General features: G+C 72.8%; 38 protein-coding genes (1 of these 38 running past the window's edge). 9 read left to right on the top strand and 29 right to left on the bottom strand.

What is annotated here, in order from left to right; genetic code table 11:
* Nucleotides 1-2,261 carry the final stretch of a hypothetical protein gene (locus ACFV18_RS19880; protein WP_380484920.1) on the top strand. Its footprint begins 2,287 nt before the window's first position, so 2,261 of the gene's 4,548 nt are visible here — the last part of the coding sequence; its start codon lies beyond the left edge, outside the window; the stop codon is at nucleotides 2,259-2,261.
* Between the two features lie 180 nt (nucleotides 2,262-2,441).
* Here ACFV18_RS19880 and ACFV18_RS19875 read toward each other — a convergent pair whose 3' ends face one another.
* The 4 genes from ACFV18_RS19875 to ACFV18_RS19860 all read right to left on the bottom strand — a co-directional run bounded on the left by ACFV18_RS19875 (nucleotide 2,442) and on the right by ACFV18_RS19860 (nucleotide 8,326).
* On the bottom strand, nucleotides 2,442-3,095 hold the full coding sequence (locus tag ACFV18_RS19875) for a hypothetical protein (protein WP_380484918.1): 654 nt from the start codon (nucleotides 3,093-3,095) through the stop codon (nucleotides 2,442-2,444).
* A 56-nt stretch (nucleotides 3,096-3,151) separates the two neighbouring features.
* Nucleotides 3,152-5,983 (bottom strand): acyltransferase family protein, encoded by a 2,832-nt coding sequence (locus ACFV18_RS19870; protein ID WP_380484916.1) that lies wholly within the window; start codon nucleotides 5,981-5,983, stop codon nucleotides 3,152-3,154.
* Between the two features lie 14 nt (nucleotides 5,984-5,997).
* On the bottom strand, nucleotides 5,998-7,662 hold the full coding sequence (locus ACFV18_RS19865; RefSeq protein ID WP_380484914.1) for a glycosyltransferase family 2 protein: 1,665 nt from the start codon (nucleotides 7,660-7,662) through the stop codon (nucleotides 5,998-6,000).
* A 301-nt stretch (nucleotides 7,663-7,963) separates the two neighbouring features.
* Entirely contained in the window at nucleotides 7,964-8,326 is a 363-nt protein-coding gene (locus ACFV18_RS19860) for an ArsR/SmtB family transcription factor (protein WP_380484912.1), read from the bottom strand.
* Nucleotides 8,327-8,434: 108 nt separating this feature from the next.
* On the opposite strand from ACFV18_RS19860, the gene ACFV18_RS19855 reads away from it, so the two are divergent.
* Complete coding sequence (locus tag ACFV18_RS19855) at nucleotides 8,435-9,529, top strand: NADH:flavin oxidoreductase/NADH oxidase (protein ID WP_380484910.1); 1,095 nt, start codon at nucleotides 8,435-8,437, stop codon at nucleotides 9,527-9,529.
* A 729-nt stretch (nucleotides 9,530-10,258) separates the two neighbouring features.
* On the opposite strand, the gene ACFV18_RS19850 is transcribed toward ACFV18_RS19855, so the two are convergent.
* Entirely contained in the window at nucleotides 10,259-10,957 is a 699-nt protein-coding gene (locus ACFV18_RS19850; RefSeq protein ID WP_380484907.1) for a FadR/GntR family transcriptional regulator, read from the bottom strand.
* A 182-nt stretch (nucleotides 10,958-11,139) separates the two neighbouring features.
* On the opposite strand from ACFV18_RS19850, the gene ACFV18_RS19845 reads away from it, so the two are divergent.
* Together ACFV18_RS19845 and ACFV18_RS19840 are read left to right on the top strand one after the other, a co-directional pair.
* Entirely contained in the window at nucleotides 11,140-11,664 is a 525-nt protein-coding gene (locus ACFV18_RS19845) for a gluconokinase (protein WP_380484905.1), read from the top strand.
* Nucleotides 11,665-11,728: 64 nt separating this feature from the next.
* Nucleotides 11,729-13,129, top strand: a complete 1,401-nt coding sequence (locus ACFV18_RS19840; protein WP_380484903.1) for a gluconate:H+ symporter — start codon at nucleotides 11,729-11,731, stop codon at nucleotides 13,127-13,129.
* A 78-nt stretch (nucleotides 13,130-13,207) separates the two neighbouring features.
* On the opposite strand, the gene ACFV18_RS19835 is transcribed toward ACFV18_RS19840, so the two are convergent.
* From ACFV18_RS19835 to ACFV18_RS19800, 8 genes are all read right to left on the bottom strand, one after another.
* Nucleotides 13,208-14,791 carry a glycerol-3-phosphate dehydrogenase/oxidase gene (locus tag ACFV18_RS19835; RefSeq protein ID WP_380484901.1) on the bottom strand — a complete coding sequence of 528 codons (1,584 nt, stop codon included), beginning with the start codon at nucleotides 14,789-14,791 and terminating at the stop codon, nucleotides 13,208-13,210.
* A 105-nt stretch (nucleotides 14,792-14,896) separates the two neighbouring features.
* On the bottom strand, nucleotides 14,897-16,420 hold the full coding sequence (gene glpK, locus ACFV18_RS19830; protein WP_380484899.1) for a glycerol kinase GlpK: 1,524 nt from the start codon (nucleotides 16,418-16,420) through the stop codon (nucleotides 14,897-14,899).
* Nucleotides 16,421-16,673: 253 nt separating this feature from the next.
* Nucleotides 16,674-17,438: an IclR family transcriptional regulator gene (locus tag ACFV18_RS19825; protein WP_189277139.1), complete on the bottom strand. Its 765-nt coding sequence runs from the start codon at nucleotides 17,436-17,438 to the stop codon at nucleotides 16,674-16,676.
* A 272-nt stretch (nucleotides 17,439-17,710) separates the two neighbouring features.
* Nucleotides 17,711-18,883, bottom strand: coding sequence for a serpin family protein (locus tag ACFV18_RS19820; RefSeq protein ID WP_380484896.1), 1,173 nt, complete (start codon nucleotides 18,881-18,883; stop codon nucleotides 17,711-17,713).
* A 122-nt stretch (nucleotides 18,884-19,005) separates the two neighbouring features.
* Nucleotides 19,006-19,767 carry a hypothetical protein gene (locus ACFV18_RS19815; RefSeq protein ID WP_380484894.1) on the bottom strand — a complete coding sequence of 254 codons (762 nt, stop codon included), beginning with the start codon at nucleotides 19,765-19,767 and terminating at the stop codon, nucleotides 19,006-19,008.
* Nucleotides 19,767-20,393, bottom strand: a complete 627-nt coding sequence (locus tag ACFV18_RS19810) for an RNA polymerase sigma factor (protein ID WP_380484892.1) — start codon at nucleotides 20,391-20,393, stop codon at nucleotides 19,767-19,769. Before ACFV18_RS19810 ends, ACFV18_RS19815 begins: the two co-directional genes overlap by 1 nt.
* 300 nt (nucleotides 20,394-20,693) lie before the next feature.
* Complete coding sequence (gene mmuM / locus ACFV18_RS19805) at nucleotides 20,694-21,653, bottom strand: homocysteine S-methyltransferase (protein ID WP_380484890.1); 960 nt, start codon at nucleotides 21,651-21,653, stop codon at nucleotides 20,694-20,696.
* A 53-nt stretch (nucleotides 21,654-21,706) separates the two neighbouring features.
* Nucleotides 21,707-22,207 (bottom strand): carboxymuconolactone decarboxylase family protein, encoded by a 501-nt coding sequence (locus ACFV18_RS19800; RefSeq protein WP_380484889.1) that lies wholly within the window; start codon nucleotides 22,205-22,207, stop codon nucleotides 21,707-21,709.
* Nucleotides 22,208-22,550: 343 nt separating this feature from the next.
* Here ACFV18_RS19800 and ACFV18_RS19795 point away from each other — a divergent pair, with 343 nt between their 5' ends.
* Entirely contained in the window at nucleotides 22,551-23,090 is a 540-nt protein-coding gene (locus tag ACFV18_RS19795) for an EF-hand domain-containing protein (protein ID WP_380484887.1), read from the top strand.
* Between the two features lie 107 nt (nucleotides 23,091-23,197).
* Here the strand turns inward: ACFV18_RS19795 and ACFV18_RS19790 are convergent, their stop codons facing one another.
* The 6 genes from ACFV18_RS19790 to ACFV18_RS19765 form a co-directional block, all read right to left on the bottom strand.
* On the bottom strand, nucleotides 23,198-23,650 hold the full coding sequence (locus ACFV18_RS19790) for a DUF6917 domain-containing protein (RefSeq protein WP_380484884.1): 453 nt from the start codon (nucleotides 23,648-23,650) through the stop codon (nucleotides 23,198-23,200).
* Nucleotides 23,647-24,585, bottom strand: a complete 939-nt coding sequence (locus ACFV18_RS19785; RefSeq protein WP_380484882.1) for a Gfo/Idh/MocA family protein — start codon at nucleotides 24,583-24,585, stop codon at nucleotides 23,647-23,649. The genes ACFV18_RS19790 and ACFV18_RS19785 overlap by 4 nt, the downstream gene beginning before the upstream one ends.
* Complete coding sequence (locus tag ACFV18_RS19780; RefSeq protein WP_380484880.1) at nucleotides 24,582-25,727, bottom strand: Ldh family oxidoreductase; 1,146 nt, start codon at nucleotides 25,725-25,727, stop codon at nucleotides 24,582-24,584. Before ACFV18_RS19780 ends, ACFV18_RS19785 begins: the two co-directional genes overlap by 4 nt.
* Nucleotides 25,728-25,947: 220 nt before the next feature.
* Nucleotides 25,948-27,378: a M20/M25/M40 family metallo-hydrolase gene (locus ACFV18_RS19775; RefSeq protein WP_380484878.1), complete on the bottom strand. Its 1,431-nt coding sequence runs from the start codon at nucleotides 27,376-27,378 to the stop codon at nucleotides 25,948-25,950.
* Nucleotides 27,368-28,378, bottom strand: coding sequence for a sugar phosphate isomerase/epimerase family protein (locus tag ACFV18_RS19770; protein ID WP_380484876.1), 1,011 nt, complete (start codon nucleotides 28,376-28,378; stop codon nucleotides 27,368-27,370). Before ACFV18_RS19770 ends, ACFV18_RS19775 begins: the two co-directional genes overlap by 11 nt.
* Nucleotides 28,375-29,463 (bottom strand): hypothetical protein, encoded by a 1,089-nt coding sequence (locus tag ACFV18_RS19765; RefSeq protein WP_380484874.1) that lies wholly within the window; start codon nucleotides 29,461-29,463, stop codon nucleotides 28,375-28,377. The genes ACFV18_RS19770 and ACFV18_RS19765 overlap by 4 nt, the downstream gene beginning before the upstream one ends.
* 477 nt (nucleotides 29,464-29,940) lie before the next feature.
* Here ACFV18_RS19765 and ACFV18_RS19760 point away from each other — a divergent pair, with 477 nt between their 5' ends.
* Together ACFV18_RS19760 and ACFV18_RS19755 are read left to right on the top strand one after the other, a co-directional pair.
* The gene (locus tag ACFV18_RS19760) at nucleotides 29,941-31,113 is read left to right on the top strand and encodes a DegT/DnrJ/EryC1/StrS family aminotransferase (RefSeq protein WP_380484872.1); all 1,173 of its coding nucleotides are present in this window, start codon (nucleotides 29,941-29,943) and stop codon (nucleotides 31,111-31,113) included.
* A complete protein-coding gene (locus ACFV18_RS19755; RefSeq protein ID WP_380484870.1) occupies nucleotides 31,110-32,261 on the top strand; it encodes a DegT/DnrJ/EryC1/StrS family aminotransferase in 1,152 nt (383 codons plus the stop codon). Before ACFV18_RS19760 ends, ACFV18_RS19755 begins: the two co-directional genes overlap by 4 nt.
* Nucleotides 32,262-32,473: 212 nt before the next feature.
* Here ACFV18_RS19755 and ACFV18_RS19750 read toward each other — a convergent pair whose 3' ends face one another.
* From ACFV18_RS19750 to ACFV18_RS19720, 7 genes are all read right to left on the bottom strand, one after another.
* The gene (locus ACFV18_RS19750) at nucleotides 32,474-34,123 is read right to left on the bottom strand and encodes a class I adenylate-forming enzyme family protein (protein WP_380484869.1); all 1,650 of its coding nucleotides are present in this window, start codon (nucleotides 34,121-34,123) and stop codon (nucleotides 32,474-32,476) included.
* A 7,236-nt stretch (nucleotides 34,124-41,359) separates the two neighbouring features.
* Entirely contained in the window at nucleotides 41,360-42,874 is a 1,515-nt protein-coding gene (locus tag ACFV18_RS19745) for a CoA transferase (RefSeq protein ID WP_380484867.1), read from the bottom strand.
* Nucleotides 42,875-43,102: 228 nt separating this feature from the next.
* Nucleotides 43,103-43,813, bottom strand: a complete 711-nt coding sequence (locus tag ACFV18_RS19740) for a class I SAM-dependent methyltransferase (protein WP_380484865.1) — start codon at nucleotides 43,811-43,813, stop codon at nucleotides 43,103-43,105.
* 107 nt (nucleotides 43,814-43,920) lie between these two features.
* On the bottom strand, nucleotides 43,921-45,597 hold the full coding sequence (locus ACFV18_RS19735) for a protoporphyrinogen/coproporphyrinogen oxidase (protein ID WP_380484862.1): 1,677 nt from the start codon (nucleotides 45,595-45,597) through the stop codon (nucleotides 43,921-43,923).
* A gap of 369 nt (nucleotides 45,598-45,966) precedes the next feature.
* Complete coding sequence (locus tag ACFV18_RS19730) at nucleotides 45,967-47,703, bottom strand: class I adenylate-forming enzyme family protein (RefSeq protein ID WP_380484860.1); 1,737 nt, start codon at nucleotides 47,701-47,703, stop codon at nucleotides 45,967-45,969.
* Entirely contained in the window at nucleotides 47,700-48,731 is a 1,032-nt protein-coding gene (locus tag ACFV18_RS19725; protein WP_380484858.1) for a UbiA family prenyltransferase, read from the bottom strand. The genes ACFV18_RS19730 and ACFV18_RS19725 overlap by 4 nt, the downstream gene beginning before the upstream one ends.
* A 248-nt stretch (nucleotides 48,732-48,979) precedes the next feature.
* Nucleotides 48,980-49,291, bottom strand: a complete 312-nt coding sequence (locus tag ACFV18_RS19720) for a hypothetical protein (protein WP_380484857.1) — start codon at nucleotides 49,289-49,291, stop codon at nucleotides 48,980-48,982.
* 257 nt (nucleotides 49,292-49,548) lie between these two features.
* Here ACFV18_RS19720 and ACFV18_RS19715 point away from each other — a divergent pair, with 257 nt between their 5' ends.
* Nucleotides 49,549-50,100: an NUDIX domain-containing protein gene (locus ACFV18_RS19715; protein ID WP_380484856.1), complete on the top strand. Its 552-nt coding sequence runs from the start codon at nucleotides 49,549-49,551 to the stop codon at nucleotides 50,098-50,100.
* Between the two features lie 392 nt (nucleotides 50,101-50,492).
* Here the strand turns inward: ACFV18_RS19715 and ACFV18_RS19710 are convergent, their stop codons facing one another.
* Nucleotides 50,493-52,295, bottom strand: a complete 1,803-nt coding sequence (locus tag ACFV18_RS19710) for a phytoene desaturase family protein (RefSeq protein WP_380484854.1) — start codon at nucleotides 52,293-52,295, stop codon at nucleotides 50,493-50,495.
* Nucleotides 52,296-52,778: 483 nt separating this feature from the next.
* Between ACFV18_RS19710 and ACFV18_RS19705 the strand changes: the two genes are divergently transcribed.
* Complete coding sequence (locus ACFV18_RS19705) at nucleotides 52,779-54,749, top strand: acetoacetate--CoA ligase (protein ID WP_380485119.1); 1,971 nt, start codon at nucleotides 52,779-52,781, stop codon at nucleotides 54,747-54,749.
* Between the two features lie 108 nt (nucleotides 54,750-54,857).
* Here ACFV18_RS19705 and ptsP read toward each other — a convergent pair whose 3' ends face one another.
* Together ptsP and ACFV18_RS19695 are read right to left on the bottom strand one after the other, a co-directional pair.
* Nucleotides 54,858-56,528, bottom strand: a complete 1,671-nt coding sequence (gene ptsP / locus ACFV18_RS19700) for a phosphoenolpyruvate--protein phosphotransferase (RefSeq protein WP_380484852.1) — start codon at nucleotides 56,526-56,528, stop codon at nucleotides 54,858-54,860.
* A 28-nt stretch (nucleotides 56,529-56,556) separates the two neighbouring features.
* Complete coding sequence (locus tag ACFV18_RS19695; protein WP_380484850.1) at nucleotides 56,557-57,006, bottom strand: PTS glucose transporter subunit IIA; 450 nt, start codon at nucleotides 57,004-57,006, stop codon at nucleotides 56,557-56,559.
* Nucleotides 57,007-57,671 lie beyond the last annotated feature (665 nt).

Below are 57,671 nucleotides of genomic sequence, written 5' to 3'. Positions count from 1 at the left end.
GCGAACCCGGCTTCTTCCTGGTGCCGCCGAACCCGGCCATGCACAACGAAACCGCCGCCGACGACGAACGCCGCGAACTGCGCGCCCGCGCCACCGCCCGCGAGGAACACATCCGCGAACTCGCCGCCCGCCTCGGCGGCGACCGCGCCCTCGCCGCCCGCCTCGCCTCCTGGCACGCCAGCTGCCCGCCCGGCACCCTCGCCGAACTCGCCGAAGCCGCCGCCGCGGCAGCCGAACACGCCGAACACGCCGCCGCCGAACTCGCCACCCTGCGCGCCGACCACGCCGAAGCCGACACCGACCACCAGGCCGCCGCCGCCCGCCACGAGGAATGCCGGGAAACCGCCCAGCGCACCCGCCGCCGCGCCGACGCCCTCGCCGGCCTCGCCTTCCGCCTGCGCGAACGCGCCAACTGGACCCGCCGGCAACGCGAACTCGCCGACGACGCCACCGAATGCGAACGCCGCCAGGCCCTGTGCACCGAACGCGCCCGCACCTGCGACGAGGACCGCCGCGCCGCCCAGCGCGCCGCCGACGACGCCCGCCGCACCGCCCGCACCCTGCGCGGCGAACGCGCCGAAATCGCCGCCGCCGACACCAGCGCCGAACCCGACGACACCGCCACCCCCACCTCGCTGCCCGCCCTCCGCGAGGCCTACCGGGCCGCCGCCCAGCTCTACGAAAAGGTCGGCGTCGGCGCCGACCTGCGCGCCGAACAGGCCCGCGCCGAAGGCGACGAAGCCGCCGCCGCCGCCGAACTCGACCGCCTCAGCAACAAGGTCAAGGCCCGCGCCGAAGAACTCCTCGCCAGCCCCGACGGCGCCGACGGCCCCGCCCGGCAGGCCGCCGCCGCCCGCGCCGAAGAACTCGTCACCATCATCGAAGCCCGCTCCGGCGCCGCCGCCGAAGAAGTCGGCCGCCTGCGCGGCGACGCCGAACGCTCCGCCCCGGTGAACGGCGAAGCGCACACCGAACTCCCCGAGGACCTCCTCCCCGCCGACCCCGAACACGCCCAGGCCCTGCTGCGCACCGCCACCGCGCTGCTCGCCGAACGCCGCGAACGAGTCGACGCCGCGCGTACCGAACACGCCGACCTGCAGCGCACCCTCGACCAGGCCCAGGCCGCCGCCACCGACTTCGAGGAACTCGCCGGACAGCTCCGCGACGCGCTGCGCGACAACGGCGACGAGACCGAGACCGCCGACGCCTACCTCGGCGGCCTCGCCGCGGCCCGCGCCGCCGCCGCCGACACCCGGCGCGCCATGCGCACCGCCGCCACCGAACTCACCGGCGCCGAACTCGCCGTCCGCGACGCCTCCGACGCCCTCGTCCGGCACGCCAACGCCGCCCGCTACGAGGCCGTCCGCACCCCCGCCCGCCAGCAGATCCGCGAGCTGCCCGCCGCTGCCCTGCCCGACCACGCCGCCGCCTGGGCCGCCGCGTTCGCCCCCCGGCTGCGCGTCCTCACCGACGAACTCACCCAGCTGGAACGCAACCGCGCCTCCATCGTCGACCGCCTGCGCGGCCTGGTCGAATCCTCCCTGGCCACCCTGCGCGCCGCCCAGCGGCTCTCCCGCCTCCCCGAAGGCCTCGGCGAATGGTCGGGCCAGGAATTCCTCCGCATCCGCTTCGAGGACCCCGATCACGCCGTCCTGGTCGAACGGCTCGGCGAGGTCATCGACGAAGCCACCCAGTCCGCCGTCAAGAAGAACTCCGACCTGCGCCGCGACGGCATGTCCCTGCTGCTGCGCGGCGTCGCCGCCGCGATCGGCCCCAAGGGCGTCTCGGTCGAAATCCTCAAGCCGGACGCGGTCCTCCGCGCCGAACGGGTCTCCGTCGGCCAGATGTCGGACGTCTTCTCCGGCGGCCAGCTGCTCACCGCCGCCATCGCCCTCTACTGCACGATGGCCGCCCTCCGCGCCAACGACCGCGGCCAGTCCCAGCTCCGCCACGCCGGCACGCTCTTCCTCGACAACCCGATCGGCCGCGCCAACGCGACCTATCTCCTGGAACTCCAGCGCGCCGTCGCCGACGCGCTCGGCGTCCAACTCATCTACACCACCGGCCTGTTCGACACCACGGCCCTCGCGGAGTTCCCCCTCGTCATCCGCCTGCGCAACGACGCGGACCTCCGGGCCGGCCTCAAGTACATCTCGGTGGAAGAACACCTCCGCCCGGGCCTCCCGGCCCCGCAGGACCCGGACGGCCCGACGATTCACGGGGAGATCACGGCGACCAGGATGTTCCGCAAGCCCGAATAAAGCACGCGGGCGCGAAGCCAGGGGCGCGGGGAACTGCGCGAAGGGGAACGCACCACGTCCGCAAGATCGCGACGCAGGCAATGACTTGCCATTGATCGCGACCTTGCGGACTGGTTGGCGCTTGTCGCGCAGTTCCCCGCGCCCCTGGGGTTGCTCTCCCTGGGCTTGCGCCTCCTGCCCCTACGCGTCTTGCACCGGTTGGCCGGCCTTGAGGGTGACCGGGATGCGGCCGGCAACGGCCACGAGTGCGGATTGGAGGGCGGGCGACTTCGCGGAGGTCTCGTCGGTCTCGACCAGCAGGCCGGTCGCGTGCGGGGCCATGGACGCGCTGAAGATCTTCGCGGGGAGCTTCGCCGTCATGACGGCTTCCATCGCCCGATCGATCTCCGCCTTCGTGAACGGGCAGTCCTCCACCCGGACCCGTGCGGTGTCGATGCCCGGATGGGCCCGCTTCGCGGCGTCGACCAGCGCCCGGCCCCGCGCCACGTCCGTCACGTACAGCGCGACAGTGTTCTTCTCGTTCTCCAACTCCAGTGACCCGTAAAGGTCCTGGAACGCGCCGCGGCCCTGTTCGCCGAGCGCCGACGCGAGATCCGACAGCCCGGGCCGCGACATTGGCGTGCCGCTCGGTTCGGGCGAGGGTGAGGCGGGCGCCGGCGCGATCGGTGCGACCGGCGCCACGCCGATCGCGGACTGCCGCGTGGAGCCGCAGGCCGTGATCGCGAGCAGCCCGGCCGCCGCAAGGCCGAGTCCGAGTCCAAGTCCCCGTCGATTCCGTGCAGTTGTCATCGGTTCCCCTCGGTTCGACGGGCGCGAGCACTTCTCGCGCCCCACTGGAAATCCCCCGATCCGACGCACGCGGACCGGGGGAGGTTCCAGTGAACGGACCGTCAGTTCCGGGTGGAGACGGTGACCGAGGCGACCTTCATCGGGTGGCCGGGTTCGGTCGCCGAGGTTGGCGAACTGCCGTGTGCGGCGGGCAGGTTGCCGCCGATGGCGACGTTCAGGATCAGGGAGATCCCGTGGTGCACGGCCTGGTCCCACGCGGCCGGGGCGACCTGGTCGGAGGTGACGGCGAAGTACTCCTGGCCGTCGCGCAGCCAGCGCACCTTCTCGGTGGCGGCTGTGCGGTCCACCTCCACCGTCCAGGTGTGGAACGCGCCCCAGCAGTCCGAGCAGGACTGTTCGCCGGAGCCGAGGCCGTTGGGCTCCTTGCAGGGGCCGCCGGGTGTGGTGCCGCAGTGGAGTGTGCCGAACACCCCTCGCCCGCCGACGGATTCGAGGACGTCGAGTTCGCCGACGCCCGGCCAGCCGGTGTACCCGTCACGGAGTTTCCCGCCGAGTGCCCAGAACGCCGGCCAATACCCGGACGCGGCAGGCCCCTTGACGTCCGGCAGGGCCAACTTGGCTTCCACGCGCAGGACTCCGCCCGCAGGTGCGGTGAAGTCCGCGCGCCTGGACTCGATCCGGCCCGAGGACCAGTGGCCGGTGGCGTCCCGGGTGGGAACGATCTCCAGTGCGCCGTGGCCGTCCAGCCGGACATTCGCGGTGGAGTCGGTCATGGTTTCGATCTCGCCGGTGCCCCACTGGACGGCGGGGCAGCCGGGGTAGCAGGTGCCCAGGTCGTACTGCCAGTTCGCGGGGTCGGGCTTCGCGCCGGCCGGGCCGTCGAACTCCTCGTGCAGCAGGGTGGTCCAGCCGGTGCCGAACACGCCCGCGTCGGTGAGGAGTTGGTCGAGCCGGGAGGTGAGGACGACGGCCGCCGCGTTGGTCAGGTGGGAGTCGTCGCGGTACAGCAGGACGTGCTCCAGGACGGCGGGGCACATCCGCCCCTCGCCGGGGCAGAGCACCGAGTTGACGCCGATGGTGCGGACGCCGGGGACGCGGCCGGCGGCGATCTCCTCGGCCAGCGGGTCGGCCCACAGGCCGTCGCTGCGGGCGAAGTCGCAGGCGGAGGTGGTGTCGGGGTGCCCGGAGACGCAGGCGGGGACGTCGCGGCCGGGGATCGGGGTGTCCTGGAGGTAGACGATCGGGACGCCCAACTCCCTTAGCGGGGTGAGGGTCTGCTCCCAGCCGCGCAGCAGCGTCTCCCGGTCGGAGGTGTAGCGGTTCAGCGTGGAGACGATGATCAGCTTGGGTTTCGGCCCGTCCTTGAGCCGGCTCAGCGCGTTCGCCCGCCAGGTGTCGCACTCGTGGTAGGTGCGCCCCAACTGCGGGTTGGTGACGGTGAGTTCGGGCAGTGGGCAGCCCTGCTTGACGAGCTCCTCGACGGACATGTGGTGCTGGGCGGCGATGCCGAGCAGCGCGGAGAACCACTGGCCGGCGTGCGAGTCGCCGAGCAGCACGATCCGGTCGTCGGCGGTGCCGAAGCGGCAGGGTGGGCTGGTGGTGTCGGCCGGGTTGACCTCGCAGGCGCCGTCCGGCGGGAAGTCCTGCCGGGCCTGGACGGGGTTGGGCACCGTCGGGGCGTGCGCGGGCGGGGCGGCGGCGAGCAGGGTGCGGCCGTCGCGGGCGCCCGGGGGCAGACCGGACGGGTCCGGGGGAGTGGCGGGGCCGAGCATCCGGATCGTTCCGGTGCCGACGATCAGCGCCAGCACCACCGGCAGCACCACCGCGGTGAGGCCCAACGACAGTCCGCGACGCGGGATTTCACCGAGCACCCGGCTGCGGCGCAGTGGCTGCTCCAGCCAGTTGAGGGCGGCGAGCGCGGGCAGCGCGGCGGCCGCGGTGAGGGCGAGCTTGACGCCCCAGTGCAGGGTGCCCCACTGGGCTTCGGCGAGCACCAGCACCGGCCAGTGCCACAGGTACAGGTTGTAGGAGAGCCGGCCGATCGCGCGCGGCGCGCCGAGCGACAGCAGCCGTCCCACCAGGTGCGGCCCGGTGCCGGCCAGGACGATCGCGGAAGTGCCGATGGTGGGCACCAGCGCGGCCCAGCCGGGGTAGGGGGTGCGGGCGCCGAAGAGCAGCACGGCGGCGAGCACCGCGGCCATGCCGCCCAGGCCCAGCAACTCCCGTACCGGGCGCGGTATTCGGCGGATCGGCAGCAGCGCGAGGACCGCGCCGGCCGCGAACTGCCAGGCCCGGGTGGGCGTGGAGAGGTACGCGCCGGCGCTCCAGTGCAGGGAGAGCCAGAACGAGCCGGCGCCGAGCAGCAGCGTCAGGCCGAGCAACGTGCGCCGCTTCCAGACCCGGCGGGCGGCGAGGGCCATCAGCGGGGCCCACAGCAGGTAGAACTGCTCCTCGACGGCGAGCGACCAGAAGTGCAGCAGCACGCTCGGGTCGCGGCCGGCCGCCAGGTAGTCGGTCTGTTCGGCGATGAAGCGCCAGTTGGCGACGGACAGCGCGGAGGCGAGGACGTCGCGCTCCAGGTCGGCGCGGCGCAGCGGCGCGGTGAGCAGGGCGCCGAGGACGGCGACCACGGCGAGCACCACGGCGGCGGAGGGCAGCAGGCGGCGGGCGCGCCGGGAGTAGAACTCGGCGAGCCGGACCTTGCCGGTGGCGGCGCTCTCGCCGCGCAGCAGGCCGGTGATGAGGTAGCCGGAGATGACGAAGAACACGTCGACGCCGACGAAGCCGCCGGCCAGGCCGGGGACGGCCGCGTGGAAGGCGAGCACGGCGAGCACGGCGACGGCCCGCAGTCCTTCGATGTCGGGTCTGAACTTCGGCCGCTCGACGGGGGGTTGCCCGAGAACGACGGTGAGCGGGGCGGTGCTGGTGGACACGGGAGGTGGACCTTTCAGCCCAGCCAGGGCAGCATCGGCGCCACCCAGCCGGAGGCGAGCAGGGCGATCAGGGCGAGCGTGCTCGTGACGGCGAGGGCCTCGGGCCAGCGCCGGGGCCGCATCGCCGGGCGGGCCCCGGATTCGGTGTTCTCGGTGGGGTGCGGCCGCAGCTCGGCGTACAGGTCGCGCACCAGCGGGAGGCCGGCGTGCAGCTGTACGGCGAGGTAGAGGCCCAGGCCCCAGGTGTAGTGCCAGCCGTACCTGGCGGTGGCGAGGCTCACGCCGACGGCGGTGGCGATCAGGGTGCCGGCCGTCCACAGCAGGGAGACCAGCAGGACCTTGCGGGCCATGCCGCCGGAGCCGCCGGGCCTGGCCACGCCGGTGGGCACCCAGGCGGCGCTGCGGCCGCGCAGGGTGTGCCAGTAGGCGGTGGCGGCGGCGAAGCTCATCAGGACGTTGGCGCGCAGCACCTCGGTGCGCCAGCGGGTGCGGCTGACCCGGGGCAGCAGCACGTGCCACAGCCACAGCAGGGAGAGCATCGGCAGCACGTACCAGGCGCGGACCTCGCCGGGGAAGGCGAACAGCATGATCAGCGGCGGCAGCGGCGCGGTGAGCACGTTCACGGCGGCGGCCAGGTAGCCGACGATGCCCTCGTCGAAGCAGCGGCGCATCCGCCAGGTCATGGCCTTGCGGGCGGGCCGGTCGCCGATCAGGTGCAGGTTGCCCATCGCCCAGCGGTACTGCTGGTTGACGAAGCTGGTGGTGGACTCGGGCGAGGTGCCCTTGGCGACCAGCACCGGCACGTACCGGGTGGTGAATCCCTGCTGGTGCAGGGCGAGTCCGGTGTACATGTCCTCGCTGTGGTCGAGGCGGGCGAAGCCGCCGGCGGCGTCGATCGCGGAGCGCCGGTAGACGGCGTTGGAGCCGCAGCAGATCGCCGCGTCGGAGGCGTCCCGGCTGGGCTGCACCCAGCGGAAGAACCACTCCTGGGCCGCTCCGGCGGCGCGCTGCACCCAGCCCATCTCGGCGTCGGTGTCGAAGCACTGCGGGCTCTGCACGATGCCGACCGCCGGATCGCCGAAGTACGGCAGCAGGTGTTGCAGCAGGTCGGCGCGCGGCGCGAAGTCGGCGTCCAGGATGGCGATGTACTCGCCGCTGCTGAGGGTGAGCGCGTGGTTGAGGTTGCCGGCCTTCTTGAACTCGCCGCGGTTCGGCCGGACCACGTAGTGGTAGCCGAACTTGGCTGCCAGCGAGGCGACTTCGGGCCGGTCGGCGTCGTCCAGCACCCAGACGTCGAGGGTGCCGGGGTGGTTCATCCGGGCGACCGCGCGGTAGGCATTGGCGAGGATGTCGAGCGGCTCGCCGCAGGTCGGCAGGTACAGGTCTACGGTCGGCGGGTCGGCGGGCTGCCAGGCGGCGACCAGCAGTTCGTGGCCGGCCCGGGTGAAGCGGCGGCGGCGGAGCCCGTTGAGACAGGTCAGGGCGAGAGCCACCAGGTTGATGCCGAGCACGGCCAGGAACGGCCAGAGCGCGGGATTGCGGAGCGAGAAGCTGAACATCGTGGCCGCGCTGAACACGAAGGCGAGCGCGGAGAGCAGCGGGACCCAGCGGCGCTGAGGTCCGAAATACCAGTAGAGCTCCTGATCGGAGGGTGGTGACGGAAGGTGATTGACAGTCATAAGGCCCCCCACGGCCGGTCATTGACACCTGTCGTCGGTCAGATTACCTGATTGGTATAGACCAAATGACCACGTGGGATGAACGCTGGAGCAACTCTGGTGAAGCCCGTGTGACCAGGCATGACCGTGTCAGAAAATGCCCCGGGCCGCCCGGCGGGCGGGGCTTCCGAGGCGGTTGACGGGCAGGGTGACGGGACGGTTCCGGGTGAAAGGTGGCGAAGGGGCGCCAGGGCTCAGGGCGAGGACTCGCCAGGGAAATTGACGGACCGTCAGGCTCGTGGCCGGCGATGCGCGCGAACGGTCAGTGGGCGGTCGGCTTCGAGATGGTGAGGCAGGGCTCGGCGGCGGCCAGCACCGCGTCCAGCAGACCGGGGAAGCGCTCGCCGAGATCGGCGGTGCGCAAGGTGTTCATCTTGGAAGTGCCGCGCCGGTGCTGACGAATCAGTCCGGCTTCGCGCAGGACGCGGAAGTGGTGCGTCAGCGTCGACTTGGTGACCGGCAGCTCGAAGGCCAGGCAGTTCAGCTCGTCGCCGCCCGCCCCCGCGAGCTCGGCGACGATCCGCAGCCGGGTCGGGTCGGCGAGCGCGTGCAGCACGGCCTCCAGCCGCAGCTCGGCGACGGTCGGCTCGGGCAGCAGCCCCGGACAGTCCTGGTCGATGGTCACCCTGCCATAGTACGAGAACTCTCGTAGTTTGACAGATCTCGTAGTACGGCAGCTATCGTACGAAGCGAGAGACCGTCGCTGTCGGGACCACAGGAAGGACGGGCCGTCGTGAGCGCCCTGTTCGAGCCGATCACCCTCCGTTCGCTGACCATCCCCAACCGGATCTGGCTCAGCCCGATGTGCATGTACTCGGCCGCCGCCGAAGGCCCCGAGGCCGGCGTCGCCACCGACTTCCACCTCGCCCACCTCGGCTCCCGCGCCGCCGGCGGCGCCGGCCTGGTCATGGTCGAGGCCACCGGCGTCCGCCCCGACGCCCGGATCTCCCCGTGGGACCTCGGCCTGTGGAACGACCGCCAGCAGGACGCCCTCGCCCGGATCACCGCCCTGATCCGCGCACACGGCTCGGTACCCGCGATCCAGCTGGCCCACGCCGGCCGCAAGGCCTCCACCGCGAAGGCCGGCGCGGGCGGCGGCCCGCTCGCCGTCGAGGACGGCGGCTTCCCGGTCGTCGGCGCCTCGCCGATCCCGTTCGACGACGGTTACCCCGCACCCGCCGAGCTGACGGAGGCCCAGATCGCCGAACTGATCGAGGACTTCGCGTCCGCCGCCCGCCGCGCCCTGGCCGCCGGCTTCCAGGTGGTCGAGGTGCACGGCGCCCACGGCTACCTGATCCACCAGTTCCTCTCCCCGCTCACCAACCACCGCACCGACGGCTACGGCGGCGACTTCGCCGGCCGCACCCGCCTCGCCCGCGAAATCGCCACCGCGGTGCGGGCCGTGTGGCCCGCGGACCTGCCCGTGCTGTTCCGCGTCTCCGCGACGGACTGGGTCACCGACGAGCCGAGCTGGACGGTCGAGGAGAGCGCCCTGCTCGCCAAGGAACTCCAGGCCATCGGCATCGACCTGATCGACGTCTCCTCCGGCGGCCTCGTTCCGAACGCGAAGATCGTCGTCGGGCCCGGCTACCAGGTGCCGTTCGCCGCGCAGATCCGCGAGCAGGCCGGCGTTCCGGTCAGCGCGGTCGGGATGATCTCGGAGCCTGCCCAGGCCGAAACCGTCCTGGCGGACGGCAGCGCGGACGTGGTCATGCTCGGCCGCGAGCTGCTCCGCGACCCGTACTGGCCGCTGCACGCGGCGAAGGCGCTGGGCGCGCAGCGCAACTGGCCGGCGCAGTACGGCTACGCCGTGGGCTCCAGGGGCTGAGACCGCGGAGGGCGCGAACCCGGGGGCGCCTGGGGGGGACCTCCCGGCCCGCCAGGGCTGGGGGAGAACGGCGCGGCCAGCCGAGCACGGTCGGCCAGATCGCGATGCAGGACGATGACTTGCACTGTCTCGCGATCCGGCGGCCGGGTGCCTTCCGCTGCGCGCAGTTCCCCGAGCCCCTCGTTTCGCACCCGTCAGCGAGGTCGCGGGACAGTGCAACTCACCATCCTGCGCGGCGATCTGGCTGCTGGTGCATGGCTGGCCGCGCAGTTCCTCGCGCCCCTGGGTTCCCTCCTGCGCGTGAACCCGTCATCGGGCCGGCCGAGTTGGGTGTGCGGCGGCGGCTTGCCGCAACCTGGCGGGAGACCACGATGTCTATCAGGCACCAGGCCAGGACGAAGACGCCCATTGCCATCGTCGCCAGCGCGGGCACGATGAGGGCGGTGTGCGACCAGGACGCCAGGACGGCGACTATCACCGTCACCACAGTGAACGCGAATGCCAGGCCCGCCCGGACCGCGGCCGCCCGCACCTCGTCCGGCAGCCGATTGCGCCGACGACGCGCCATCGCCACCCCCTGTCGGATGCGCACCCGTCCGGTGCTCCCCAGACTGCCCCAATAAGGGTGAAGGTATGCCGCCACTCGGCTGATTTCCACTCAATCCGGGCGTGTCGCGCCGACGGACCGTCAACCCCCTGTCGGGAATCGTATTCAGGCCCGCAAGAGGGTCAGTCCGGCAGGGTCGCGTCCAGTTCCTCCAGCGCGCCGACCACGATGGTGCGCATCGCGCGTTCGGCCAGTTCCGGCTCGCCCGCGCAGATCGCCTCCGCGACCTCCCGGTGCAGTTGCACCGCGTACTCGCGCGGCCGGTGCGGCATCAGCCGGTGTTCGGTGCGGCCGGTCAGCACCGCGCCGACGGTGTCCTTCAGGTGTGCGAACATCTCGTTCCCGGAGGCCCGCAGCACCGCCGCGTGGAAGGCGATGTCGTGCGCGAGGAAGGACTCCAGGTCCGCCGCCCGGGCGGTGACGGTCAGTTCGACGGCCAGTGCGCTGAGTTCGCGCCGGTCGTCGTCGCTGGCGTGGCGGGCCGCCAGCGACGCCGCGGCCGGCTCCACCGCGACCCGCAGTGAGCCGAGCGAGCGCAGCTGCGCGGAGCGGCCCGCGCCGGCCAGGCGCCAGCGGATGACCAGCGGGTCGAACACGTCCCAGTCGGCCTGCGGCCGCACCGTGATCCCGACCCGGCGGCGCGGCTCGACCAGCCGCATCGACTCCAGGACGCGCACCGCCTCCCGCACCACCGTGCGGGACACCCCGTGCTGCTCCTCCAGCTCCTCGGTGCGCAGCACGGTGCCGGCGGGCAGCTCGCCGGAGGCGATCGCCGGACCGAGGTGGGCAAGCAGACGGCCGGGCAGGCCCTGGATCTCCATCGGGCCAGCCTATCGGCGAGGTCACGGCCGACCCGGGGGTGGGGGAGTGCCGAACTGCTCCCACCTGCGGCGATGCCTAGAGGCGATGCATATACGTATGACGATTGGGTTTCGGTGGCTTGAATAAGTCATACCTTTGGGCTTACCTTGCCGGGGACCAGGCAAGGACAGGAGCACCACCCATGGCTCTCAGCGTCGAGAACCAGCAGCCGCCCGTCATCGTGGTGATGGGCGTCTCCGGAGTCGGGAAGACCACCGTCGCCCGACTGCTCGCCCACCGCCTCGGCCTCCCGTACGCCGAGGCCGACGACTTCCACCCCGCCGCCAACATCGCCAAGATGAGCGCCGGGATCCCGCTGGACGACCAGGACCGGCAGCCCTGGCTGCGCGCCCTCGGCGCCTGGCTCGGCGAGCGGGCCGAGGCCGGCACCGGCGGCGTCGTCACCTGCTCCGCCCTCAAGCGCAGCTACCGCGACACCCTGCGGGCCGCCTGCCCCGAGGCGTTCTTCCTGCACCTGACCGGCAGCCACGAGCTGGTCGGCGACCGACTGGCCCACCGCACCGGCCACTTCATGCCGACCTCGCTGCTGGACTCCCAGTACGCCACCCTCGAACCGCTCCAGGCGGACGAGAACGGCACCGTGCTGGACGTCGACGCCGACCCCGACACCCTCGTCGAACGCGCCGTCGCCACCCTGCCGAACTGATCCCCGCCAGACCCGTCACACCCCGCCGCCGCCCACCGGACCCCCGGGCGGTGCCGGCCCGTCAATGGAGACTCGCGTGACCCCCACCCTGCTGGCCGCCGCCGCGCCGGCGCTCCCCCACACGTCCAGCAACGGCCAGTTGCTGCTCGCGGTGCTGCTCAGCATCGGCGCCATCGTGCTGCTGATCACCAAGTTCAAGCTGCACCCGTTCCTGGCGCTCACCCTCGGCTCGGGCCTGCTCGCCGCCGTCGCCGGCGCGCCGTTCGACAAGCTGCTGAGCAGCTTCTCCACCGGCTTCGGCTCCACCGTCGCCTCGGTCGGCCTCCTGATCGGCCTCGGCGCGATGCTCGGCAAGCTGCTCGCCGACTCCGGCGGCGCCAACATCATCGCCGACACGGTGCTCGCCCGGACCGGCCCGAAGATGCTGCCCTGGGCGATGGCGCTGATCGCCGCCGTGCTCGGCCTGCCGCTGTTCTTCGAGGTCGGCGTCGTCCTGCTGATCCCGATCGTGCTGCTGGTCGCCCGCCGCGGCAACGTCCCGCTGATGCGGATCGGCATCCCCGCGCTGGCCGGCCTGTCCGTGCTGCACGGCCTGGTCCCCCCGCACCCGGGCCCGCTGGTCGCCGTTGACGCCCTCAAGGCCGACCTCGGCGTCACCCTCGCGCTCGGCCTGCTGATCGCCGTCCCCACTCTGATCGTGGCCGGCCCGCTGTTCTCCCGGTTCGCCCAGCGCTGGGTCGGCCCGCTGGAGATCCCCGCCGACACCACGCCCGCCGAGACCGTCAAGCACGAGAAGACCCCGCGGTTCGGTGCCGTCCTCGCCACCATCCTGCTGCCGGTCGCGCTGATGCTCGGCAAGGCCCTCGCCGACGTGGTGATCGACGACCCGAAGAACACCGCTCAGCGGTTCTTCGACTTCATCGGCTCCCCGCTGATCGCGCTGCTCGCCGCCACCCTGCTCGCCATGGTCACCCTCGGCAGGGCCGCCGGGTTCGACAAGGCCCGGATCTCCGAGACGGTCGGCAGCTCGCTCGGCCCGATCGCCGGCATCGTGTTCATCGTCGGCGCGGGCGGCGGCTTCAAGCAGACCCTGATCGACGTCGGCGTCGGCCAGGCGGTCAGCGAGTGGTCCGGCAAGTGGCACATCTCCGCGCTGCTGCTCGGCTGGCTGATCGCCGTGCTGATCCGCCTCGCCACCGGCTCCGCCACGGTCGCCACCATCACCGCCGCCGGCATCGTGGGCCCACTGGCCGCCGACATGTCGACCACCCACGCCGCGCTCATGGTGCTCGCCATCGGCGCCGGGTCGCTGTTCCTGTCGCACGTCAACGACGCCGGCTTCTGGCTGGTGAAGGAGTACTTCGGGATGAGCGTCGGCCAGACGCTGAAGTCCTGGTCGGTGATGGAGACGGTGATCTCGGTGGTCGCGATCGCCCTGATCCTGCCGCTCAGCCTCATCATCTAGCGCGCAGCACCCCACAGACCGCGACGCCCTCCGGATCCCGCTTCTCTCCCGGAGGGCGTCGTCGCGTTCCGGCGCGTACTACCGCGCCAGCAGCTCCGCCGTGCGCTTGCGGACCTCCTCGGTGTCCAGCCCGCGCACCGTCAGCGTGGTACGCCGCCGAAGCGCGTCGTCCACCGTGTACGCCCACTCCTGCTCGGCCGCGTACACCACCTGCGCCCACACGTCCGGCCCGTCCGGGTGCACCCGCTCGCCCAGTTCGGGGCGTTCGGCGATCAGCCGGGCGATCTCGAACGACAGCGTGCCGTAGTGGGTGGCCAGGTGGCGGGCCACCAGCGGGTCCATCCGGGAGCCCGGCTCGCGGTCCATCAGCAGCCGGTGCGCGACCGCCTGCGGGGCGCCGATGCCCGGCAGCGGCACCGTGGCGGGGAACGGCGAGATGTCCTCGGCCAGGCCCACGCCCCGGGAGTTCTTCAGCTTCTCCAGCACCACCCGGCCGATGTGCCGGTAGGTGGTCCACTTGCCGCCCGCCACCGACAGCATCCCGCCCCGGCCCTCGGTGACCACCGTCTCCCGCTTGGCCGCCGCCGTCGCCCCCGGACCGCCCGGCAGCACCCGCAGGCCCGCGAAGGCGTACGTGATGTCCTCGCGCCGCAGGTGCTCCTCGCGCACCGCGTGCCCCGCCTCGGACAGGATCTGGTCGATGTCCGCGTCGGTGGCCCGCACGTCCAGCGGGTCGCCGGTGTACTCCTCGTCGGTGGTGCCCAGCAGGACGTGGTCCTCCCACGGGATGGCGAAGGACACCCGGTACTGGTCGATCGGAATGGTCAGCGCGGCCCGCCACGGCGCCTGCCGGCGCAGCACCACGTGCGCGCCCTTCGACAACCGGATCGACGGCTCGGCGCCCGGGAACTCCATCCGCCGCAGGTGGTCCACCCACGGGCCGGTGGCGTTCAGCACCAGGCGCGCGTCGATGCCGAACTCGGTGCCGTCGAGGCGGTCGCGGACCTCCGCGCCGCTCACCCGGCCGCGGGTGAAGCGCAGACCCGTCACCTCGGCGTGGTTGAGCACCACCGCACCCGCGTCCACCGCCGCCCGCACCGTCATCACGGCCATCCGGGCATCGTTCATCTGGTGGTCGCCGTACACCGCGACCCGCCGCAGGCCCTCGGTGCGCAGCCCCGGCACCGCGCGGGCCGCCGCCTTCGGCGAGACCACCCGGCCCAGGCCGTCGCGGAACGCGGACAGCGCCGAGTACAGGAACACTCCCGCGCCCAGCTTGGGCGCCGAGTGCGGGCCGCCCTCGTAGACCGGGACGAAGAAGGTCAGCGGGTTGACCAGGTGCGGGGCCACGTCGGTGGCCAGCGCCCGGCGCTCCTTGTGGTTCTCCGCGACCAGCTTGACCGCGCCGGTCTGCAGGTAGCGCAGCCCGCCGTGGACCAGCTTCGAGGACGCGGAGGACGTGGCGTTCGCGAAGTCCCCGGCGTCCACCATGGCCACCTTCAGCCCGGCCTGGGCGGCCGTCCAGGCGGTGGCGGTGCCGAGGATGCCGCCGCCGATGACCAGCAGGTCGTAGCGGGCCCGGCCGAGCAGCTCGCGGGTGGCGGCGCGGGAGGCGACGCGGCCGGCGGCGCGCTCGGCGCCCAGGGTCGGGATGCTTGCCATGGTGTGTGCGGCGGGCCCGGTTCGCGGCCGGTTCCGCGTCTCCTTCCGATCGGGAACGGTGGCTCTGACACGGGTCAGAGTGGCGGGCTGTGGCGGGCGGTGGCGTCAGAGCTGCGGCTGCTCCTCGTCCTGCTCGATCCAGCCCATGGTGCGCTCCACCGCCTTCAGCCAGTTGCGGTGCTCGCGCTCGCGGGTCGCGTCGTCCATCCGGGGCGTCCACTCGGCGGCCCGGTGCCAGTTGGCGCGCAGCGTGTCCAGCCCGTCCCAGAAGCCGACCGCCAGGCCGGCCGCGTAGGCCGCGCCGAGCGCGGTGGTCTCGGCGACGTACGGGCGCTCCACCGGGACGTTCAGCACGTCCGCGATGTTCTGCATCAACAGGTTGTTGGACGTCATGCCGCCGTCCACCTTCAGCGCGGTCAGCGTGACACCGGAGTCCTTCTCCATGGCGTCCACCACCTCGCGGGTCTGCCAGGCGGTCGCCTCCAGCACCGCCCGCGCCAGGTGGCCCTTGGTGACGTACCTGGTCAGGCCGGTGATCACACCGCGCGCGTCGGAACGCCAGTAAGGGGCGAACAGGCCGGAGAACGCGGGCACGAAGTACGCGCCGCCGTTGTCCTCGACGGTGCCCGCCAGGGTCTCGATCTCGGCCGCCGTGGAGATGATGCCGAGCTGGTCGCGCAGCCACTGCACCAGCGAACCGGTGACCGCGATCGATCCCTCCAGGGCGTACACCGGCGGCTGGTCGCCGATCCGGTAGCCGACCGTGGTGAGCAGCCCGTGGTAGGAGTTGACGATCCGCTCGCCGGTGTTCAGCAGCAGGAACGTTCCGGTGCCGTACGTGGACTTCGCCTCGCCCACGTCGAAACAGGTCTGGCCGAACAGCGCGGCCTGCTGGTCGCCGAGCGCCGCCGCCACCGGCACACCCGCCAGCACCCCGACCGCCTCGCCGTACACCTCGGCGGAGGAACGGATCTGCGGCAGCATCGCCATCGGCACCCCGATCGACTCGGCGATCCGCTCGTCCCACTCCAGCGTGTGCAGGTTCATCAGCAGGGTGCGGGAGGCGTTGGTGACGTCCGTGACGTGCCGGCCGCCGTTGACGCCGCCGGTCAGGTTCCAGATCACCCAGGTGTCCATGGTGCCGAACAGGATGTCGCCGGCCTCGGCGCGCTCGCGCAGCCCCTCCACGTTGTCCAGCAGCCAGCGGATCTTCGGCCCCGCGAAGTAGCTGGCCAGCGGCAGGCCCGTCTCCCGGCGGAACCGGTCCTGCCCGACATTGCGGCCCAACTCCCGGCAGAGCGCCTCGGTGCGGGTGTCCTGCCAGACGATCGCGTGGTGCACCGGCTCACCGGTGTGCCGGTCCCACAGCACCGTGGTCTCACGCTGGTTGGTGATGCCGACCGCCCGGATGTCCTCCCGGGTCAGCCCCGCCTTCTCCAGCGCGCCCCGCACCACCGCCTGCACCCGCGTCCAGATCTCCGCCGCGTCGTGCTCCACCCAGCCCGGCTGCGGGAACAACTGCGCGTGCTCCTGCTGCTCGACGGCGACGATCCGGCCGTCCGCCCCGAACAGGATGCACCGGCTGGACGTGGTGCCCTGGTCGATCGCGGCGATGTAGCTGGCAGTCATGCGGTTCCTCGGCTCGGCTCAGGGACGTCAACGGGGGACGGGGCTGACCCTTCGTCAGTCCCCGTGCGCGCGGGTCCGGCAAACCACGCGGGCGGCGCGGAACGCCCGGACCCTCCAGCCGTCGTTCGACAATGTCGACCGACGTTTGGAAGCCAACAGCAGCCGGACGCCCGACGTCAAGGCGTGGTGACCCGCGACGCCCCGACGGCCACGCACCGCCGCCGGACGATCACCCGCTGCCCACCGGACACCCTCAGAACCGGTGCGCCCCGAGGTCACGGGAGATCGCCCGCGCCGCCGTCCGCACCGACGCCACCAGCGACGGGCGCACCGCCCCGCCCTCGCACACCGTCTCCACCGCGCCGCTCACGCACACCGCGCCCACCGGGTTGCGCCGCCGGTCCTGGATCAGCGCCGCCACCGAGGCCACGCCCTCCCAGGTCTCCTCCACCGCGTCCGCCCAGCCCCGCTCCCGCACCAGCGCGCACTGCGCGTCCAGCGCCGCCGGCTCGGTCACCGTCCGCGGCGTGAACGCCTCCCACGGCCCGTCGCCCAACTCGCCGCGCGCCACCGGGTCGTACGCCAGCAACACCTTGCCCAGCGCCGTCGCATGCAGCGGCTGCATCGAACCGACCTCCAGCACCTGCCGCGAATCGTCCGGCCGGAACACGTGATGCACCACCAGCACCCCCCGCTGGTGCAGCACCCCCAGGTACACCGTCTCGCCCGCAGCCCGCGCCAGATCGTCCGCCCACACCAGCGCCCGGGCCCGCAACTCGTGCACGTCCAGGTAGCTCTGGCCGAGCCGCAACAGCTCCGCCCCCAACTGGTACTTGCCGCTGTCCGGGTCCTGCTCGACGAACCCCTCCTGCTGCAGCGTCCGCAGAATGCCGTGCGCCGTCCCCTTCGCCAGCCCGAGCCCCGTCGCCACCTCCGACAGCCCGAGCCGCCGCTCCCCGCCCGCCAACAGGCGCAGGATCGCGGCCGCCCGCGACAGCGACTGGATCGCACCGGACACCGGCCCACCTCCACTGACCACCGGTCGGCAATGCCGACCCCACCAACCGTGCTCCGACGGTACTACCCCGGCGACCCCGGCAGCTCACACCGGTGCGGTACGGCTGGTGCGGTACGGCTGGTGTGGTGCTGTGCTGCGCGGGCGGTGTGGTGCGGTGCGGTGCGGACGGTGCGGGTGCGGTGCTGCACGGTGCGGTGCGGACGGTGCGGGTGCGGTGCTGCACGGTGCGGTGCGGACGGTGCGGGTGCGGTGCTGCACGGTGCGGTGCGGGCTCAGGCCTTCGTGGCGGGATCCGCCACCCAGCCCGCCATCAGCACCAGGCCCGACGCGCGGTGCACCGCCAGGAACGCGAACGGCCGGTCGAAACGCGCCACCGCACGCCGCACCCGGAACCGGCGGGAGACCAGCGCGGCGGCCCTGGTCATCGCCAGTGCCGTCACCGCTCCCGCCTCGAAGCCCTCCGCCGAGAACTCCGCCATCGCCACCTGCCGGGCCTGCGACACCTTCAAGGCGATACTGCGGCTGATTCCCCGGAACCAGTCGCCGTCCCGGGCGGCCGTCCGCAGCCCGAACACCTCCGCACTCGCCAGCAGGTCGTGCTCGGCCCGCACCGAGAACGCCACCGTGGTCAACGTGCCGAGGTTGTGCGGCGACGTCGAGTCGACCGTCGTCAACTTCAGCCCCGGCCACGGTTCCCCGTCCGACAGGCCGTCCATCGGCATCCGCCGCGACGCGCCCGACACCAGCTCGAACCCGGCCGCCACCACCGCCCCCGGCGCCGCGCCCTCCCCGCCGAGCACCAGGTGGACGTCCATCTCGCCGTCCCCGACCACCCGGACCTCCGTCACCGGTCCGGTCGAGGTCTCCGCCACCGCGATCCGCTCGTACAGCTCGGCGCCGGAGGCCTCCAGCCCCACCAACTCCCGCTGCGCCCAAGGGCCTTCGGTCAAGCGCTGCCGAACCGTCCGAAACGGCGCCGCCCACTTGGTCCGCACCGTCACCGCCGACGCCAGCAGCAGCTCCACTCCCGCGACGTCCACCGGCATCCGCTGCAACAGGCCGCCGGTCTGCTCCGCCGCCCACCGGTCCAGCGCGGCCCGATCACCGTCCGGGCTGCCCGTCAACCGGCCCCACAGCGACGCGCCCACCTGCTTCACCCAGGCGGGCTCCACCTCGACGCCGTCCGCCGTCCACACCCCGAGTGCCGCCGCGCAGCCCGGCACCCGTCGCACCAGCTCCAGCAACTCCGACGCCGCCGCCGGGGCCTGCTCGGCCGGCACCCCCAAAGCCTCCGCCAGCTCCTCGCGCACCGGCTCGCCCGCCCCGGCCGCCAGCGCCGCGAGCAGCGGCCACACCCCCACCGCCGTCCACACCTGCCCGGAGCCGAACGCCAACTCACGCCCCCAGCGCGCCCCGAGACCGTTCACCACACCGACCGCCCGCACCGCGACCCCTCTCCGTCCGTGGACCACCCGACCCATCCTCCCCGCCTCCGGGCCGGTCCGTCGCGCGGAAACACGGCGGGGGAGACAGCGGACAGCCGCTGCCTCCCCCGACCGCGTGACGGTTACTGCGGGTTGTTGTCCGCGATGGAGTCGGCCGGCAGGGCGGGCGCGCAGTCCGGGCCCGGGATGTCGGTCAGGCCGCCCATGATGACGCTGGCGCCGTGGGACGGGTCGGTCTTCGCCAGCGGGAAGACGATCTGCACCTGCTTGTCCGCGGGGATCCGAGCGGGGTTGAGGATCAGGACGAGCTTGCCGTTCTCCCGGCCGAGGGTCCAGCTCTGGTCACTCGGCCCGGACGCGGGGCTCAGGGAGGGGACCGGGGCGTCCGCGGAGGGGGACGGGGCGCCCGCGGAGGCGGACGGCGAGCTCGAGGGCGCGGAGCTGGCCGAAGTGGACGGCAGAGGCGCCGGGGCCTGGCAGTTGGGGTCGCCGGCGTAGACGCGGGCGCGGATGCCGAGCCGATCGAGCTCGCGCTGCACCTTGGCGAGGTCGAGCTTCCCCGCCGGGTTGACGACGGTGAGCTTCACGGTGCCGTTGTCGGCGGACTGCAGGGTGTACGCCGCCGCGCTCTGGGTCGGCAGCGCGGTCAGGACGACACCGGTCGCGGCGGCGACCAGGGCGGCCGGCAGCGCGATCCGCACGCCGAGACGCCGACGCTTCACGTTCAGGTCCTGCTGCTCGTTGTCGCGGCGGGACATGTTCAGCAAGCTGTTCATCAGGTGTTCCTCACGCTGGTGTTCGCGGCCGGCGGGAAAGTCGCGTTCGGCGGGCGCCGGCAGCATCCGACGCAGCGTCTGCAGGTCGTCGTCCTGGTACCCGGTCATCACGCGTTCCCCTTCTTCGGCCCGACCGCTTCGGTGCGGTCATCTGTTACCTGCCGTCCTGTGGCCGCAGGTTCCACCCGCAGGCCAAGATTTTTTTGTGCGAGCCGGTCCAAGCGGCGGCGGGCCCGGGACAGCCGGGAACGGACCGTGCCGACCGGCACCCCCAGCGCGTGCGCGGCCGCCGCATAGTCCAGCCCCGCCCACACGCACAGCGCCAGCACCTCCCGGTCGGTGCGGGAGAGATGTTCGAGAACCTCCCGCACCGCGGCGATGCGCTCCTGGTCCTCCAGCCGCCCGACCAACTCGTCGGCGAAGTCGGGCAACAGCTCCGGCTCGGGCATCCGCTCCATCAACGCACGGTGCCGGCGCGCCACCCTGCGACGGCGGTGCACCACGAACGTCGCGATTCCCAGCAGCCACGGCAGCAGACTCCCGCCGGTCGGCTCGGCCTTCTCCCGCAGCCGCCACGCCTCGAGGAACACCAGCGAGGCGCAGTCCTCCGCCCCCGACCAGTCGCCGGTCAGCCGAAAGCAGTGGTTGTACACCGCCTTGCCGTGCTCACGGAACAGCACCCCGAAGGCGCCCTCGTCACCTGCCCGTATCCGGGCCCGAAATCCTGGATCCATACCTTTCTCCGCCGCCCACGGGCACGCGAGTTCCACGTGAGCTGCACCACACCGGGACCGGGCGTTGCATGCTGCCGGGGCCCCCGCGCCAACTGGCCGCCGATCAACCGCAGTTGTCACCGGCGGCCGCCACCTCCACGACCCGGCCGGGCGCGTTGGCCGGCGGCGCGAGCGCCTCGGCCGGTGGCTCGCCACCCCTGGTCGGGTCGTGTGCGGAGTCTGTCAGAAGATCCGGCACGCTCTCCCGCGAGCCGCCCCTTGCGTGCCTGGGGGTGGAATTCGGAACGCCCGCGCAGTGTGTCAGCCGGCGGTCTGCTCGGCGATCGCGGCCGCCATCTCCGCGATCCGGTCCGCGCCCACCCGGCAGCAGCCGCCGACGAGTCGGGCGCCCGCCGCGACCCAGCCCGGTGCGTCGGCGGGATCGAACGAGGCCGGGCCCGCCCAGTCGTGGGCCGTCGCGTTCCAGCCCTCGCCGCTGTTCGGGTACGCTACCGCCGGTCGGCCCGTCAGTTCCACCGCCAGCCGCACCGCTGACGAAACCTCTTGCGGCGCACAGCAGTTGACGCCCACCGCCACCACCTCCGGCACGTCCGCCAGCAACGCGAACGCCTCCGCGAGCGGCTCGCCGCCCCGGGTCAGGCCGTCCGCCGCACCGAACGAGAACCACGCGGGAAGCCCCAACTCCCGGACGCATTCCGCGAGTACGCGCGCCTCCAGCAGGTCCGGCACCGTCTCCACCGCCAGCGCGTCCGGCCCGGCCGCCGCCAGTACCTCCAGGCGCGGACGGTGGAAGGCGGTCAACTCCGCAGCGGACAGGCCGTAGTGGCCCCGGTACTCCGAGCCGTCCGCCAACACCGCCCCGTACGGGCCCACCGACGCCGCCACCCAGCGCGGCCGTCCGTCACCCAGCTCCGCCGACGCCTCCTCGGCCGCCTGCCGCGCCAACTCCACGCTCAACGCCAGCAGTCGGTCCGCCTTCGCCGTGCTCACGCCGCGCGCCGCGAAACCCGCCCGGCTCGCCTGGTAGCTCGCCGTGGTGGCGACCTGCGCCCCGGCCTCGAAGAACGCGCGGTGCGCCGCCACCAACTGCCGCGGATCGTCCAGCAGCAACCGCGCCGACCACAGCGCGTCCGACAAATCGCAGCCCTGCGACGCGAGTTGGGCGGACAGCCCGCCGTCCAGCACCACCGGCCCGGCCGCCAGTGCCGCGGCGAACCCGCCGTCGGCCGTCGCGCCGGGGCCGTTGCGCACCGCTGTCATCCCTCCAGCCTGCCGCACCACTCGCCAAGGGGCGAACCCGCGGCAGCGAGGCCTCAGCCCTCGGCTGCCGGAATCGGCCGGGAGGCGACCGCGATCCGGTTGTACGCGTTCACCACCGTGGCCGCCCAGGCCACGAACGCCGCCTCGGGGTCGGACAGCACGTTGCGCGCCGCCCGTTGCGCCCGTGCGCCCGCCGCGTGGTCGGGAAGCAGGGTGACCGCCTCCGCAAGGGCCAGCGCAGCGCGCTCACGGGGCGTGAACAGCGGGCCGGACTCCCGCCAGGCCGCCAGCAGGCCGAGCCGCTCCTCCGATTCGCCGGCCTTCCGGGCGGCCGTGGTGTGCAGGTCCACGCAGTACGTGCAGCCGTTCAGCTGCGAGCAGCGCAGCCGCACCAGTTCGAGCAGCAGCGGCTCCAGCCCGGCCGCCGCCGCGGCCTGCTCGACGGCGCCGTGCAGCGCGTGCACGGCGGCGAAGGCCTGCGGGGCGAGTTCGATCAGCGGGAGCGGCGGGAGCGTCCCGGTCGCGGCGGTCCTTGTCGCGGAGGTGTCGGTCACGGAGCGAGACTACGGCCCCCGCGCGGGCCCGCCGCCGCCGAATCGGGCCTCGATCACCCGCCCGGGAGACGAGCCTTGAAACCGTTGACCGCGTCCCCAAATCGTGGCGGAGGCCATGGAGTTCCACGCCATGCGGCCTGACGGTCAGTCAACATGTGCGACATGTCACCCGGTTGGCGGTGTGACGGCGAAGCGGAGCGCAGCGCGCCGGTAGTGTGACATTCCGTGGCCGACCGCACCGATTGTGTGATGGCCGCTCCTTCGAAACCCAGCGGGCGACACCCGTCGGCCCTGTCCCTGGACCGGCCGCCGCCGCCCGCACCAGACTCACGTGGAGACACCGATGACCACCTCCGTGCAGCTCGACCGTGCCCAGAAGCGCTTCGACCTCTGGGACGTGAACGGCGACGGCCAGATCGACCGCTCCGACTGGGACGCCGAGGCCCAGCGCATCCTGCAGGCCTTCGGCGAGGTCCCGACCTCCCCGGCGGGCCGCCAGCTGACCGAGGCCTACCTCGGCATGTGGAGCTTCTTCGCCGACAAGGCCGGCATCGACGAGCAGGCCGGTGCGCTCACCCCCGAGCAGTTCAACCACATCGCCGAGGAGCACATCCTGGAGAACGGCGGCGCCGGCTTCGGCCGCGTCGTCAAGCCGACCATCCAGGCCATGGTCGAGCTGGTCGACGTGGATGGCGACGGCCAGGTCAACCCGGCCGAGTTCAAGACCTGGCTGGACGCCATCGGTGTCGAGAACATCGAGCCGGCCGAGGCGTTCCGCCAGATCGACGCCAACGGCGACGGCCAGCTGTCCGTGGAGGAGCTGGTCCAGGCCGTCCGCGCCTACCACATGGGCGAGTTGGACGTTCCGCTGCTGGGCCGCTGAGCCCCACCGCGCGGCCGGCGACGGCCTGACGCACTCGGGCCCGGAACGGGGAGGCGCCCCCCGGTCCGGGCCTTCGGCATGCCGCAAGACAGTCCCTGTTCGCCTGCTCAGGACTCCGTGGCCGCCGGGACGAACCGCACCGGCAACTCCGGCCGCAGATCCAGCTTCTCGCCGGTCAGCAGGTGATCGGCCGCGATCAGCACGTTGTAGTGGTTGGGAAAGTGGCAGGCGTCGAAGCCCAGCACCGTCCCCACCCGGTGTGCCCCGACGAACACCTCGTCGCCCCGGTCCAGCACCCCCGCCGCCGCGATCTCCGCGAAGCCGAGGAACCCGACCCGGTCGATCCGCGCACCCGCCGCCGTGTCCCGCTGATCGGTCGTCACCAACTCGTGCACCTCGCCGACCCGCACGCACCGGCTGGCGAACGGCTCCAGGCTCATCCCGCGATCCGTCCGACTGTGCAGCAGCACCTTCACCAGCGTGCCCGTCACCGTCCGCTTCGGCCCGTTCTCCGGTACCGCGGACGCCAGTTGGGCCCGATCGTCGCGCTGCCGGATCACCTGCGCGCCCCCGCCCGCTCGGCCCGGTACGCCGCCTCGACCACGCGCAGCGCGTCCACCCCGTCCGGCCCCCGGAAGCCGGTACCGCGTGCGTCGCCGTCGTCCGTCAGGAGTCTCTTGAACGCGGTGACGATGCCGACGTATTCGTGCCACAGCGACTGCTTGAACCCGTCGTGCCCGGCCAGCAGGTCCGCCCGCAGCACCGAACCGTCCGCCAACTCCACGGTGACGTCCTTCAGTTCACCCGGGTAGGACCAGTCCAGCTCGATCCGGCCGCGCACCCCGCGCGCACCCGCCAGCTCCAGCAGCGCGTGCCGGTCCACCCCGCCCTCGTCCCGCACCACCTCCGCGGCCTCCACCCGCATCGGCCCGGCCAGCAGCCGCAGCAGGTCGTACGCGTTCGGGCCGTTGTCGGCGACGCAGCCGCCGCCGCAGCGCTCCGGGTCCAAGTACCAGCGGTCCCGGCCGACATGCTCCTCGATCCGCTCGAAGTACCGCGCCGTCACCGACCGCACCGGCGCCGCACCCTCCAGCGTCCGGCACAGCTCCCGCACCGCCGCGTTGTACCGCCGGTGGAACGCCGTGAACAGCGGCACCCGGCGCTCGACCGCCAGCGAGGCCAAGTCCGCACCCTCCGTGGCCCGCAGCGCCAACGGCTTCTCCACGCACACCGGCAGACCCGCCCGCAGCGCATCCCGGCAGATCGTCAGGTGCAGGTCGTTCGGGACGGTCACCACCACGGCGTCCAGCCCGCCTGCGGCCAGCAGCGCCCGGTGGTCCGTGAAACACCCCACCCGGCCCTCGAACTCGCGCAGCAGCTCCGCGTCCCGGTCGCACACCGCTGCCAGCCGCACGCCCGGGACCTGCTCCAGCGCGGCCAGATAGAACCGCGAGATCACCCCGAGACCGATCACGCCCACCCGCAGGCCGCTCACTCCGCCACCTCCACGGTCACGTCCACCGGGCGCACGCCGAACTGGGCGGCCACAGCGGCGAGTTCGACCAGCAGCGGGGCTGCCAGCGGCACGCCGTCGCGGTGTGCGGCAGCGGTCCGCCGGGCCTCGTGCCAGCCCGGATAGACGACCGGACCGGCCTGGCCGGCGGCGGGCGGACAGGCCAGCACCGTGGAGAACAAGGTCCGTGCGTCCGAGGCCACTTGCTCCGGATCGCGGAGCGCCGCCGGGGCGATCGCCAGCGCGAACAGGCCGATGTCGTCGTCCCGGCCGGTCGGACCGCCGTCCCCGTCCAGCGCCGCCGGCTCCGGGCCGAGACCCGCGCCGGGCAGCATCGCCGCCAGCACCTCCACCATCAGCCCCAGCCCGAACCCCTTGAACTCGGCACCCGAACCCGACCCCAGCCACAGCAGATGCGCCTCGCCCCGGTCGAACGCAGCCGGGTCCGTCACCGGACGCCCGTCCTCGTCGGCCAGCCACCCCTCCGGGATCGCCCGCCCGGCCCGCGCCGCTGCCCGCACCCGTCCCGTCGGAACCGCCGTCGCACTCATGTCCAGGACGTACGGCGGAAGTTCACCCGCCGGTGCGGCCACACTCCACGGATTGGTGCCGAGCAGGGCGACCGCGCCACCCGGCGGACGGGCGATCCGCTGCCGCCCGCAGTTCGACGCCAGCAGCCCGATCATGCCGCGCCCGGTCACCCGCGCCGCATGGTGCCCCGCACACCCGAAGTGCGTCGCCCGCCGCACCGAGACCAGCCCGATGCCGAGCCGCTCCGCCCGGTCCGCCGCCAACTCCATTGCCGCGCCCGCCTGCCAGAGCCCGAGCGCGTTCCTCGCATCCACCAGCACCGCCGCCCCCCGGTCGGCCACCACCTCCGGCTCGGCCAGCGGATCGGCCCGCCCCTCCGCCAGCAACGGCAGATACAGCCGGGACAGATTCACCAGCCCGTGCGAGTCCATCCCCGCCACGTCCCCGTAGCACAGCGCCTCCGCTGCCAACCTGGCGCGTGCGGGCGGCAGTTGGTTGGCGAGGAAGACGTCGGTGGTGAACCGGAGCAGCTCGGCGTACGGGACGCGGACGGTACTGGCGGCGGAAGTCGGCGAGGACGCCACGGTGGTCATGGGCAACAGCCTCCGGACAGACGGTGAGGGTGAAGTCGTGGATGGGGGAGTGGAGTTGGTGGCCTCGACTGGCCTGCTTGAGCGCGGGTCGGTCGGTGGTCGGAGGTCGGTGGTCGGTGGTCGGTGGTCGGAGGTCGGTGGTCGGTGGTCGGTGGTCGGTGGTCGGTGGTCAGCGGTTCGGTGGTCGGCGATCGGCGGTCAGCGGTTCGGTGGTCGGCGGTCAGCGGTCGGCGTGGGGTCGGCGGAGTGGTCGGTGACGGGCGAAGGCCACCAGCAGGCGGGCCACCGCCGAAGCGAAGCCGTCGAGTTGGGCGAGGTCGGCGAACTCGCCCGTCGCGTGCGCCCGGTTGGCGCCGAGGTCGCCGGGGCCGAGCACCACGGTGAACGCGTCCGGCAGGCCCGCCGTCCAGATCGCGTCGCAGGTGAACGCCGGTTCACCGTCCGGGAGTCGGGGGATTCCGGCCTGCCGCGTCAGCAGGTCCTCGAAGGCGGGATGCCGGCTGTCCAGGACGGGCAGGCCGCGCTTGAGCCAGTCCAGTCGGGTGATCCGCGCGCAGTCGGCGGCGGTCCGGGCGAACTCCGGGAGTCCAGCGAACTCCCGTCCGAATGCGGCCAGTCCGGCATCGATCGCCGCCCGCACGGCCGTCTCCGCCCGGAGTCCCGAACCGGCGTCCCGGTAGGGGAGGTTGAGCAGCAGCTCGCCGGTTCCGTACACCCGGTTGTGCAGCGGACCGGTGCTCAGTCCGGCCACACACACCGGGTCGCGCGGAGCGGCGACGGCGCCCAACTCCCGCGCCAGGTACTGCGCGAGGAAGCCGAGCAGTACGCTCGCATTGTGCCCCTCGCCCGGGCAGTCGTCGATCGCGTCCTCGCCACCCACCCGCAACCGGGCGGTGACGGCAGCCGTGGCCCGGGGCAGATACCGCAGGCCGGTCGGTTCGCAGAACACGTTCAGCGCGCCCACGTACCCGGCCTCCACCAGCGGACGGGTGCCGAACACGCCCATCGCGCCGCCCTCTTCGCCCGACACGGCCTGTACCAGCACCCCGACCGAACTGCCCAGCCGTGGCTCCACCGCGACCGCCGCCCGAATCCCCGCCAGCAACGCCACCGCCGGACCCTTGGCGTCGATCGCGCCCCGCCCCGTGAACCGGCGCCCGTCGAACCCGACCGGCTCCAGTCCGGCCACCGTGTCCAGGTGCACGTTGAACATCACCGTCGCCGCCCGGGGCAACTCCGGTCCGAGCCGCAGGACGAGGCTCGGCTGGGACGCCAAGAAGCTGTCGTCGCCCGCTCGTTGGCGCACGGTCAGCGGCACGTCCGGACGGTCGAGGTCCGCCGCTCGCGGCGCGCCGCGATACACCTCGGCCAGGCCGACCGTCCCCGCCGCCCGGGCGTACACCGTGAGCGCCTCGGGGAGCAGCGGGCGCGGCGCGCCGGGGCCGGTCTCCAGCGGGCCGGCGGTCGGCAGGCGGAGAAGGTCGAGCAGCAACTCCCGGTCGTCGGCGTCGAGTCGGGCGCCCGTCTTTGCTGTGCCGGTGCCGGTGCCGGTGCCGGTGCCGGTGCCGGTGCTGGTGCTGGTGCTGGTGCCGGAGTCGGTTTCGGTGTCGGTGCTGGTGTCGGTGGTGCGGGCTGCGGTGTCACCGCTCACGCGACACCGCCGCGGTGTGCTCCAGCCCGCCGGGCACCGGGCGCCAGCCGACCGCGGACGGCAGGACCTCGCGTTCCACCAGCGCACTCAACGCCCGCCCGGCCGCGACGAATCCGCTTACGGCGGTGCCGTCCGCCGCCAGGCCCTGGTGCGGGCGGGTGGCGAGATGCGGCTCCAGCGACCATCCGCCGCTCCAGCCCCGGTCCACCAGGAAGCGCAGGCTCTCCGCGAGCCGCGCTGCCCCGTCGCCTGGCAGCACGTACTCGGCGCTGTCGCCGCCGCCCACCGCGTCCTTGATGTGCACGTGCGCGACGTGGTCGGCGAGCTGACGGAGCATCAGGTATCCGTCGTAGCCGTGCGCGACTCCGTTGCCGGCATCGAACAGCAGGCGCAGCGCCGGGCTGTCCACAGCGGCCACCAGGTCGATTTGGCGTTCGGCGGAGGTGCCGGCCCAGCCGCTGCAGTTCTCGTGCAGCAGGGTCAGGCCTTCCTGGCCCGCCAGTTCGGCCAGGCGGGTCAGTCGCTCCAGCACCAGCCGGCGCCAATCAGCGTCCGGCAGGCCCGCGTTGGGGTAGGACATGACCCGGATCCGGTCGGTGCCCAGCAGTGCGGCGCGGGCGGCGAGTGCGGCGAGTTCCGCCAGGTCGCGGCCGAAGTCGTCGGTGATCCGGCAGCTCCAGTTGCCGATCCGGGAGGCCAGGCCGGTCACCCGGACGCCCCGGGCGGCGAGCGTCTCGGCGATCCGGCCGACCCGGTCGAGCGGCAACTCGGCGATCCAACTGCCGTCCACGGTCCGCAACTCGAGGTCGTGCCACCCGAGTTCGTCCAGCGCGTCGAGCTGGCCGGGCAGGTCGGGGGCGGCCTCGTCGCCGATGCCGCCGAAGCTGATCGTGGGGGCGGCGACCGGACGGGGCAGCGACCGGCCGAGCGACGCGCCGGACGTGGTGGTGGTGTCGGCGGCGGTGTCGGTGTCGGCGGTGCGCGGTGCGGCGGCAGTCATCGGGCGGCCGCCGCGCGGTGCTGCGCGTCAGGCGTTTGAGCGTCAGGCGTCTGCGCGTCACGGATCTGTGCCTCGCGCGCCTGCGCGGCGATCGTCTTGGCCTGGTCGAGCAGCCGCACCACCTGGGAGTTGACCGCCAGGTCGGGGTGCGGGTGGCGGGCGCCGCCGGCCGCGCCGCCCGCCGCGAAGTAGGCGTAGACGTGGTGCAGGAAGGTGCTCAGCGAGTCGTCGTGGAGCAGTTCGGTGCTCTCGCCGTCGTGGTCGATGACGGTCAGCCGGGCGTAGGCGTCGGCCTCGCTGCCGGGGAAGTGGCCGATCAGGGTGCCGTGGGCGAGTTCCAGGGTGACTCGGCGCTCCCGGACGGGGGAGGTCAGGTCGGAGCGGATCCGGGTCCACGCTCCGCTCTCGTGCTGGAGGTTGAGCCAGGCGGTGCCGAGCCGGGGCAGGACCCGCCCGCCGACCACCATGTCGGTGCCGCCCGCACCGGTGACCCGGCCCGGCCCGGCCAGTGAGAGGCAGAGGCCGAGCGAGTGCGGCAGTTCGATGTCGAACGCGGTGGGGTGGCCGTCGCCGGCCAGCGAGCGGGAGAAGCGCGGCTTGCGCTGTACCACGTGGATGGTCCGCAGCGGGCCGTACGCCCCGCTCGCCAGGGCGGCGCGCAGCCGGTCGGTCAGTCGGCTGCCCAGCCACTGGGCGACCACCACCAGGTCCAGCCCGTGGCGCTCGCTCAGCGCGAGCAGTTCGTCCAGCCCGGCCGCGTCGGCGGCGAACGGCTTCTCCAGCAGGATGCGCCGGTAGCCGAGGCGGCCCAGGGTGTCCAGCGCGGCGACCCGTTCGGTCGGCGGGGTGCAGAGGTGGACGACGGTGTCGGCGGGATCGGCCAGCCGGGGCGCCTCCGCGAGGCTGACGGGCCGCAGATCGGCCGCTTGCCCGGGGCGGCGGTGCGGGTCCACCGCGAGTATCGGTGCGGGGGCGAACAGGGGCGCGGATTCGGCGGCGGTGCGCAACCGGCGCAGCACCGGCAGATGGAGTCCGCTGCCCGCCCGCCCCATTCCGACCAGTAAGGTCCCGAGTCCGTTCGACATGGCGGAGCCGTCCTTCCGTCCGATTCGCGGGGATCGCGTCGCCGGGTATTCAACCAGTCACTTCCTGCCGTGCCCGAGTGACCGTCAACTCGCCTAGCTGGCAGGCCATTCGAACGAGTGAAGTCGCCGTTCCCGCGCGGTGGACGGCGGTGGGGACGGCATAGATTCAGCGGGGTGCATCCGGCTGCCGTGCGGGTGAGTCGCCTTTGCCCGAAAGCCGGTTCCGAAAACCAACCGGAAAACGCTTTCCCGTTCCCTGTGGCGGTGTTCGGAAAGCGTTTTCCGGTTGCGTCCGGCCTGTCCGAAGTCGGCACCTGGACCGCCTTGCCGCGGCGCCGTACCCGTTATCGCCCGACCAGCCCGACCAGCCCAGCCCGCCCGACCAGCCCGGGCAGGCCGACCAGCCCAGCCCGCCCGACCAGCCCGCCACCTATCACCCCACCCGTCCGTCACCGCCCCACAACCGATGAGAGTTCCATGGGTGCCTCCTCCGGCGTCTCCTTCTTCCAGCAGGCCGAGACCTTCGAATCCCTCTGGCCCATCACGCGGCGCCACCTCGACGAACTGATGGACCGCGGCAAGTACTCGCACGGCCCCAAGGTCGCCGAACTCGAAACCGCCCTCGCCGCCTGGACCGGCGCCCGCCACGTCGTCGGCGTCAACAGCGGCACCGACGCGCTGGTCCTGCTGCTGCGTGCGGCCGGCCTGCAGCCGGGCGACGAGGTGATCGTCCCGACGTACAGCTTCGTCGCCTCCGCCAGCGCCGTGGTGCTGGCCGGCGGCCGCCCCGTCTTCGCCGACATCGACCCGCACAGCTACAGCCTTGATCCGGCCAGTGCGGAAGCCGTTCGCACCGAGCGCACCCGCATGATCATGCCGGTCCACCTGTTCCACCAACTCGCCGACCTGAGCGCCCTGCTGGACTTCGCCGACCGCCACCGACTGACCCTGGTCGAGGACAGCGCCGAGGCCTTCGGCATGCGCTGGAACGGCGTCCACGCCGGGCTGCACGGCACCGGCGGCGTGCTGTCGTTCTTCCCCACCAAAACCCTCGGCGCGATCGGCGACGCGGGGGCCGTCCTCACCGGCGACCCCGCCATCGCCGACGCCGTCGCCGCGATGCGCCACCACGGCCGCACCGGCCACACCGTGGACGACTTCCCCACCATCAACCGGCCCACCGAACTCCTCGGCACCAACAGCAAGATGGACGACATCCAGGCGGCGGTTCTGCTCGCCAAGCTCAGCCGCGCCGACCAGGACATCGCTCGCCGCGCCGACCTCGCCGCCCGCTACACCGAGCGCCTGGCCGGCACCCCCGGCCTGACCCTGCCCACCGTCGTCCCGCGCGAGGCCGCCACCAACCCCGTCTGGTACGTCTACCTGATCGAGTCCGACCACCGCGACGAACTCGCCGCCCACCTTGCCCAGCACGGCGTCCAGACCGAGACCTACTACCCGACGCCGCTGCACCTGCAACCCTGCTTCGCCGAACTCGGCCACCGGCGCGGCGAGTTCCCGCACGCCGAGGTCGCCTGCGAACGCGCCCTCGCGCTGCCGCTCTACCCCGACCTCGCCGACCACGACCTGGACCTGGTCAGCGACCTGGTCCGCGGCTTCCAGCACCGAAGGCACGGAACCCCCCGATGACCACCACCGCACCCCCGCCGATCCCGTTCTTCCCGCCCGACCTCTTCGAGGACGACCGCGACCTCCTGCTGGACGTCGTCCACGAGGTCGCCACCGACCCCGCCCAGCGCTTCATCCTCGGCGAACGCACAGCCCGCTTCGAGGAGTTGCTGCGTGCCGACCTTGGCGTCGCCGACGTCATCGCCTGCGGCAGCGGCACCACCGCGCTCACCCTCATCCTGCGTGCCATGGGCATCGCCGCCGGTGACGAGGTGATCGTCCCCGCATTCGGCTGCGCCCCGCTCGCCAACACCGTCCTCGGCGTCGGCGCCACCCCCGTGTTCGCCGACATCGACCCGCACACCCTGGTCATCGACCCGGACGCCGCCGAGGCCCTGATCACCACCCGCACCAAGGCGTTGATGCCCGCCCACATGTTCTCCGTGATGGCCGACATGCCGCGCCTGCGCGCCCTCGCCGACCGGCACGGCCTCCGCCTGATCGAGGACTCCGCCGTCGCCCAGGGGGCGGTCCTGGACGGCCGACCCGCCGGCACCTGGGGCGACGCCGGCCTGTTCTCCTTCGTCCAGGTGAAGTCCTTCGGCGGCCCCGGCGAGGGCGGCGTCGTGATCACCGACGACCCTCAACTCGCCCGCGTCGCAAGGATACTGCGCAACCACGGCCAGGACGGCGTGCACCGCTTCCGCCACCACCTGATCGGCATGAACAGCCGATTCGACGAAGTCCTCGCCGCGTTCCAACTGCGCCGCCACCCCGGCCTGGCCCGCCGCCTGGCCCGCCGCGCCGAGATCGCCGCCCACTACACCGAACAGTTCACCCCACTCGCCGAGCACGGCATCACCCCGCCGCCACCCGGCACCAACGGCCGCTGCTACTACGTCTATTCACTGCTCGCCGAGCACCGTGACCAGCTCAAGAAGCACCTCGCCACCCACGGCATCGACAGCCACATCTACTACCCGAGCCCACTGCCCCATCAGCCCGCGTTCGCCTCCGCCGCCCCCGCCGGCGGCCACTGGCCGAACGCCGAACGCGCCGCCCGCCAGTGCCTGTCCATCCCGGTCCACCCCCACCTGACGGACGCCCAGGTGGACCGGATCACGGCCGCCGTGCTGTCCTTCGCCGACGCGCCCGCACCCGTCGCCTGAGCCGCACCGCAAGCGCCGGGGACGGATCACGGCCGGCGTGCTGTCCTTCACCGGCGCGCCCGCACCCGTCGCCTGAGCCGCACCGCAAGCGCCGGGGACGGATCACGGCCGCCGTGCTGTCCTTCACCGACGCGCCCGCACCCGTCGCCTGAGCCGCACCGCAAGTGCCGGGGCCCACCACACCACCGTGGTGGGCCCCGGCCGCATTCGTCTCAGCTCACCGCAACTACCGCCCCCTGGCCCCGAGTTGCCGCGGCCGCCAACTCCGTGAGCGCCAAGCGGTCCGGCTTCCCGGACGCACCCAACGGCAACTTGTCCAGCAGGACCAGCCGCTCCGGCCACTTGTACTTCTCCAGCCCGCACAACTGGCCCAGATAGTCCGTCAGTTCAACCAGCGCCAACCCGCCCGCCGGCTCGCGCGGCACCGCACAGACGCACATCCGCTCGCCGAGATCCGGATCAGGCACCGGCACGCACACCGCCTCCAGCAGCCCGGGGTGGCCCTCCAGCAGGCGCTCCACCTCCGACAGGCCGATCGACACCCCACCCCGGTTCACCATCTGCTTGGTCCGCGCCACCACCCGCAGCGACCCGTCCGCCTCCAGCACCCCCAGGTCGCCGGACCGCACCCACCCGCCGTCCACCCGCAGCCGGGCGTCCAACTCCGGTTCCCCGACGTGGCACAGCGGACTCATCGGCCCCCGCGCCTGCACCTCGCCCGCCACCCCCGTCGGCACCGGCCGCCCGTCCGGCCCGCACACCCGGAACTCCGCCACCGCCGGATCCGGACGTCCCACCCGGAGCACATCGACGTCCGAACTCGTCCATCGGGTATGGCAGTTCATCCCGTCACTGGCGCCGTACACGTTCACCACCGGGCACCCGAACCGCCGCAACGCCGCCCCCAACACAGCCGACGACAGCATCGCCGAACTCGACACCACCGCCTGCAAGGAGGACAAGTCCTCACCCCCCACCGGAAGTTGATCCGCCAGGCGACGAAGCATCGTCGGCACTGCCGCCAGGTGCGTCGGCCGCCAACGCCCCACCGCCGCCAGCGCATCCGCCGGATCGAATCGCTCCCGCAACACCACCGTCGCCCCGCACCGCACCAAGGACACCACCGCCAACGAGCCGTACGCCGTCGCCGGATGCACCAACAGCAACACCCGCGGCGGCGCCCCGTCCACCGTCTCCAACACCCGCTCCACATACCGCCCGCGGCCCCCCGCCAGCGCATTGTGCGAGTACGCGATCAACTTCGGCGCGGCCTCCGACCCCGACGACACCAGAATCCGGGCCGGCGCCTCCGCATCCACGCCCACCGGCTCCCACTCCGCCTGCTCCGGCCACGGCTCCGCACCCAGCACCACCACCTCGTGCAGGCACGGCAGTTCGGGCCGCAACCCGTCCACCAGCGCCTTCCACTCCGGCACCGTCACCACCGCATCCGCCCGCGACGTCCCCAACAACGCCAGCAGATCCCGCCGCCCATGCCCCGGCACACACGGCAACACCACCGCCCCCAACGCCGCCACCGCCAGATCCACCGCCACCGCCCGCCAATCCGCCGGCACCTTCGTCGCCACCACCGACCCCGGCCCCACCCCCCTCGCAGCCAACCCCGCCGCCAACCCCCGCACCCGCCCCGCCAGTTCGGCGAACGTCACCTCACCCCCGTCATCCACCACAGCCACCCGCCCCCCATCAACCCCCACCCGCTCCACAAACAGCTCATACAACCCCCGCCCCGGACACCACCCCCGAGCCACCCACTCCTCCCGCAACCCCCGCCCCACCTGATCCGGAAACTCCACCCCAGCCACCGACACCCACATACCGCCCACAACCACCACTCCCATCACTGATCGATCCCACACTGAAAACCCTCCCTCCACCCAGCAGCCCACCCGGCAGCCCACCCGGCAGCCCACCCCGCGCCATGCCCGCGCGCCGCCCACCACGGGAGCACCGCTCCGGCCGCCGGAACCACGCGACCGGATCCCGTCCCGCCGACCCTCTTCGCCCGAGCGAGCACCGCCGACCGACGGGACGTGAGCAGCTCCGCAGCCCCAGTCGTGCCGGCCGGTCACCTGTGCTCGCAGTGCCCGGCGCGCAGGCTCTGTCGTGGCCGGATGCGCGGCATGCAGCGTCACTGGTTGGCCAGGATGCGGACGACGCTGAGGCGTCGCGCTGCCCACGGCCACCCTGCGACGGCCTGGCCGGTACAGGCGGTCCCGACATGCGGGGGTGAGCCTGCACCTGCCGACCCGTCCCACCGGAACAACGGCCTCCACCCACCAGGCCTGCCGCATCGCCGCGACGCCGCCCAACCGCGTTCCTTGAACCGCCGCGCCATCCCTCCACGTCAGCAAACAGACCCCGGCACCCCGGCGAGCACCTTCGCCTGTCGGCCGCCCGGCGCCGACGTCCGTATGGCCGATTGCCAAGTCCACGCGACCGGATCCCGTGCTGCCGGCCCACTTCGCCCGGGTAGGTGTCGCGTCCGACTCTTGGAGCCTGGCCTGCACCGCAGCCCCGGTCGCGTCCACCCGTCACCGAGGCCTTCGCGCCGCTGTGCCGCCCGGCTGCGGTGCCGGGCGGCAAGTTCCGCCCCGTCGGCCGTGGCCGGATTTCGCTACGCGCAGCGCCAACGACCTGCCAGCGCACGGGGGTTGGCGATGTGCCGCGCCGCCCGCATCCGCCTTGCGGCAGCCCGGCCGGTGCGGACGCTCCTGGCGCGCCGGGGCGAGCCCGCAGCTGCCAATCCGTCCCGCCGAGACGACGACCTCCCCCTGCCGGGCCGGCCGAATCGCCGCAACTGCACCCGACCACGCTCCTCGGCACGCCGCGCCGTCCCTCCACGTCACCACGGCCAGGGCACCACCTCTCTGAGCGCCCCCGCCCGCCGTCGGCCGGTCGGCGCGGGCTCGATACCTGTCCGCAGTCAGGTGCTTGTGTCCCGGGCCTGCAACGTCGGTCCACTTCCTCTGAACAGGCCCTGCCGAGTGCCGGAGCCTCCGCAGCTCCGCAATCCCGCCCACGCCCGCCTGTCACCGAGATACTCGCTGTCTCGGACCACTCTGGTGCGGTGCCGGGCAGACAACCGCAGCGTGTCGGCCGTGACCGAACTGCGCGGCGTGCAACGCCACCAGCCCTCCAGCGCGCGGGTGTTGGCGACGCGACGCGCCGCCCGCAGACGCCCTGCGGCAGCCCGGCTGGTCCAGGCGCTCCCGCAACACCGGGGCGAGCCCGCAACCACCGACCCGTCCCGCCGAGACAACGGTTTCCACCCGCCGAGCCCGCTGCATCGCCGCAATGCCGACCAGCCACGCTCGCCGGATCGCCGCGCCATCCCTTCACACCAGCAAACCGATGCCGACACTTCGGCTCGCGCCCCCGCCTGTCGTCGGCCGCTCTGTGCGGGGTAGTTGGTCGGGATCGCGCGCGTCGATCGCCGGGTCCACATGACTGGATCCCGTACCGTTGGCCGACTCCTGGAGCTTGGGTAGCTCGCGGGCCCCAGTCGCGCCTGCCGGTCACCAACGCGTTCGTGTCATCGCGTTGCTCGGCTGCGGTGCCGGGTACTGCGCTCCGGCGCTCTGGTCGTGGCCGATGTACACGGCGCTCAGCTCCACCGGCCTTACCGGGAAGAGGCGTTGGTGACATCTGGTACCACCCGGCCGGTGCAGGCGTTCCGGGCGCGCCGGGGCGAGCCCGCAGTCGCCGACCCGTTCCGTCGAGACACCGGCATCCACCCACCGAGTCAGCCGCATCGCCGCAACGCCGTCCGCGCACACGTGTCGGAAGGCCGCGCCGTCCCTTCACGTCAGCACGCAGAGAACGGAATCTGCGCGAGCGCCCCCACCCGTCATCTGCCGCCCGGCGCCGAGCCGTTGCGGGGCAGCGAGTGTGTGGTCGGCTGCCAGGTGCGCGCGACCGTGATCTGCAACGTCGGACCGTTCCACCTGTTTGGACCTGGCCGGCTTCCGGGGCGTTCACAGCTCCGTGGCCCCCATCCTGCCTGCCTGCCACCGAGGCGTTCGCGGCATCACGCGGCCCAGCCGCGGTGCCGGGTACACATGCACGAGGTGAAGCGCCACCAGCTGTACGGTGCACGGGCGTTGGTGACGCGCCGCGCCGCCCACAGGCGCCCTGCGGAGTTCCGGCCGGTGCAGGTGCTCTCAGCGTGCGGGCGTGAATCCGCAAGCGTCGACCCACCCCACGCAGACAGCGGCGTCCACCGACCGGGCCAGCCGCATCACCGCACTGCCATCCGGCCATGCCCGTCGAGACGCCGTGCTGGCCCTTCGCGTCAGCAGGCAGGGCGTGGCACCTTCGCGAGCACCCCGGCCTGTCGTCAGCTGCCCGGCGCTGGGTCGCTGGTCGGCAGCGCGCGAGCGACCGACCGCCGGGCCCATACGACCGGATCCCGTTCCGCAGGCTCACTTCGCCTTCATGGCCACGGCTACCCGCTAGCGCGTTCGCAGTACCGAAGCCCTGGTCGCGCCTGCCTTCCACCGCGACGTTCGCCGTGGGCCGCCGCCCGCAGGCACCCGGCGGCGGCCCGATCGGTGCAGATGCTCCCGTCGTGCGGGCGTGAATCCGCAACTGCCGACCCACCCCACGCAGACAGCGACGTCCACCAACCGAGCCAGCCGCATCACCGCACCGCCGTCCGACCACGCCCGTCGAGACACCCTGCCGCCCCTTCACGTCAGCCAGCAGCGCGTGGCACCTTCGCGAGCACCCCCACCTGCCGTCAGCCTCCCGCCGCCGGACTGTCGCTGGGCAGTGCACGCGGGGTCGATCGCCGGGCCCACACGACCGGATCCCGTTCCGCAGGCCCACTTCGCCTTCATGGCTGCCGCGACCACCTGCGGGGGCGTTTGCAGTACCGAAGCCCCAGTCGCGCCTGCCTCCCACCGAGGCGCTCTCCGTGTTACGCCGCCCAGTGGCGGTGTCGTGCGCGCATGCGCGGCGTGCCGGTCGAGACCGTAGTGCGCGATGTGAAGTGCCACCAGCTCTCCAGCGCACGGACGTTGGTAACGCGCCGCGCAACCCACAGGCATCCAGTGACGGCTCGCTCGGTGCAGATGCTTTCGACGTGCGGGCGTGAATCCGCAACTGCCGACCCATCCCACGCAGACAGCGGCGTCCACCAACCGAGCCAGCCGCATCACCGCACCGCCGTCCGACCACGCCCGTCGAGACACCCTGCCGCCCCTTCACGTCAGCCAGCAGCGCGTGGCACCTTCGCGAGCACCCCCACCTGCCGTCAGCCTCCCGCCGCCGGACCGTCGCTGGGCAGCGCGCGAGCGACCGACCGCCGGGCCCGCACGACCGGATCCCGATCCGTCGGCCCACTTCGCTTGATCGCACCCGGCCACCTGCTAGCGCGTTTGCAGTACCGAAGCCCTGGTCGCGCCTGCCTCCCACCAAGGGGCTCGCCGTGTTACGCAGCCCCGCTGCGCTGTTGGGCGCGCATGCGCGGCCCGTCGGTCGTGGCCGAGGTGCGCGACACGAAGCGCCACCAGCCCTCCAGCACAAGGGTGTTGGTTGCGCGCCGCGCAGCCCACGGGCATCCAGTGGCGGCCCGCTCGGTGCAGATGCTCTCGGCACGCGGGCGTGAATCCGCGACTGCCGACCCATTCCACCCAGACAGCGGCGTCCACTGACCGAGCCAGTCGCATCCCCGCACCACCATCCGGTCGGGCCCGTTGAGACAGCGTGCTGGCCCTTCATGCCAGCCAGCAGGGCGTGGCACCTTCGCGAGTACCCCCACCTGCCGTCGTCCGCCCAGCGCTGGGCTGCTGGTCGGCAGCGCGCGCGGGGTCGATCGCCGGGCCCCCATGACCGAATCCCGTTCCGCAGGCCCACTTCCCGTTCATGGCCACGACCACCTGCGGGGGCGTTCGCAACTCTGGCACCCCAGCCGTGTCCGCCTGTCACCGAGGCATCAGCCGTGTTAGGCCATCCGGCGGCGCGGCCTGTCGGTCGTGGCCGAGGTACGCGACGCGAAGCGCCGCCGGCCGTCCAGCGCAAGGACGTTGGTGGCGCGCCGTGCCGCCCGCTGGCACCCCGCGGAGGCCCGATCGTTGCAGACGTTCCCGGCGCGCAGGGGTGAGCCCGCAGCTTCCGATTCGTGCGAGTCGAGCAACGGCCTCCCCTCACTGAGCTCGCTGCATTGCCGCCAGGCGACCCGGCCACGCCCGGTGGAGTGCCGTGCCGTCCCTTCAGACCAGCAGGCAGGGCGCGGCACCTCAGCAAGCACCCCCGCCTGTCGTCGGCCGCCCGGCGCTGAGCCGTTGGCTGGCAGCGGGCGGGCGACCGACCGCCGGGTCCACACGACCGGATCCCGTTCCGCAGGCCCAGTTCGCCTTCGTGGGCCGGGCCGACTGCTGGGGCGTTCGCAGCTCCTAAGCCCTGGTTGCGCATGCCTGCCGCTGAGGTGTTCGCGGCATCAGACGGCCCAGCTGCGGTGGCGGCCGCACATGGGCGACGTGTTCGTCGCAGCCGGGGTGTGCTGCGCGCAGCGCCACCAGGCCTCCAGCGCACGGGCGTTGGCGATGTGTCGCGTCGTCCACGGGCGCCCTGCGGAGTTCCGGCCGGTGCAGACGCTCCCGGCGTGCAGGGGTGAGCCCGCAGCTTCCGATCCGTTCGAGCCGAGCAACGGCCTCCACTCACCGAGCCAGCCGCGCCACCGCAACACCACCCTCCCGCGCCTGGCGAAACGCTGCGTCGCCCCCTGGCGCAAACGGACAGAACGCGGCACTCGCACGAGCACGCCTGCCGGTCGTCGGCCGCCCGGCGCTGAGCCGTTGGCTGGCAGCGGGCGGGCGACCGACCGCCGGGTCCACACGGCCGGATCCCGTTCCGGAGGCCCAGTTTGCCTTCGCGGGCCGGGTCGACTACTGGGGCGTTCGCAGCTCCGAAGCTCCGGTCGCGCCTGCCTCCCACCGGGACGTTCGCCACGTTACGCCGTCCAGCCACGGTGCCGGGAAGGCATCCGTGCCGTGTCGGTCGCGGCCGAGATCCGCGACGTGAAGCGCCATCGAGCCTACCGGGCAAGGATGTTGGTGCTGTGTCGTGCCGCCCGGAGCCCTCCTGCGAAGTCCCGACTGGTGCAGGCGTTCGGGACGCGCCGGCGTGATCCTGCACCGGCCGACCCGTCCCACCCGAACAGCGGCGTCCAGCCACCGAGCCAGCTGCGCCACCGCCACCCCACCCTCCTTGCCCCGTCGAAGTGCCGTGTCGTCCCTTCGCGCAAACAGACAGAGCGCGGCACTCCCACGAGCGCGCCCGCCTGCCGTCGTCCGCCCGCCGCCGGACCGTCGCTGGGCAGTGCGCGAGGGGCCAACCACCGGGGCCACATGATCTGATCCCGTTCGGTCGGCCCACTTGGCCTGATCGGACACGGCCACCTGCGGGGGCGTTCGCAGTTCCGAAGGCCCGGTCGCGCATGCCTGCCGCCGAGGCGTTCGCGGCATCGCACGGCCCAGCTGCGGTGGCGGCCGCACATGGGCGGCGTGTCCGTTGCAGCCGGGGTGTGCAGCGCGGAGCGCCACCAGGCGTCCAGTACAAGGGCGTTGGCGAAGTGTCGCGTCGCCCGCAGGCGCCCTGCGGAGTTCCGGCCGGTGCAGACACTCCCGGCGCGCAGGGGTGAGCCCGCAGCTCCCGACCCGCCCGACCCGAGCAACGGCCTCCACTCACTGCGCCAGCTGCATGGCAGCCATGCCACCCGACTGCCCCCGTCGAAGTGCCGCGCCGCCCCTTCGCGTCAGCAGGCAGGGCATGGCACCTCCGCGAGTACGCCCGCCTGCCGTCGTCCGCCCGCCGCCGGACCGTCGCTGGGCAGTGCGCGAGGGGCCAACCACCGGGGCCACATGACCTGATCCCGTTCCGTCGGCCCACTTCGCCTGTTCGCACACGGCCACCTGCTAGCGCGTTTGCAGTACCGAAGCCCCAGTCGTGCCTGCCCCCCACGGAGGTGTTCGCGGCGTCACGCCGCCCCGCTGCGGTTCCGGGAACGCATCTGCGGCCCGTCGCTCGTGGCCGGAGTGCCCGATGTGAAGCGCCACCGGCCCTCCAGCGCACACCGCGTCGCCCACAGACGACCCACGGAGTCCCGGCCGGTGCAGACGCTCCCGGCGCGCGGGCGTGAACCCGCAACTGCCGACCCGCCCCACCCGAACAACGGCCCCCACCCCCCGAGCCGGCCGCGCCACCGGACCGCCACCCTCCCACGCCCATCGAAGCGCCGCGCCGCCTCGTCACGTCAACACGCAGAGCGCGGCACCTCCACGACCGCCCCCATCCGCCGCCAGCCTCCCGTCGCCGGACCGCCGCCGGGCAGCGGCCGCGCCGCCGATCGCCAGGCGTACGTGACCAGGCGCCGCAGCATCGGACCGCTCCGCCACCACCAACCGTCGCCGCGTGCCCAACTCCGCAGCCCCGACGCCCCCTGCCCGCCATCAACGCACTCCTGGCGCCGCGCCACCCCGTCCCCGCCTTGGGGGCCGCCGCACGACACACCCGCCGCCGAGTCCCACCACAGGCAGCGCGGCCACCCCACCCAGAACCCCCCGTCGCCGATGCAGAAGACCGCCCGCACCCGGTGCGCCGTGGACCGGCAGATACCCGCATCCCCGCCGGCCCGCGACGAACGCCCCCGTGCCGCCCCACCCCAGCCGGGCGCACACCGGCCCCCGGCGCCGACGCCCGGTCACCCGCTCGCCGACGCCGATCCGTCGCGCGGGCCCACAATTCGCCCGCCTCCCCGGGCCCCGACACAGCACCCGGCCGCCCATACCCACCAGCCGTCCCCCCAGCCGGCGCCCCCGGCCACACATCGCTGCCCCCGTCCCGGCGCCTGCACCCACCCGGAACGCACCCGCACCCGTCCCGACGCCCACACCCGTCCCGGCCCCCGCACCCGCACCCACCGGGAATGCACCCGGCCGGAGGACAGCACCGCCCCCACCCCCCATACGCGCACCGCCTCCGCCCCCGGCCGGCGAGGCCCCTGCGGTGCGACGTCCGCCGCCCCGAGCGTCCGCACAGCGGTCGAGGGCGCCGCCTCCGCCACCGCCACCCGCTCACGTCCGGAACTCCCAGGGCGCTCGGACGACGGCACACCCCGAACCCTCCAGCGCTCCGGCGAACCGCGGATCACCGGCCAGCACCGACAGATCCGTGCACACCTCGGCCCCGTCACCCGGGCGGTCGGGCGCGCTCGCGGCGCCGCACAGCAACCTCGCCGCCGACACCAGCGACGACTCCACCCGCTGCGCCCGCCCCGTCCGCGCCTGGGCCACCAGCCCGGCGACGGCCGCCGCCGCGCAGACCAGCCCACCCAGCACGTCGCAGACCGTCAGCAGCGTCGGTCGCGGAGGCTGCGGGGGCTGCGGGGGCTGCGAGGGTTGCGGCGGCAGCCCGGGCGGGACCAGGAGCGCGGCGAGACCGGAGTACGCCTGCACGGGGTAGTCGGTGTCCACCCCGGGCGCACCCCCGGACGCCTGCGCGTAGACCAGCCCGGGGCGGACGGCGTCCAGCGTCTCCGCGTCCAGGCCCAGGCCGACCACCTTCGACGGCGCGAGACTGTGCAGCAGCACATCCGCGCCCCGCACCAACTCTCGTACGGAAGAACGACCTTCGGCCGACCTGAGGTCCGCCTCCAGCACCTCCTTGCCGCGGTTGAGCGCAGCGAACCGCGCCGACACCGGCTCCCCGCCGACCTCGGTCATCGGTGGTACGCCCCGCAACGGGTCCCCGCCGGGCGGCTCGACCCGCACCACTCGCGCACCCAACAGGCTCAACACCCGCCCAGCCATGGGCCCTTGTACGCGCCGCGCCACCTCGACGACCGTCACGCCGTTCAGCGGGCCGAGCCCACCGGCCGGAGCCTCGCGCGTCGGCGCCCCCGCCGGCCCCTCCCGCAACCGCCACGGCATCCCGTTCATTACCAGGGGCGCCGCCGCCACCGGCGTGACGGCGACGCCGCACTGCTCCGCCGACGCGACCACCTCCCGGAATGTCAATCGGCGGGCTGCGTCGAACAGTTCGGCGGGCAGCGGACACGTCGCCGTCCCGTACCGCGTCTGGAACGGAAGCCACGAACGGCCCACCACCCGCCGCTCGACGCCGAGTTCGGTCCAGAACCGCAACCAGCCGTCGGCCGCAAGCGTCTCCAGCTCGAACCGGACACCGTCCGATGACCGGAACGGCGGACCACCCATCCCGACCGGCTCCGCACACGGCTCCTCCGCCGTCGCCGCCGCCAGGTACTGCGCCAGGCCGAACAGCGCGGCCTGCGCCACCGAGACCTCCACCTCCCGATACGGCACGCCCAACTCCCGTGCCCGCAAAGCCGCGAGAGTGCCACCGGCAGCCAGGACTCCGGCCGCAACCGATGCGAAGTCCACGCCCAGCAGGCGCGGGCCACCGTACCTGCGCCCGTGGACGTGCATCACCCCGCACGCCGCCTGCACATCCGCCTCGCTCCGCAACGGGAGCTTCACCGGCCCCGCCCAGGTCAACCGGCAGACCAGGGTCCCATCAGCCTCCAGCACGCCACCCGCAGCCTCCGCCACCTCCACCCCGGCCGCCCGCATCAGATCGGCTGCTACCCGGGAAGCGACCAGCGGCAGAGAACCCCGGACCCTTTCTTCCAACTCCCGTGCACCACGCCACAGTTGCTCGGCTGTCACTCGAACCTCCCAGACCCGTCACGGGCCAGCCGCACCACCCCGCCCCGCCTCACCGAGAGGCCACCACGTCACACCCGACCGAAACCCCCGCCCGGCCCGACCGGGGGACGGGAACCGGCACCTCCACCACCGTCACGGCTTGCGGCCGTGCACCGCGTACACCACGTTCGAGCAGGCCCGGAACAGCGGATCGGCGAACAAGGCCCGCAGCTCGGCGAGTTCGTCATCCGTCAGGCCCTCGCGCAGCAGGGCTTCCCGCAGGTGCCAGGTGTTGTGCACCTGCATCTCCAACTGCGGCGTGCCGGGTGCGAGCGTGTCGAGGTACGGCGACGTCTCCACGCCGACGAAACCGGCGCGCACCATGGCGGCGGCACACTTCCGTCCCCACCCCTGATCCGAGCCGCGTGCCCGGAAGGCCCGCAACTTCGCCTGCTGGTAACGCTCGTAGAGATCACGGGCCCGCTCGCCGGGGGCGGTCAGCACCGGCGCGTACTCGGCGTCGAATTCCAACAGGTGCAGCACACCACCCGGCCGCAGCGCCGCGAACAGGCGTGCCAACACGGCGTCCCGCTTCGGCAGATGGGAAAGCACCAGCCGCACGTGCACCAGATCGAACGCCGCCTCCGGCAACGCGTCCCGCACCACATCGTGCCGACGCACCGTCAACACGGGCCGGTCCGCCATCGGCAGCGGTGCCACATCCGTGGCCAACACCGTGCCCTCCGGCCCGACTTGATCCGCAAGCCAGACAGCAATACTTCCCGCCCCGGCCCCCACGTCCAGGCAACTCATCCCGGGCCGCACCCCGACCCGGCTCAGCTCCCCAATGCTGATCCGGTCCAACCACCCCGCCAGACACCGATGTTGCCCACCGGCATGCGCACTGGCGTTGTCGAACAGGTACGAACTGCCCCCACCCCCGAACGCCAACTCCCGCACCACCCCGACCATCAGGCCGCCCCAGCCGTCTCGCCGGCCTGCCCACCCGGCCCGCGATCCGCTACTACAGCCCCGGACGCCACCCCATCCGACTGCGCCCCCTCCGACTGCACTTCACTCAACTGCACCTCACCCGAACGTACTTCACCCAACTGCACCTCATCCGCCTTCGCCGCATCCGCCTTCGCCGCATCCGCCTTCGCCGCATCCGGCTCGGGGCCGCGCGGCGCCGGCACGGGAACCGCTGCCGCCCCGGACGCCCCTACCATCCCCACCGCCCCCACCGCCCGGGACCGCTCCGATGCGAAGGCAAGCACCCGCTCGGCCGCCAACTTGCCCGAACGGACGGCACCTTCACTGCTCGGCCGGAGCATCACCCAGTCGCCCGCGTACTCCACCGCCCGGGCCGGCCGGGCCAGGAACGCGGCCCGTTCCCGCACCGCCGCCGGCGAACCCTGCGGCAGCCCGAGCCGGAAACGGTGCACCAAGGTGCGGACGGTGGCGTCCCGCAGGCCCGGCAGGAAGCGTTCGGCCTCCGCGCAGACCGTCTCCACCACCTGCTCGTCGGGCTCGTCCATCAGCTGTGGGGAGATCCACGGCGACGCGAACACACTCGCCAGCCCCCGCCCCTCGGGGGTCCGGCCCTCCGCTTTCAGGTGGTCGAGGATCAGGCCGGTGCACACCCGGCTCTCACTCTCCGGTACCGACATCGCGTAGCTGGGGGAGCGGGTGGGACTCGGCAGCGGACGGTCCAGCAGACACGCAACCTTGAGCATCGGCGTGTACGTACTCGCGGCCAAGTACGGCTGCGCGTCCTCAGCGGCGCTGCCGTGCAGCTCCAGGGCCAGCGGCGCGGGCACCGCCAGCACCACCTGCCGGGCCACCACCTCCGCACCGTCGGCGAACTCCAGCCGCACGCCGGCCCCACCGGGCTGCTCCCGGACCGCCACCACCCGCGAGTCCAACTCCACCCGGAGGTGCTCCGCCAGCCGTCGGGCCAGGGTGTCCATACCGTCCCGGTAGGTCATCCAGCGGGCACCGGCCCCGCCGACCGACATCAGCGTCGCCACCATCGGCGCCACCGCGGAACTCTCCGGCCGCCAGCCGAAACAGTGACTGGACAGCGGCTGCAGCATCGCCGCCAGCAACTCCTCCCGCCCGGCCGAACCGGCACAGAACTCGCTGAGCGTCAGGTCACGGCTGGGCGCATTCTCCGGCCGGTCGGGGTCGAACCCGCGCCAGGACATGGACAGCTCCATCGCGAACCGCAGCCACGCCGCCCGGCCCCGCCAGGACAACCCGGCACCCGTCAACAGGCCCTTCGGGTGGCCCAGATGAGCATGCGCCCGACCGCCCCGCCACAGCGCGAAGCCCGGCTCGATCACGGGGACCTCCGACTCCGGAATGCCGACCGCGCGAATCAACTCCCAGGTCGCCTCGTACCCGGCGCCCGCGATGGTCTCCGCGCCCTCGTCGAGCAACCAGCCGTCCACCCGGGTGGACGCCATCCGCCCGCCCACCCGCTCCGCACCCTCGAACACCCGCACCTCACGCCCGGCGGCCACCAGGTGGTGCGCTGCGGACAACCCCGCAATCCCCGCACCCACCACCGCAACATCGAGCTCGTCCACGCCCAGCTCCTCCATCCGTTCCCACATCCGCCCGCAGACCCGCTGCAGCCCCGCCACGACACCAACCCGGCCCGACCGGTGGCTTCGACGGTCATTTAGTCCCTGCGTAGACAATCTCCGGGGCGTGATCACTGCTGTCCAAAAACGATCAGCGCCCTCTGGGCGAGTTGATCTCCGCGTAGACAATCTCCGTCGCGTGACCACTCGCCCAGAACTGTCAGCCCTCTCGACAGCCGGTCAGTCCCTGCGCGGACAATCGCCAACCCCGAGCCCGTCCGCCGCGAGCCACCGCATCCGGCCGCTCGACCTGGCTCCACTCACCGTCCACCGGCCCCCACCGGCCCGCCCCCACCGGCCCGCCCCCACCGGCCCGCGCTCACCGGCCCGCGCTCACCGGCCACCCGTCACCGCCTCACATCCACCACCTCACGTCCATCGCCCGGTCCCGATCGGCGAACTCCCCGCCAACACCTGCTCGCGCAGCTCGTGTCGCCGCACCTTCCCAGTGGCCGTGCGCGGTACCGCGTCCCAGGGGACGATCAACGGCTCGGCCAGCGGCGGCAGATCACGCACCGCGTCCTGCCAACGCTGCGGGTCGAGTTCGCCGGCCGCGGTGACCAGCACCGGCTGCGGATGGCCGTCCGCCACCGAGAGCAGCACGGCCTCTTCGACGTCCGGCAGGCGCTCGTGCAGCACGTCCTCGATCTCGACGCAGCTCAGCCCGGGAACCATGTCCACCTCCCGGTCCAGCACGAAGACCCGACCGTCCCGGGTGTGCATCCCGAGGTCGCCGGTGTTGAACCACAAGCCGTCGACCTTCTGTGCCCACCGCTCCGGTTCGCCGAGGTAGCCGAGGCACAGCGCCCCGGTGCGGGCGTACAGCATGCCCGTCTCGCCGCGCCGCACCGACCGCCCGGGCCGCTCCGGATCGGCCACCTTCACCCGCACCCACCCGGGCACCGGACGTCCCAGATCACGCGTGGTCGGATGCCGTCCAGCAGGCCCGGAAAGCGTTTTCCGAGTCAGGAACCGGAAGCTCAACGGACCGGTCTCGCTCTGCCCCCAACCCTGCATCCACAACGGCCGACGCCGCCGACTCGCCTGCAGGAAGGCCCGCACTGTCGGCGGATGCATCGCATCGAAGGTCGAGATGAACAGTCGCACGTCCCGAAACGGATTCGCCCCGGCAGGCCCAGCAGACCCATCAGACCGAACAGGCCCAGCAGACCCGCCCGCCGTAGCAGACTCCCCAGCACCCCCGTCCCCGCCGGCAGCCAGTTGCTGCCACCGCACATAGTTCGACGGCATCGCCTCCAGTACGGTCGGCGGGTGGCTGCGCAGCAGCGCAGCGGCCGTCGACACGTCGGAGTCCGGCAGTAGTGCGACAGTTCGCGGGGCGCGCCAGAAGGCGCTGACGGTCCAGGTCAGGGCCCGGCCGTGGGCGAACGAGATGGCGCTGGCGACGGTGTCGTCGCCGCGCACCGAAAGCACCGGCCAAGGCCGCGCCTCGAACGCGGACAGCCGCCGGATCAATGTCCGGGTGGAGTGCACCACCAGCTTGGGCACCCCGGTGGTGCCCGAGGTGTGAATGATCGCCAGCGGCTCGTCCTCCCCGCGCGAGTGCACCGGCGGAACCGCCCCGCCGCGCAGGTCGTCCGGCGTCAACGCGCCCTCCACGGGCCCGTCCAGGCACACCGTCCGGATCGCCAGCTGGTCCAGGTCGTGCCCGGCCGCGCGGGCGCCCGCCATGACGTTCCGTTGGGTGACCAGCACGTCCGGGCGCAGCCGGTGCAGCAGCGCGACCAGCCCGTCCGGCGCGATCCGGTCGGAGAGCAGCGCCGGCACCGCCCCGAGCCGCGCCGCCGCGCACGCGAGCAGGACGTAGTCCCAGTGGTTGTGCTTCACGATCGCCACCGACGAGCCCGGACGCGCGCCCGCCGCCGCCAGCCACGCCGCGGTCTCCCGCACCAACTCGGCCAGCCCGGCGGTGTCCCAGCAGGTGCCGCCGTCCGGCGCCAGGTCCAGCGGACGCCCCAACCGGACGTCCACCGAAGGGCGTTGCTCGGCCAGCGTGTCGAAGAGCGGGCCCAGGTCCAACGGCAGCCGCCGCACCACGGACGCGAGGCCGCCGCCGCGCCGGGTCGTCCGGCCCGGCCCCGTCACAGCCCGCCGCCGAGCACCGCCACCGCCAGGTCCACGCCCACCAGCAGCGCACAGCACAGGCGGTGCAGGTGGATGCCCAGCCGGCGCGCCACCAGAATGTCACCCCGGACGAACCCCAGCACCCACTGCCGGGCCCGCAGTGCCATCACGGGAGCCATCACCAGCGGGAACCACCACGGCGCGATCCCGGCGACCGCCGAACCCACCAGCAGCGCCGCCTCCAGCGCCGAACACCCGCCCACGAACGCGGCGTTGCCGCGTGGCGACACCAGCACCGCGACCGTTTTGCGGCCCACCGCCCGGTCGCCCGGGATGTCATTGGTGTTGGAGTAGACGCCGAACAGCAGCGGACCCAGGCCGAACACCAGCGCCTGCACCGCGACGAAGCCGTCGAACCGGCCGGTCAGCAGCCCGTACAGGGGCAGCACGAAGAGCCAACCGAGTGCCGCGAGGAAGAACTCCTGGAAGCCGTTGTAGCTGATCCGCAGCCACCACGAGTACTGGAAGCCGCACACCGCCAGCGCGACCACCCCGGCCACCGCCCACCCCGGCCGGGCGGGTGCCAGCACGACCGCGGCAAGCCAGCACAGCACGCAGGCCGCCACCGTCGCCCAGCCGAACCGGATCGCCTGCGGTTCCGTCAACGTGCCTGCCACCAACGGCTTTCGGGCCAGCCGACGGGCCGGCGCGTCCGGCCCGTAATTGACCGCGTCACTGCCGTCCCGGTACCCGGTCACGTCGTCGAAGGTGCACATCGCCGCGCTCATCGCGACCTCGCCGCCGAGGAACAGCACCAGCACCGCCAGCATGTCGCCGACACTCGCCCCGACCCCCGCATTCGACCCGGTCGCCACCACCATCGCGGCCACCAGCGGGACGCTCAAGTAGTAGTCGTAGATGTCGAGTTTGGCCAGCCTGGCGTACGCCCGCCAGGCGACCGGAGCCGCCCCTCGGGCGGCGCCCGCCGCCCCCGGGACAGCAACAGCCGCCCCCGGGACGGAGACCGCCGGCTCTGGGGCAGCGGACACAGTGACGTGCTCCACGGAAACGCAGTCCTCTCAATGGCGGCCGCAAACCCGGGGATGCCAGTGCGCCGGGGGGCCTCAGACAACGAGCCGACCGCACTGATGGTGCGCCAATTCGCCATGGCGGGCGAGAAGTCGGCCATCGCCATGATGACACAGCGCCACCGATTGGATGCATTTCTGTGATAAGCGTAAAAGGCGAGTGGACCGCCAATTCGCCACCCTTCCGCCCGAATTCCCGACCCGCAGGGTCAGGCGGAAAAGCTTCCCGCGCCACCCGGCACGTGCGTTCCATGCCCAGGCTTCACCGTCACCGACGGACCGAGGCAGAGCGGGTTGCCGTACACCTGTACGGGACCGTCCGTCTGGTTGTTCAACACGTGTGCAGTGGCGGGAAGTTGCTGGCACCCGGACGGGTTGGTGTAGATGTCCAGCGGCTGCAGCTCGGTGGAGAACACCACGACCTGGCCGTTTGCCGACCGCGTCGCCGCAGGCGCGGGTGCCGCCAGTCCGAGCGCCGAGGCTGCGGCCACCATGGAAACCAGAATTGCTCGCACAATCATCCTTAATCACATTCAACGCCCATGTCGGTCACGGGCCGACCCATCGCTATCGCGCGCGCACCCCCGAATTCCAACGGCGAACTCCGCATTCACCCACCCGGCCGGTCCTCGAAGCCCTTCATCCGCCCCACCGCACCACTGTGCGCCCCTGGCCAGTGACATCAGCGGCGTTCCGTCCGGCATCACCGGCCCGCGCTCCGGCTTCCCGCTTCCCGCTTCCCGCCCTGCCCATCACCCGATCGAACTACCATCCATCCATGACGACCCAGCCGTCCGCCCGCCCCACCCTCTTCGGCCCGAACACGCACTGCCACTGGTGCGGAACGCCGTACCCGGCCGGCACCGTGACTTGGCCGCGCAGTTGCCCCGGTTGCCGCGAGATCAGCTACCGCAACCCGCTCCCGGTCACCGTCGCCCTGCTCCCCGTCCACCACCCCGACGGGGACACCCGGCTCACCGTCATCCGCCGCACCATCGAACCCGGCTACGGCGAACTCGCCCTCCCCGGCGGCTACATCGACTACGGCGAGAGCTGGGAGCAGGCCGCCGTCCGCGAACTGCGCGAGGAGACCGGCATCCTGGCGGACCCCGCTGATGCCCGCCTGGTCTCCACCGACTCCGACACCCGCGGCGGCTTCCTCTGCCTGTTCGCCCTTTTCCCCGCCCGCAACCTCGCCGACCTCCCCCCGTCCGTCCCCACCGACGAGACCGAAGGCTGGCAACTCGCCACCGCCGGAACTCCGTTGGCCTTCCCCTTCCACACCCGCGTCGCTCACTCCTGGTTCAACGGCGAGTTCACCCGCCACTGACGCCGCGGCACCGGGGGCAGCCTGGGCAGGGTGCCGGAAGGCGCTTACCGCACACCAATCCGGCAACCACCCAAGCCAACCGGTAAGCGCTTTCCGTCACCATGCGCCAACGCCCAACGGCCCATACCCTCGCCACCGGCTGACAGCCGACGGCCCGAAGTCGGTAAACGCTTTCCGGTTGCCTCGCCCGGGCCGCGCCACGCAATCGGCAAGCGCTTTCCCGCGCGCCTGCGTCAACATGTCGCTGGCCCGTCACCCTCGCCACCGGCTGACGGTGGACGGCCCGAACTCGGTAAACGCTTTCCGGTTGATTCGCCCGGGCGGGCGCCACGCACTCGGTAAACGCTTTCCGCAACCGCAACCCCCGCTCACCCCCGCCGCCGCTGCGTCCCCTACCTCCCCAGCACTGCCATCGCCGCGTTGTGCCCCGGAATCCCGCTGACCCCGCCACCCCGTACCGCCCCGGCTCCGCACAACAGGACTCGCGCCTCAGCAGTCTCCACACCCCACCGACCGGAGTCCGCCACCGGAACCCCCGCGCCCCTGCCCCCGCCCCCGACGCCGCCTTCCTCCCGGAACGGGAACGCCAGGTCCCGGTGAAAGATGTTGCCGCCCGGCAGCCGAAGATCGGCCTCGAGGTCCAGCGGGCTCCGCACCTCCAGGCAGGGCCGACCGTCCCCGTCGACCGCCAGGCATTCCGCGAGTGGTTCCGCCAGCACCCCGTCGAGCGCGGCCAGGACGCCCGCCAGCGCGGCCTGCCGCAACCCCTCCGGATCCCCTGGCCCGGCGAACAGCCGTGCCGGCAGTTGCAGACCGAACAACGTGAGCGTGTGCCAGCCGGCCGGCACGTCGGGGCCCAAGATCGAGCGATCCGCCAGCGAGTGGCAGTAGATCTCGGACGGCGCGGGGGAGGGGATCTGGCCTGCCTCAGCTACCCGGTAAGCGTTTTCCAACTCCCGGTACGACTCCGCGACATGGAACGTCCCCCCGAACGCATCCCGCACGTCCACCGCCTCGTCCCGCAGCCGAGGAAGCCGACGAAGCAACATGTTGACTTTCAACTGCGCCCCCTCCGGCGCCCCCTCGCCAACCCCCGCCTCGCCGACCCCCGCCCTACCGGCCCCCGCCCCACCGACCCCGGCCTCGGCGCCGCCCGCCAACCCACCCGCCCCAGTACCGGCCCAGGCCCCGGCCCCACCCGCCCCGGCACCCGCCCCAGTACCGGCCCAGGCCCCAGCCCCACCCGCCCCGGCACCCGCCGCCCCCACCCCGCCGCTCGCCCCGCCGCTCGCCCCCAGCAGCCGCGCCAGCTCCACCGGCGCGGCGTTGCACAGCACCCACCGCGCCCCGACCCGCCGCTCCACCCCGTCCGCGTCCAGGTACCCGACCTCGGCCGGCCGCCCTCGCCCGCCCGGATCCACCGCGACGACCTCGCACCCCGTCCGGAACTCCGCACCACCCGCCCTGGCCACCTCCGCCAGCGCACCCGTCACCGCACCCATGCCGCCCACCGGCACGTCCCAGTCACCCGTCCCGCCGCCGATCACGTGGTAGAGGAAGCACCGGTTCTGCCGCAGCGAGGGGTCGTGCGCATGCGTGAACGTTCCGATCAGTGCATCCGTCAGCACGACACCCCGCACCACATCGTCCGCGAACCGCCGTTCCAACGCCTCACCCAGCGGCCGCTCGAACAACTCCGCCCACGCCACCGGATCGTCCACCAGCGCCCGCAGCTCGGCCCGCGAAGGCAGCGGCTCCGTCAACGAGGGGAACACCCGCCGCGCCACCCGCCCGGTCATCCCGTAGAACTCCCGCCAGGCCGTGAACTCACACTCCCCACCTGTGAGTTCACGGAACGACTCGGCCGTCCGCCGCTCCTCCGAGGCATCCACCAGCAGCCCGCCCGTCCGCCCGTCCCGCTCCCACGGCGTGTACGAGGAGATCCGCCGACGCCGCAACTCCACCCGCACGCCCAAATCCGTGACGATCCGTCGCGGCAGCAGGCTCACCAGGTACGAGTAGCGCGACAGCCGCGCATCCACCCCGGGGAACGCCCGCTCCGAGACCGCCGCACCACCTACGTGCCCGAGCCGCTCCAGCACCAGCACCCGAAACCCGGCACGTCCCAAATACCCGGCCGCCACCAGCCCGTTGTGCCCGCCACCCACGATCACCACGTCATAAGCCACCGTCATCCCGCCGTCCTACCACCCCCCGCCACCCCCGACCACCCACCGCGCGCCACCAATCGCGCACCCCCGCCACCACCCCCCACCCATCGCCCCCCACCCATCGCCCCCCCACCCACCGTGCGCCCCACTCATCGTGCGCTCCACCCCCGGCCAGCCCCGACCACCCACCGCGCGCCACCCCCATCAGGACCACCAGGACCACCCCCACCCACCACCACCCGCCACCCCACCCCCGCACCGTCCACCACCAGGACGAACCCTGGACCCCTGGACGATCACGTGGCATGGTCAGCACCGTCAGCACCCACGGACGGCCTGCCACAAGCCCACCCGTCCCCACCACGGCCTGGAGACCACCACGTGAGCACCCCTCCGACCCCCCAGGACCAGCAGGACCAGCAGGACCAGCAGGACCAGCAGGACCAGCAGGACCCGCACCCCGAGCCGCTCTGGCGCCCGGACCCCACCCGCGCCGCCGCCAGCCGCCTGGTCGCCTTCCAGCGCTGGGCCGCCGACCACCACGGCGCCCCGGCCGCCCCGCTCGCACCCGTCACCACCGACACCGAGGCCGCCACCCGCTACGCGGACCTCCACCGCTGGTCCACCGAGGACCTCCCGCGCTTCTGGACCGCCGTCACCGAGTACTTCGACGTGCGCTTCCACACCCCGCCCACCGCCGTCCTCACCGAGCCGGTCACCATGCCGGGCGCGAGCTGGTTCGCGGGCGCCACCCTCAACTACGCCGAGCACGCCCTGCGCGCCGCCGAGGACCCGGCCAACGCCGATCGCCCGGCGATCCTCCACCTCGACGAGCGCACGGCCGAGCCAGTTGCCACCAGCTGGTCCGAACTGCGCCGCCAGGTCGGCTCATTGGCCGCCGCGCTGCGCGCCAACGGCGTCCGCCCGGGCGACCGGGTAAGCGCTTACCTGCCGAACATCCCGCAGGCCGCGGTCGCCCTCCTCGCCACCGCCACCGTCGGCGCGATCTGGACCAGCTGCGCCCCCGACTTCGGCGCCCGCAGCGTTCTCGACCGCCTCCAGCAGATCGAGCCGACCGTCCTGTTCGCCGTTGACGGCTACCACTACGGCGGCAAGAACCACGACCGCACCGAGGTGGTCGCCGAGCTCCGCCGCGAACTCCCCACCCTCCGCACGGTCATCCACGTCCCGCTGCTCGACACCCCCGCCCCCGAGGGCGCCCTGCACTACGACGACCTGGTCGCCGCCACCGAGGCATCGAACGGGGGCGAACCGGTCTTCGAGCCCGTCCCCTTCGACCACCCGCTCTGGGTGCTCTACTCCTCCGGCACCACCGGCCTCCCCAAGGCCATCGTGCAGAGCCACGGCGGCATCCTCGTCGAGCACCTCAAGCAGGCCGCCCTCCACCTCGACCTCGGCCCGGACGACCGCTTCCTCTGGTACACCTCCACCGGCTGGATGATGTGGAACTTCCTGCTGGCCGGCCTGCTCACCGGAACCACGATCGTCACCTACGACGGCAGCCCGGGACACCCCGACACCGGCGCCCTCTGGTCGGTCGCCGCCCGCACCCGCGCCACCGTCCTCGGCACCTCCGCCGCCTACGTGATCGCCAGCCGCAAGGCCGAGCTGCACCCCGGACGCGACCTCGACCTGTCCGCCGTCCGCTGCCTCGGCACCACCGGCTCCCCGCTCCCGCCCGACGGCTTCCAGTGGATCTACGACGAGGTCAAGCCCGACGTCTGGCTCGCCTCCATCAGCGGCGGCACCGACGTCTGCTCCTGCTTCGTCGGCGGTGTCCCCACCCTCCCCGTGTACCTCGGCGAGATCCAGGCCCCCTGCCTCGGCGCCGCCGTCGAATCCTGGGACCCCACCGGCCACCCGCTCACCGACGCGGTCGGCGAACTCGTCGTCACCAAGCCGCTCCCGTCCATGCCCACCGGCTTCTGGAACGACCCGGACGGCAGCCGCTACCACGACAGCTACTTCGACACCTACCCCGGCATCTGGCGACACGGCGACTGGATCACCGCCACCGGCCGCGGCACCGTCGTCATCCACGGCCGCTCCGACTCCACCCTCAACCGCCAGGGCGTCCGCATGGGATCCGCCGACATCTACGAGGTCGTCGAACGCCTCCCCGAGATCGCCGAATCCCTGGTCATCGGCCTGGAAGAGCCCGACGGCGGCTACTGGATGCCGCTGTTCGTGGTCCTCGCCCCCGGCGCCGAGCTGGACGACGACCTCATCGGCCGGATCCGCACCTCGCTGCGCACCGAACTCTCCCCGCGCCACGTCCCCGACGAGGTGATCACCGTCCAGGGCCTGCCGCACACCCTCACCGGCAAGCGCCTCGAAGTCCCCGTCAAGCGCCTGCTGGCCGGCACCCCCCTCACCAAGGCGGTCAACCCCGGCTCCGTCGACAACCTCGACCACCTGCGCTTCTTCGAGCAGCTCGCCACCACCCGCAAGCACTGACCGACCCACCCGACCGACCCACACCTGCAAGCGCTCCCAAAGGCCCCGAGGGGTCGCCGCCAACCCCCACGGTGGCAGCGACCCCTCGGGAGTCGAAGGTCCGGACGCCTACGCCCCGGACAACACCTGCTGCGCCGCCGCCCGGGCATCCGCCGCGGACTCCGCCGCCCGCGCCGCCTCGGCGGCCTGCTGACACTGCGCCAGCGTCGCCTGCGCCAACGTCGACCGCACGTACGGGATCGCGGCCGCCCCCATCGACAGACTGGTCACCCCGAGGCCGGTCAGCACGCACGCCAGCAGCGGATCCGACGCCGCCTCCCCACACACCCCGCAGCTCTTCCCGGCCGCCTTCGCCGCCCCTGCTGCCGACGCGATCAGATCCAGCAGCGCCGGCTGCCACGGATCCTGCAACCGGGCCAGCGAACCCACCTGCCGGTCCGCCGCGAACGCGTACTGCGCCAGATCGTTCGTCCCCAACGACAGGAACTCCACCTCACGCAGCAACGCCCCGGCCCGCAGCGCAGCCGACGGAATCTCCACCATCGCCCCGTACTTGGCGTCCAGCCCCGCCTCCCGGCAGGCCTCCGCGAACGCCCGCGCATCCTCACGGTCCGCCACCATCGGAGCCATCACCTCGAGCCGCGCCGACAGCCCCTCGGCCGCCCGCGCCAACGCCCGCAACTGCGAATGCAACACCTCCGGGTGCTCCAGCAACGACCGCAGCCCCCGCACCCCGAGCGCCGGATTCGGCTCGTCCGCGGGCGTCAGGAAGTCCAAGGGCTTGTCCGCCCCGGCGTCCAGCACCCGCACCACCACCCGGCCGTCCGGGAACGCCTCCAACACCTCCCGGTACGCCAGGACCTGCTTGTCCTCACTCGGCGCCTTCGCCGAGTCGTCCAGGAACAGGAACTCCGTCCGGAACAGCCCGACGCCCTCCGCCCCGTGCTCCAACGCCGCCGGCAGATCCGCAGGACCTCCCACATTCGCCAGCAACGGCACCATGAACCCGTCCGAGGTCCGCCCCGGCCCCGAGGACGCCGCGAGCGCCGCCTGCTGCTCCGCCGCCAGCCGCCGCAACTCCTCCTGCCGCTCCACCGACGGTTCCACCAGCACCTCACCGGTCGTCCCGTCGACCGCGACCACCACCCTCTCCGCCACCTCCGTCGCCCGCGGCAGCGCCACCACCGCCGGCACCCCCATCGCGCGCGCCAGAATCGCACTGTGCGACGTCGGCCCGCCCTCCTCGGTCACGAACCCCAGCACCAGCGACGGATCCAGCAACGCCGTGTCCGCCGGAGCCAAGTCCCGCGCCAACAGCACGTACGGCTCGTCGCTGTCCGGCACTCCCGGCATCGGCATCCCCAACAGCCGCGCCACGATCCGGTTCCGCACGTCGTCCAGGTCCGCGACCCGCCCCGCCAAGTACTCACCCGCCGCAGCCAGCAGCGCCCGGTACGCCGCGAACGCCTCGTACACCCCACGCTCCGCGCTGTCGCCCTCCGAGATCCGCCGGTTCACGTCCGCCAGCAGCTCCGGGTCCTGCGCCATCAACGCCTGGGCCTCCAGCACCGCCTGCGCCTCACCCCCGGCCAGGTTCCCGCGCGCGATCAGATCCGCCGCCACCGCCTCCACCGCGGCCTGCGCCCGGGCCTGTTCACGCGGTGCTTCCTCCGCCGAGATCCGGGTGGACGGCGGCTCCAGCACCGCGGTCCCCATGTGCCGCACCGGCCCGATGGCCACCCCGTGACTCACGCCAACACCGCGCAGCGTCCGCTCCATGGTCCGACCCCTTCGCCCGTCGTCGCCGTCAGTTCCAGACGAACAGCTCGCCGCCGGCCGCGACCTCACCGGACTCCGCAACCTCACTCAGCTGCTCCGCCGAAGCCTCCAGCGCCACGATCGGCGAAATCGGCGACTTCCCCGCCGCCTCCACCGCCGCCGGGTTCCACTTGATCACCGGTTGCCCCCGCTTCACCCGGTCCCCTTTATGTACAAGCAGCTCGAACCCCTCCCCATTGAGCTGCACGGTGTCGATCCCCAGGTGCGTCAGTACCCCACGCCCGTTCTCGTCCATCACCACAAACGCGTGCGGGTGCATCGACACCACCTGCCCGTCCACCGGCGACACCGCCTCATTCGGCTCCCGCACCGGATCGATCGCCGTCCCCGGCCCGACCATCGCTCCCGCGAACACCGGGTCGGGCACATTGGCAAGGCCGACGGCACGCCCGGCGAGCGGCGAGGTGACAGTGGTCATGGTGGAGCCTCCCAGGTACGGAGTACATCGCGTGCGGCCGCAAAGCAGCGACCCGTTGATCGGCTGGACCCAAATTACGCCAACTCGGACATTTCGTGACGTAACGTCCGCGAGTCGCCCGAGCGGAGATCGATCCCGACGTCCACCCCGCAGCGCACGAACCGGCCTTCGCGCACCCTCTCCTCCGGGCCAGCCACCTTCAAGTGGTCTAGTCCTCTTGGCCAACGCGCCGCACTCTACGGCATCCCGCCACACCCTTCCTGGCCCCGCCTGCACGGGCCGAACGCGGCCGTCCGAGTGATCCTCCCGACCTCGATTAGGAGCTCGGCCGCCGACCCGCTATCGTTGCTCGGGTCGCCGCGCAACGGCGGTAAATAGAGCAAGTCGAGAACGTAAATCCCCGGTCAACGCCGCGGAAACGGTCTGATAAGCTCGAAACACGAAAGAACGAAGCGCCCGGAGAGTTCGCAGGAATGCGGCTCGAAGGAAGTGTCCGTTCCTTGAGAACTCAACAGCGTGCCAAAAGTCAACGCCAGATATGTTGACCTCCCCGGCCAGCCGGTATCGGTTGGTTGGAGATTCCTTTATGAAGTAACACTAGCGAGGACGCAGTGCGCAGGACCGCCATATTCCGGTGGTTGCTGTGCCGCTCTTTCGTGAAAGCA

Source organism: Kitasatospora sp. NPDC059673 (genome assembly GCF_042734215.1).
Lineage (GTDB): Bacteria > Actinomycetota > Actinomycetes > Streptomycetales > Streptomycetaceae > Kitasatospora.
Note: the sequence above shows the minus strand (reverse complement) of the source record. Positions and strands in the feature narration are given on the sequence as shown.

Excerpts from the sequence above, each read along its gene's own strand:
- ACFV18_RS19795 (WP_380484887.1), top strand. The coding sequence starts at position 22,551 with ATGACCACCTCCGTGCAGCTCGACCGTGCCCAGAAGCGCTTCGACCTC.
- ACFV18_RS19865 (WP_380484914.1), bottom strand. The coding sequence starts at position 7,662 with ATGACTGTCAATCACCTTCCGTCACCACCCTCCGATCAGGAGCTCTAC.
- mmuM (WP_380484890.1), bottom strand. The coding sequence starts at position 21,653 with ATGACAGCGGTGCGCAACGGCCCCGGCGCGACGGCCGACGGCGGGTTC.
- ACFV18_RS19835 (WP_380484901.1), bottom strand. The coding sequence starts at position 14,791 with ATGGCAAGCATCCCGACCCTGGGCGCCGAGCGCGCCGCCGGCCGCGTC.
- ptsP (WP_380484852.1), bottom strand. The coding sequence starts at position 56,528 with ATGGAGCGGACGCTGCGCGGTGTTGGCGTGAGTCACGGGGTGGCCATC.
- ACFV18_RS19850 (WP_380484907.1), bottom strand. The coding sequence starts at position 10,957 with ATGGAGATCCAGGGCCTGCCCGGCCGTCTGCTTGCCCACCTCGGTCCG.
- ACFV18_RS19745 (WP_380484867.1), bottom strand. The coding sequence starts at position 42,874 with ATGCGGGCGGCCGGGGTGGAGGTGGCGGAGGCTGCGGGTGGCGTGCTG.
- ACFV18_RS19760 (WP_380484872.1), top strand. The coding sequence starts at position 29,941 with ATGGGTGCCTCCTCCGGCGTCTCCTTCTTCCAGCAGGCCGAGACCTTC.
- ACFV18_RS19770 (WP_380484876.1), bottom strand. The coding sequence starts at position 28,378 with ATGACTGCCGCCGCACCGCGCACCGCCGACACCGACACCGCCGCCGAC.
- ACFV18_RS19710 (WP_380484854.1), bottom strand. The coding sequence starts at position 52,295 with ATGACGGTGGCTTATGACGTGGTGATCGTGGGTGGCGGGCACAACGGG.
- ACFV18_RS19765 (WP_380484874.1), bottom strand. The coding sequence starts at position 29,463 with ATGTCGAACGGACTCGGGACCTTACTGGTCGGAATGGGGCGGGCGGGC.
- ACFV18_RS19780 (WP_380484880.1), bottom strand. The coding sequence starts at position 25,727 with ATGACCACCGTGGCGTCCTCGCCGACTTCCGCCGCCAGTACCGTCCGC.
- ACFV18_RS19715 (WP_380484856.1), top strand. The coding sequence starts at position 49,549 with ATGACGACCCAGCCGTCCGCCCGCCCCACCCTCTTCGGCCCGAACACG.
- ACFV18_RS19720 (WP_380484857.1), bottom strand. The coding sequence starts at position 49,291 with ATGATTGTGCGAGCAATTCTGGTTTCCATGGTGGCCGCAGCCTCGGCG.
- ACFV18_RS19755 (WP_380484870.1), top strand. The coding sequence starts at position 31,110 with ATGACCACCACCGCACCCCCGCCGATCCCGTTCTTCCCGCCCGACCTC.
- ACFV18_RS19695 (WP_380484850.1), bottom strand. The coding sequence starts at position 57,006 with ATGACCACTGTCACCTCGCCGCTCGCCGGGCGTGCCGTCGGCCTTGCC.
- ACFV18_RS19840 (WP_380484903.1), top strand. The coding sequence starts at position 11,729 with ATGGAGACTCGCGTGACCCCCACCCTGCTGGCCGCCGCCGCGCCGGCG.
- ACFV18_RS19845 (WP_380484905.1), top strand. The coding sequence starts at position 11,140 with ATGGCTCTCAGCGTCGAGAACCAGCAGCCGCCCGTCATCGTGGTGATG.
- ACFV18_RS19810 (WP_380484892.1), bottom strand. The coding sequence starts at position 20,393 with ATGGATCCAGGATTTCGGGCCCGGATACGGGCAGGTGACGAGGGCGCC.
- ACFV18_RS19815 (WP_380484894.1), bottom strand. The coding sequence starts at position 19,767 with ATGACCGGGTACCAGGACGACGACCTGCAGACGCTGCGTCGGATGCTG.
- ACFV18_RS19750 (WP_380484869.1), bottom strand. The coding sequence starts at position 34,123 with ATGGGAGTGGTGGTTGTGGGCGGTATGTGGGTGTCGGTGGCTGGGGTG.
- glpK (WP_380484899.1), bottom strand. The coding sequence starts at position 16,420 with ATGACTGCCAGCTACATCGCCGCGATCGACCAGGGCACCACGTCCAGC.